Below are 53,575 nucleotides of genomic sequence, written 5' to 3' on the forward strand. Positions count from 1 at the left end.
ATCTCCAAGCGCTTCGACAACGCCGTCGCCGGCGGCAACGGCCTCCTGCTCGGCTGAGCCCGACGCACTGAGGCACCGGAAACGGGGTCCGGCCCACGCGGCCGGGCCCCGTTTCGCATTTCGTGGCGGAAATAGTCGCCCGGGTGGGGGAAATCGCTGCGGCAAATGTCGGGAACTGCTGGTCCATCGGCACTCCGGCGGCGGCTCGCCAACCGGGGAAGCCGCGCCGCACGGCCGGATCCGGCGGCATCCGGGCGGGCACGGCGCTTCCGGCTAATGCGTGCGCCCGATCCGGCGAGACGATTTGTCTCGCTTTCGTGGTTTCGCTGCGAACTGTGCGTAGACGGACCACCTGATTCAGCGAGATTCGCTGGCATTCGGTGGGTTCTTTCCCCCACGGGAAAAAGCGCCTGGACAGCGGCGGATCCGCGCGGCACTCTGGAAGCGCAACCATGTCGGGGGGCAGGGGGAGCACATGGCGTTGCGCATTCATTTCACCGACGACGATTTCGGCCGGACGAGGCGGCGCACCGGCCCCGATCCGCTGTGGGAACTGGTGCTGAGCCTCACGGCTCTGCAGAGCCGCCGTCCGGCGAGCGGGCTGCGGGTCTGGTCCGCGCGTGCCCGCAAGCAACTTCGCAGAGAGAGCCTGCTGCCGCAGCCTCGTCCGGCGGCGGCGCTGGAGATCCGCAACCGGGCGCTGCGGGCGCTGCCGCCCGGCGCACCGGGCATCCGGCACGCGGCAGCGCTGAGACAGCCGGACCGGCGGCGGCAGCTCGGTCCGGTCGCGGGAGACGGTCTCGTGCACGTTCCGAAAACGACGCTGCGCGCGGAGCTTCAGACGTTCTTCGTGCACGGGGTCACGCCCTCGTGGGTCGGGGAGCTGGCCGACGGGGCGCGCGCCCTGCTCGGCTCGGCGCTCGCTTCGTACGGCACGGCTCGGCAGGCGCCGACTTGGCCGTCCGCCAGCGACAAAGCCGCCGCGCCGATCCGCTGGGAGCGCCCGGAGTTGTCCGGCGAACCGCCCGCGGACCGCAGTGTCTACTTCGGAGGGTTGCTCGTGATCCCGGCCTATTTCCGGGTCGTGGAACCGGATTCGGCGACCGGACCAGAGCTGCCGGTGGTCTGGGGCGCGCCCGCGGAACGCGCGATCGCGGCAGGCGACACCGAGCAGGACCCGCTGCCGGATCTGCTCGGCACGACGCGGGCCCGCGCGCTGCACGCCCTGGCTGTCCCGCTGTCCACGGCCGAATTGGCCGGGGAGATCGGCGTGACCCCGGTGGCGGCGGGCAAACACGCGGGTGTCCTGCGCCGCGCGGGATTGGTGGAGAGCCAGCAGGAAGGGAACACGGTGCGGCACGCGGTGACGGCCACCGGACAGGCATTGCTGAGCGCGTCCGGGGGATGATTGTGCGTTCCGGAAGAATCCCACGTACTGACGGAAGACGGCGGCAATAAACGACGCGATCCAGCGCGGGTGCTGCCAGGCGATCCGGAATGGGCGGCAGCTGCTCCGACGCTCTCGGGCAGCCGGTCGCGTCCGGGTTGCCTCCGTGTGGCGTTACCCACGAATGAGTGAAAAGAGCGGGTGAAACCGGGCATCGACCCGGCGTCGTTTGCCCGTCGCGGGCGCCTTTTCCTGCGACTTGGGCACATTTGTCCGCAAACCCTGCCGTGCTCCCGGTTTTCCCGGCATTCTCTAGGCATGGCTTCTGGTGGTTTCCGCGCGTCCGCGGTGCGCGGTCGCGTGTTCCTCCTTCCCGTCCTGGCCGCGGCCGTCGCGGCCTCGGCGGTGGCCGGGCTCTGGCTGGGCCTGTGGATCCACCGGCAGGGCGCCGCGGCGATCGACCGCGCGCCCGGCCGGTCCGTGGTCGCCTCCGTCGCACCCGAGTCCGGCGCGCTGCGCGGCACCGAGGGCGCCGCGATGCCCGACACCCGGCGCGTCACGTGGACCGCCCCGGACGGCGGTACCGAGGAAGCCAACATCCCGCTGCGTTCGGATCCGGCGGCGCGTGGGCTGACCCGCGTTCGCGTGGATGCGCGGGGGCAGTTGCGGTCGTCGTCTCCGGATCAGGTCGACGTCATGTCGGTTTCGGTGATCGCGACGGTTGCGTGGGAGTTGGTCACGGCGATCGCGGGTTTCGCGCTGTTCCGTCGTTTCGTACGCGGGCGCGTCGCCGCCTGACGATGCTCTCCTTGCCAAACAGGCGTCAGCGCCAGTGGCAGCGGTAGAACCAGATGATCGCGAACGGGATCGCCGTCGTGAGGACCGCGCCCACCGCGATCGGCGGGGCGGAGTCCATGCCGAACCCGACCACGAGCGTGACCAGCCCGGTGAGGAACACGCTCAGCACGCCGAGCGCGGCCGCGGCGAAGGTGAGCACCGGCATCGGGCGGAACTTCTCGAACCGGCGGGCAAGGCGCGGGTTTTCCTGGGCGAGGCATCGTTCGATCTCGTCCAGCTGGTGTTGTTCGTGGTCGCGCAGCGCCATCGTCCGCTCCGCCCGTCGACCTGGCCGAAACTTGTCCGCTGATTCTGCCACGAAACGAGCCCGGAATCCGGGGTCGCGTTCAATTCGAAGCCTAGCCCGGGTGAGTCGGCCGACAGCGTGAAAGCCTTTCGGGATACGCGAAGCGGGGGCGGCCCGCCGCGCACGGCGAAGCGGGCCGCCCCGGGGGTCAGTCTCGGCGGCGGCCGCCCACGATGAGCCGGTAGCCGGTCAGGATGACCAGCGCGCCGAGCACCGCGAGACCCCACGTGCGCAGGTCGAAGAACGTCCCGAGCTGGGTGTGGAACAGCGTTTTGCCGATCCAACCGCCCACGAACGCGCCTCCGATCCCGAGCAGGATGGTGATGATGCAGCCGCCCGGGTCCTTGCCCGGCATGAGGGCCTTCGCGATCAACCCGGCGATCAGGCCCAGCACGATCCAGCTGACAACGCCCACGTCGGTCCTCTCCTCGGTACGGCGGCGGCCCGTAGGGCCGCCCCTGGCGGGGACCAGAATGGCATGGTCCGTACGGGTGGCGCGCGCCAGAGTCAGGGCTACTGTGCGTAGCCTCACGGGAGTCAGCGGCGAAGGGCGGTTTCCTCGTCCATGTGCGACAGCTTCGCCGGATTCCGGACCGCGTACAGGCCGGTGATCTTGCCCTCGTCGATGCGCAGCGTGAGCACGGTGTCGACCTCGCCGTCGAGCTTCAGCACCAGCGCCGGGTGCCCGTTGACCTGCATCGGGCGCAGCGGCGCGGGGAGCCGGACGTGCCCGGCGGTCAGCAGCCGCGCGACCTTGTCCGCGCCGACGATCGGCCGCGGCACCGCCTGCTTTACGCCGCCGCCGTCGCCAAGGAACACGACGTCCGGGGCGAGCAGGTCCAGCAGTCCCTGCAGGTCGCCGGTCTCGACGGCCTTCTGGAACGCGTTCAGCGCGCCGCGGGTCTCGGCGGGCGTGACGTCGCCGCGCGGACGGCGGGCGGACACGTGCGATCGCGCCCGGTGCCCGATCTGCCGCACCGCGGCCGGGGTTTTGCCGACCGCTTCGGCGATTTCGTCGTAAGGCACGTCGAAGACCTCGCGCAGCACGAACACCGCGCGCTCGGTCGGCCGCAGCGTTTCGAGCACCAGCAGCATCGCCATCGAGACGTTGTCGGCCAGTTCGACGTCCTCGGCGACATCCGGCGCGGTGAGCAGCGGTTCGGGCAGCCAGGTCCCGATGTAGGACTCCTTGCGCCTGCCCAGGGTGCGCAGCCGGGTCAGCGCCTGGCGGGTGGTGATCCGGACCAGGTAGGCGCGGTGTTCGCGGATCTCGTCGAGGTCGACGCCCGCCCACTTCAGCCAGGTTTCCTGCAGCACGTCCTCGGCGTCGGCGGCCGAGCCGAGCATCTCGTACGCCACGGTGAACAGCAGGTTCCGGTGGGCGAGGAAGGTCTCGGTGGCGAGGTCCGGGCTCGCTTCGCCGGGCGCTGTCATGGATGGCTCCTTCGCGTTCTGGGGACGATCGCCCATAGGACGCCGGCCGCCGGGAGTTTGTGACATCAGGTCCGGCGCGCGGTGACGAGCCACGCCCGTGCGTCGAACCAGACGCCGTCGCGGCCGTGGTGCTCCGTCATTTCGGCGCGCAGCCGGGCAAGCGCTCGGTCTTTCTCGCTGGGGTCGCGGGCCAGCAGGTCGCTCGCTTCACGGAGTTGGAGCACCGCGTCGAGCGCCGAAGCGGGATCGGGGCCGTACCAGACCGGTTCGCGCACGTCGGCCAGTGCGACGTCGGCGAATCCGTTCGCGGTGAGGACACTTCGGACAGTCGCGGGCTCGGCGAGGGAGAAGGCGTCGCCGAGCCCGGTGCCGTCCGGCGGATCGGCCTCGGCGAGCGCGCGGTGGATCGCGGTGACCCATTCCTGGCGGCGCCGCTCCTGCCAGACCAGTTGCACGAGCCGCGCCCCGGGCCGCAGCGCGCGGGCGATGTTGGCGAACGCGGTGGCCGGATCCTCGAAGAACATCGTGCCGAACCGGCTCAGCCCGAGCGAGAACGCGGCCATCTGGAACGGATGGACTTGCGCGTCCGCCTGGGCGAACCGGATGTTGGGCACGTCCGCGGCCGCTCGCTCGGCGCGGGCGAGCATCGGGGCGGACAGGTCGACTCCCAGCGCGCTGCCGCGAATCGCGCGCCGAGCGGCGGCGCGGGTGGTCTGCCCGGAGCCGCAGCCGATGTCGAGGACGTGGTCGTCCGGCTGGACATCGGCTGCCTCGCGGAGGTGCCGGTCGTAGCGGCGCAGTTCCGCGTCGTAGTCGAAGTCCCCCATGAGATGCGAGGGTACTGGGAAGGCCCCGGCGGAGAGGAGTTCGCGACGATGGCGGAGCGGGGACAGGACTGGTTGCGGCGGACGTGGGACGAGGCCGCGCCGCGGTACGACCGGGACATTGCGTGGGTCGAGCGGGCGTTGCTCGCCGACGGCCGCGAGTGGGTGTGCGGGCAGGCCTCGGGGGAGGTGCTGGAGGTCGCCGTCGGGACCGGGCGGAATCTGCCGTTGTACCCGCCGGAGGTGCGGCTGACCGGGATCGACCTCAGCCCGTCGATGCTGGACCTCGCGCGTCGCCGGGCCGCCGAGATCGGCTGCGAGGTGACGCTGACCGAGGCCGACGCGCAGTCCCTTCCGTTCCCGGACGGCTCGTTCGACACGGTCGTCTGCACGCTGGGTCTGTGCGGCGTCCCGGACGAACGCGTCGCGATCGCGGAGATGCACCGGGTGCTGCGGCCGGCCGGGCGGCTTCTGCTGCTGGACCACGTCGGCAGCGACCGGTGGCTCGTTCTTGCCGTGCAGCGGCTGGTGGAGAAGCTGACTGTGCGGCAGCTGGGGGATTACCTGACCCGCCGGCCGCTGCCGTTGCTCGCGGCGGCCGGGTTCGCGGTGGAGCAGGCGGAGCGGAGCAAGGCCGGGATTGTCGAGCGGTTGGTGGCGCGGAAGGCCGCCTAGTCCTGTACGGTCGTATTGTACGTTCGTATAGGAGGGTTCGGATGAACGGCACCTGGGGGCACGTCGTGGTCGGCGTGCTGATGGTGATTGTCGGTGCGGTGCTGTACTTCGCGTTCCACGACGTCGAGACGCCGGTGGTCGGGCTGCGGCAGGTCGGCGTGGTGGTGGGGGTGATCGGGATTCTCGAACTGATCGCCGTCGCGTGGCGGGCTCGCACGGGGGCGTCTCGGCGGTGAAGCGTGCCACCCATGTGCTCGATGCTGTGCTGGAAGTGTTGGCGGAGCAGGGAATCGGCGCGCTGAGCGTCCGGACGGTCGCCGCGGCGGCGGGCGTTTCCCCGGCTCAGGTGCAGTACTACTACCGGACGAAGAACGACCTCGTGCGCGCCGGTTTCGAGTATGCGGGGGAGCAGTTCCTGGCGGAAATCGAAGCGGCGCAACCGGAATCGATCGCCGGTTACGTCGAACTGTGGCTGCCGCTGGACGAAGCGCGCTCCCGGCGGGCCCGGGTGTGGCTCGCGTACGCGGCGGCGGCCGTGGTGGATCCGGTGCTGCGGGAGGAAAACGCGAAGCTCGATCGCGAGCTGCGGCAGTGGTATGTCGACGCCGGGCTGTCCGAGGACGTGGCGGCGCAGGTGTTCGCGATGATCGACGGCGTGACGCTGCAGTGTCTCTCACTGCCGTTGGCGGACCGGCAGGCACTGGTGGACCGGACGGTCGGCGCGTTCCAGGCGGCGCTACCTCGCTGAATGTAACACGTGCTACATTCAGCGCTGTGGCAGACGACAAGTGGCTGGTGCTGGTGGTGCGGGTGCCGTCCGGACCGTCGCGGCATCGGGTCGCCGTGTGGCGTGAGCTGCGGCGGGTCGGCGCGTTGTCGCTCGGGCAGGGCGCCTGGGCAGTGCCGGACGTGCCCGGGTTCGCCGCCGGTGTTGCGCGGGTCGCCGAGCTGGCCGAACGCGGCGACGGCGAGGTGATCACGCTCGACGCCGCCGAACGGGACGGGTCTCGGCTGGTGGAGTTGTTCACCGCCGAGCGGGACGAGGAGTGGACGGAGTTCCTGGCCGACTGCGGAAAGTTCGACGCCGAGATCGACAAGGAAATCCGGATCGGCAAGTTCACGATGGCCGAGCTGGAGGAGGAAGAGCAGAGCCTCGAGCGGTTGCGGCGCTGGCATCGGGATTTGAAGGCGCGGGATGTGTTCGGTGCGCCGTCGGCTGGGGAGGCTGAGCAGCAGTTGAAGCATTGCGCGGAACGGCTTGCCGAGTACACCGAGCGGGTTTTTGAAGCCCTGCACCAGATGTGAGGGCTTCGGGTGAGTGTGAAGGCGGCTGGGGACGGCGTGGTTGTTCGCCGACTGCGCCAGGCGGGTCTTTCCCGTCCCCGCAGCAAGAGGTGAGGGTTTCGCATGAGTTCCGCTGAGCTGCGTCCGCTGTACGCCGCCGGGTTCGTCACCGCGTTCGGGGCGCACAGCATCGCCGCCAGCCTGGGCGCGTACACGCACGGCGATTCCCTCCTGACCTTGGGATTGCTGCTCGCGGTCTACGACGGGGCCGAGGTCGTGCTGAAGCCGGTGTTCGGGTCGCTGGCCGACCGGATCGGGCCGCGGCCGGTGCTGCTCGGCGGGTTGCTGGCGTTCGCGCTCGCGTCTGCGGCTTTTGTCATCGCGGGAAATCCGGCGGCGGTGGGGCTGGCGCGGTTCGGTCAGGGCGCGGCCGCGGCGGCCTTCTCGCCTGCGGCCGGAGCGATGGTCGCGCGGTTGTCGCCGGAGAAACGGCAGGGGCGGGCGTTCGGCGGTTACGGTGCTTGGAAGAGCATCGGTTACACGCTCGGCCCGCTGCTCGGCGGCGTGCTGATCACGCTGGGCGGGTTTTCCTTGCTGTTCGGCGCTCTCGCGGTGCTGGCCTTCGCCGTCGCGGGGTGGGCCGCGCTGGTGGTGCCCGCGCCGGAGCCGTTGCCTCGCCAGCGGCAGACCGTGCTCGACCTTGCCCGTCGGCTCGCCGAGCCTGGGTTCGTGCGGCCGACCGCGGTGCTGGCCGGAACGACCGGGGCGCTCGCGGTGGGCATCGGATTCCTGCCGGTGACCGGGGCGGCGAGCGGTCTCGGCACGGTCGCGACCGGTGCGGTGGTGTCGGTGCTGGCGTTGTGTTCCGCGCTGGTGCAGCCGTGGGCCGGACGGCTCCGGGACGCCGGCCGGATCCCCGACGGTCCGGGGATGGCTGGCGGCTTGCTGCTGACCGCGGCCGGGTTGGCGTTGGGAGCGCTGATCCCGGGCATCGCGGGGGTGCTGGCGGCGGCGGTGGCGATCGGTGTCGGGGTCGGGGTGGCCACGCCGATCGGGTTCGCGCATCTGGCTGGTGCCGCGCCCAAGGAACGGCTCGGGCAGACGATGGGCGCGGCAGAGGTCGGGCGCGAACTGGGCGATGCGGGCGGGCCGTTGCTGGTCGGCGCGATCGCTTCGGCGGCGACGTTGGGGGCGGGGTTCGGCGGGTTGGCAGTGGTGTTGGCGGTGGTCGGACTGGTGGTGGCTGGCTTCCGAAAGCCGTGAGGGGAACCCTCAGGGAATCAGAGTCCCTCAGGGTTCCCCTCACGTACCGCTCAGCTGGTGGCGATGGCTGGGTCGCTGGTCGAGGCTTGGCCAGTCTCCGCGTGGCCAGCGAAACGCCGCACGTACTGCCCGTCGTGGTCCGCCTTGACCGTGATGTCGTACCAGCCGTTGGCGACGCCCCACTTCGGCACCGCTCGTGAAGTGCCCGGGGCGAGCGTGTACTGGTAAGCCTCGGTAGGCGCGTAGGCGTCAATTCCGGTGAAGGTGACCGTCCGGCTGCTCGGGTTCGTGAACGTGACCGTCACGAAGCCAGCATCGTGCCGCGCAGTCACCTCCGGGCCCAGGCCGCCGATCGTTCCGGCCTGTTCGCGGAGCCAGCCGTTCGGGCCGAAAACCGAGTACTGGTACCAATCTCCCGCGCCGCTCGGCAGGTGCCAGCTGTCGCTGACCGACTTGTGGCCCTCCACGGTGTACGGCCACGGTCCGTCGGAACGCATCTTCGACGTCACGTGGAACCCGGCTCCGGCGTCGCCGAAGTTGGTGAAGGTGAAGTACATCCGGCCGTCGCGGGCCTCGGTGTCCGCGGCCAGGTCGTACGGCAGCGCGCGTGCTTTGCGGGTGCCGGGTTCCTGCTTCGGGAGCGAGCCGTTCGAGGGCGGCACCGGGTGATAGGTCGGCGGGGTGCTGTGGTCGGCGGGCGGTTGGTAGTCGCCGGTGCCGGGCAGGGACGGGACGCCGCTGTTGGCTCCGGTGAAGTCGAACGCCGTCGTGAGGTCCCCGCACACGGCACGGCGCCACGGCGAAATGTTCGGGTTGTGCACGCCGAATCGCTTCTCCACGAACTGGATCAGCGAGGTGTGGTCGAAGGTTTGCGAGCAGACCCAGCCGCCGGTGCTCCACGGCGAGACGGCCAGCAGCGGCACGCGCGGGCCGAGTCCGTAAGGCATTCCGGTCAGGTACGACGCGGCCGCGCCGCCTTCGTACCATTCTCCGGCGACGCTCGCCGTCGATTTGCCCCAGTTCGCGTCGCGCGGCGGGTACGGCGGGACGACGTGGTCGAAGAAACCGTCGTTCTCGTCGTAGGTGATCAGCAGGACGGTTTTGCTCCAGACGTCCGGATTGGACGTGAGCGCGTCGAGTACGCCAGAGACGTACCAGGCACCGTAATTGGCGGGCCACGCCGGATGTTCGCAGTACGCTTCCGGGGCCACGATCCAGGAGACCTGGGGCAGCCGGTTCGCTTTGACGTCCGCGGTGAGGTGGTCGAAGAAACCGTCGCCCGCGGCGGCGTGGGTGCCGGTGCGCGCGTTGTCGTAGAGCGGGCTGCCTTGCGTCGATTTCTGGTACTGGGTCAGGTAAAGCAGCGAGTTGTCGCCGTAATTGCCGATATACGCGTCATCGGTCCAGCCCCACTTGTGCTCCTTGTCGAGACCGTTGCCGATGTCCTGGTAGATCTTCCAGGAAACCCCGGCCTTTTCCAGGATTTCCGGGAAACTGGTCCAGCCGTAGCCGGATTCTTCATTGCCCAGCACCGGCCCGTTGCCGGAACCGTCGTTTCCGGTCCAGCCGGTGTACATGTAGTACCGGTTCGGGTCGGTGGAGGACAGCATGGAGCAGTGGTAGCCGTCGCAGATGGTGAACGCGTCGGCGAGCGCGTAGTGGAACGGGATGTCCTTGCGCGTCAGATACGCCATCGTGGTGCGGGTTTTCGCCGGGATCCACTTGTCCCAGCGGCCGGTGCTCCACGCGGTGTGCGTGCCGTTCCAGTCGTGGTTGAGGTCCTCGATGAAGGTGAGGCCGAGATTGTCCTCGGCGGGCCGGAACGGCAGCGTTTCGGCGCCGCTCGCGTCGGCCTGGTTCCACACGGATTTCCCGCTCGGCAGCGAAACCGGGCGCGGGTCGCCGAAGCCGCGGACGCCGTTGAGGGTCCCGAAATAATGGTCGAACGAGCGGTTTTCCTGCATCAGCACGACCACGTGCTCGACGTCCGCGAGCGTGCCGGTGCGCACGGCGGCCGGCACCGAAGCCGCCCGCGCGATGCTCGCGGGCAACGCCGTGCCCGCGGCGGTGGCCGCGGCGAGTTGCATGAATCTGCGACGGCTGACCGATGACATCGGTGTCTCCTCGAAAACTCGGGGACAGTTCGCGGACGCGTTCGGGAATTTCCCACCGGGAAAAGCCGAACGAATCATTGACGGACCACCGCCGCGCTGTCAACCGCTGACCGGGAGGGCGCCCGTTCGTACTGCGTCACAGCCGGTTTGCTACCCGTTTAACCGTCTTGATCACCGGTGCCGTTTCCACGTGGGTGACCGCGGGGAGCGCGGCGACGCTGGTGGTGAGGTAGCGGTACAGCTCGTGCTGGCTCGCGCACACCGCGGTCGCGTACAGGTTGGTCGGGCCGGTGGTCGCGGCGGCGAACGCGACTTCCGGGTGCGCGGCCAGCGCGGCCCCGGCCTCCTCCAGTGCCGACGGGGCGACCGAAAGCCACAGCAGTGTCCGGATTCCCTTGCCGTGCAAACGCCAGTCGAGATCGAGGTCGAAGTACAGCACGTCCCGTTCGCGCAGTTCCGCCATGCGGCGGCGGACGGTCGTGGGGGACCAGCCGGTCTCGGCGGCGAGCTGTTCGAACCCGGCGCGGCCGTCGGCGGCCAGTGCGGCGAGGAGTTCGCGGTCGCCGTCGTCGAGTGTCGCCGGGCCTGGCCGGAGAGGGATCGGCGGCGGGCGCAACCGGGCGACTGTGGCGTCGTCCAGCACGCCGAGCTTGGCGACCAGGCTGTCTGGCCCGCCGTAGAACGCGTGCAGCACCGAATGCGCGGTGACGCCCTCGACCCGTGGGGTGCGGGGAAGTTTGGCCAGCAGCAACGCTTCGCTGTCGGCCTCGTTTTCGATGCGGACGGTGCAGGTGACCTCGGTGCCGCCGGAGCTCAGGCTCACCCATGCGGTGTCCGGCCGCCGCGCGAGCGCCTCGGCGACTGCGCCCGCCGCGGAAGGCGCGCACCGGATACGAAGGAACCATTGCACCGCACCGGAAGCTGTCTCGTTGACGCTGCCGACGACTCGAACCGCTCCCGTCGACCGGAGCCGGGAGTAGCGGCGCGCGACGGTGCGATCCGACACGCCGAGCGCGTCGGCGATCGTGCTGAACGGGGCCCTTGGATCGATCTGCAGGGCATGCACGAGCTGGCGGTCGAGGTCGTCGTAGCCGGAATCCACCGGCTCGAGAGTACATATGTCGGAATCCGCCGCAATCGGGTCGCTTTCTGGCTCGCGGGCCGTCGCCGGGCCGAGAGTCGGTTCCGAACACACCGACCCACGAGGGGAGAGATCATGACTGCCGAGGTGCTCGTCGTCGGAGCCGGTCCGACCGGGATGACGGCGGCGAACGAACTGCGGCTCGCCGGAGTGTCCTGCGTGCTGGTGGACCGGCTGCCGCGGGCGAGCGAACTGTCGAAGGCCGGCGGGCTGCAGACCCGCACCCAGGAGGCGTTCGACCAGCGCGGCCTGCTCGAACCGCTGCTGGCCACCGGCGACTACCCGGTCACCACCGCGCATTTCGCCGGGAATCTGCTGCCGCTGGTCCGGAGACGGCACCGGTTCCCGTGGCGGTCGGTGCCGCAGGTCGTGATCGAGGGGTTCCTGGAGGAACACCTCGCCGCGGAAGGAATCCGCGTCCGCCGGGACCACGAACTGGCCGGGCTGGAGCAGGATGCGGACGGCGTCACTGCGACGTTCGCCGACGGCACCGCGATCCGGTCCCAGTACCTGGTCGCCGCCGACGGCGGGCGCAGCACGGTCCGGAAGCTGCTGGGCGCGGAGTTCTCCGGCCGTCCCGGGACCGAGACCATGGTGGCCGCCGACGTGCGGCTGAGCGCCGAGGTTCCGATGACCACGATCACCCGGGAGGGCTATCGCGCGCAGGTGTTCCCGCTCGGCGTCGACGCCGAAGGCCGCCCGCTGCGCCGTCTGACGTTCGGCGGACCCGGCTGGTCGCGGGAACGGGACATCCCGGTCACCGAGGACGAGATCCGCACCGGGCTGAAGACAGTCTTCGGCAACCGCGTGGAATTGGTCGAACTCCGTTACGCCCGCCGGATCACGAACGCCGCGCTGCAGGCCGCGCAGTATCGGCACGGCCGCGTCTTCCTGGCCGGCGACGCCGCGCACGTGCATCTTCCCTTTGGCGCGCAAGGCATGAACGCCGGAATCCAGGACGCGATGAACCTCGGCTGGAAGCTCGGCGCGGCGGTTCGCGGCACCGCGCCCGAGGGGCTGCTGGACAGCTATCACGCGGAACGGCATCCGGTCGGCGCGGCGGTGCTGCGCAACGTCCAGGCGCAGTCGCTGCTCCTGGACGACGGTCCCGATTCGGCTGCGGTCCGGTCGTTGTTCACGGAGTTGGTGCACTTGCCCGAAGTCCAGTACCTGCTGGACGACATGTTGTCCGGCATGGGTTTCCGCTACGAGATTCCGGGCAGCGAGGAGCATCCGCTGGTCGGGTTGCCCGCGCATGATCTCGGCCCGGAACTGCGGGCTGGACGCGGTGTTCTCGTGGATCCCGAAGGCCAGTTCGGCGATCTCGCGCAGCGGTGGGCGGATCGGGTGAACCGCGTTGACACGGGTGCCGAGGCGAAGCTGGTGCGGCCGGACGGATACGTGGCGTGGGCCGGTGATCCGGACGGGCTAGAACCCGCGCTTCGCCAGTGGTTCGGCGCGCCGTTGAGCTAGCGTGACCGTGGTGCAGACCTGGCTGACCGACACCCGGACCTCGTACGACACCGTCGCCGACAGCTACGCCGACCGATTGCGCGACTCGATCGCCCAAAGCCCGTCGCTGCGGATGACGTTGGGCTTGTTTGCCTCGCAGGTACACGGAAACGGCCCGGTCGCCGACGTCGGCTGCGGCACCGGGCACGTCACCGCGCACCTGAACAGCCTCGGTCTCGACGCGTTCGGCCTGGACCTTTCGCCCGGCATGATCGAGGTGGCCCGGCGGGATCACCCGGGGCTGCGGTTCGCGGTCGGGTCGATGACCGCGCTCCCGCTGCCCGACGTTTCGGCGGCCGGGGTGCTGTCGTGGTGGGCCCTGATCCACGTCCCGGACGAGGAGGTGCCCACTGCGATCGCGGAGTTCTACCGCGTGCTGCGGCCCGGCGCGCCGGTCGCGATCGGCTTCCACGTCGGCGACGTCGCCCGGTTGAAGACGCAGGGTTACGGCGGGCATGCGATGCGGCTGTACGTTCACCGCCGACGGCCCGCGCAGGTGTCGGAGTGGTTGCGGGAGGCCGGATTCACCGTCAACGCGGAATGGGTGGAGGAGCTGGACAGCGAGGTGCCGCAAGCGGTGGTCTACGCTCGCCGTCCAGCCTGAGAGCTCAGCCCAGGTCCAGCTTCGCCAGTCGCGGCAGCACGCCGTCGCGCCAGCCGGGGCCCATCCGCTCGCACGCGTCGGCCTGGCGTTTGTCGTCGAGGTCGAAGCCGGAATGGTTCAGCAGGAGCCGGGTGCCCTGGCCTTCGGCGACGAGCGTCCAGGTGAGGGTCCAGTCGCCGTTGAAGGTGTAGACGAACTTCGACGGCGGCTCGGATTCGATTACCCGGCAAGGGATCGAGCCGAACCCGGGCATCTCCAAATGAAACTCGTGGCCGACGTCCGGGCCGACGTCGCCGGGTGCCCACCACTTCGCGTGCAGTTCGGGGTCGGTGAGCGCGAGCCAGACCTTTTCCGGGGCGGCGGCGATGAACTGATCGACCGAGATGCTGCCGATGCGGGCGTACGTCACGGGGTTTCCTCCTCGTTTTCCAGCAGGTCGGCCATGGTGCGCAAGCGGCTGCGCCAGAACCGCTCGAACGGGTGCAGCCATTCGCCGACCTGCTCCAGCGGGTCGCTTTCCAAGTGGTAAAAACGTTGCCGCCCCACGGCTTCGTCGCGGACCAAGGCGGCGTCCCGCAGCACTTTGAGGTGCTCGGCCACCGCCGGGCGGCTCAGCTCGAACCGCGCCGCGAGGTCGCCCGCGGTGTGCGGGCCGTCCGCCAGGATCTCGAGCAGACGCCGGCGGACGGGGCTGGCGAGAGCGAGGAAGACGTCGTCGGGCATGACGCTACGTTACGTCGGAAGTTTCCGACATGTCAACCAGCGGGACCCTGGGCGGTGATCGGTAACGTCCGTTGACCTGGGGGATATCCACCCAGTATGACGCTTATGTCGAATTCCCGAGTTCGAAGACTGGCGGCCTCCGTTGTCCTCGCCGCGCTGACTGTGACGACTGGGGTCGCCGCTCCGGCGATGGCGACGGCGGCCCCGATTGCCGCTGTGGCGCAGACGCCGGAGGAGCTGCGCACGAACGCGGCCGCTGTCGTCGGGCTCGCGATCACGCCGGAACTGCTGGGACTCAGCGAGCGAGACTTCGTGCACGAGATCTACCTGGCCGCGCAGCGGCAGGGAGACGTTGCTGAGGAAGTTCAGTGGGAGGCGGACTACGCCTACAGCCACGGGACGACGTCGCTGTTCCTCGCCACCCGGATTTATCTGGCACACCAACGGGATCTGGACCGGGAGGCGCTTTACCAGGCCCGGCGCACGGAACGGCAGCCCGCTGCAGCGCTGCTCGGTTTCGAGCTGACTCGGATGCTGCTGAGCCAGGAGGATCCGAATTTCGTTTTCGCGTTGTGGGAGCACGCTCCCCGGGATTCGTTCGTACGGGCGGCCGCGGCGGCCGCCGTCAAGGGAACTCCGGAGGAGAAGAAGGAGTTCATCGTGCACGGCATCTTCGTCGAGCATCAGCGCGACGTGGACGCCGCGAAGGAGGCGGCGGAAAAGGAAGCCGCGGAGAAGAAACTCCGCGACGCCCGGGTAAAGGCGGCCGCCGTCGTGGGCATGGACCCGGGGTTGGCCGCGGGGTGGACGGACGAAGATTTCGTGCGGGACATCTTGTATCGCTTCGCAGTTCCCAATTCCGAGATGTGGATCGCGGCGTACTCCTGCGAGACGCCGGAACAGCGGCGGGCGTTCATCGACACCGGCATCTTCGAGGCCGCGGCGAAGGACAAGCTGAACGACATGAAGGCGCGTGCGGCCGCGGTTGTCGGTGTCGACGCCGGCTACGCCAGGTATCTCGAGGAGGGGCCGCTGGTCCGGGAGATCTGGACTCGCTCGACGCCGGGCAGCCACGTCCAGGCAGCTGCTCGCCGGGCGATGGACAGCCAGTCTCCGGCTGAATGGCGGGCATTCCTGGAGACGGGGATATTCGTGGCTCAGGCCGCGGACAAGTCCTGAATCGGTGCGCCTCGTGAGCGGTGATTCCGGAATCGCCGCTCACGAGGCGCAACCACTCGCCAGCTGCCGCGTCTTGATGGTGTAACGCCAGCTGCCGAAGGGATGTCCTGATCATGCTGCTCCGCCGGTTGGCCGTCCTGGCCCCAGTCGCCGCACTGGCCGCCGTCGCGGTAGCGACCCCGGCGTCGGCCGTGATCGGCGGTTCGGTCAGCGGCTACGGCCCGTGGGCGGTGCGGATGCTCGTCGACGGCAAGCCCGAGTGCACCGCCACCGCGATCAGCCGCGAGTGGATCATCGGTGCCGACCACTGCTTCACCGAGGCGGCCGAACCCATCGCGGACTCCCGGATCGAGTTCCGCGTGGGCAATCTCGACCAGCGGCTCGGCACTGTCGTCCGGCCGGTGCCGGGCGGCCGCAACAATCACACGCTGGCCGACATGATGCTGATCAAGGTCGCCCCGATGACCATCACCCCGGCGAAGCTGCCAAGCGCGGGACCGGTGCGGCCGGGCGAGACTGTTCGTCAGCTCGGCTGGGGCGCGACTTGCACCGGCGACGAGAACAGCTGCCAATCCGACGTGCTCAAGCAGGTGGACGCGAAGGTCATCGACCCCGACGACCAGCGCTGCGAAGGCATGACCATCTCCGGCGGCACCGATTTCTGCGCGCTGACCACGACCGGCGTCACGGCGGGCGGAGACTCCGGCGGACCGGTCATGTCCACCACAGATCGCGACACGATCGTGGGAGTCACCAGCAAATCCGACCGCAGCAGCGTCGCGGCCGACGGGGATGTGTTCGGTCAGCTGGACTGGATCAAGAAGACCATCAAGGGCTGAGAACGGCGCTCCGCAGGGCACGCACGGCTTCGTCGCGTGCGCCGGTGAGGGCGGGGGAGTCCGTGGCGTGCGGGGCGCGAAGCGGGACGTTACGCGGCAGTCGCGCGAAGCGGGCCGACACCGCGTCGAGCACGGCGGGGCCCCACGGTCCGCCCAGGACGATCAGCTCCGGGTCGGCCACGGTGACCAAAGCCAGGAGCACGCCGCAGATCGCCTCGGCGAGGGTGTCGAGGACGTCGTCGGATTTGATCGCGCACAGCAGGGCGTCGACGTCGATTGTGGTCGAATCCGGTTGGCGCACCCCGAGATCCGCGAAGACGTCGATGAAAGCCAGCGCCTGACCGTCCGCGCCGCGGGTGAGGACGTGCGCGATTTCTCCGGCGAAACCGGCGTGTCCCCGGCGCACTTCGCCGTCGGCGACCACCGCGCAGCCGAGTCCTTCGCCGAGGAAGAGGTAGGCGAAATCGTCGGCGGCCTGTTCGGTGCGGGCAGCCCAGTTCACGTCGTTGTCGACCGTGACCGGACCCGCGACGAGCGGCGCGAGGACGTCGGCGGGGGAGAGTTCGCCGAGCAGGAACGGGGAATCGGGCAGGTGAACCAGCTTCCCGGTGGCGCGGTCGACCGGATCGGCGGCGCTGACGACCGCGAGCCGCAGCGGTCCGGCGTCGTCGGCGACCTGTGTCGCGGCCTTGCGCAATGCCTGAGCAACCTTCCGCGGACGCACGGGTCGGCCGAGGTCTTCGACGTGCCGGGCTAGCACCTCGCCGAAAACATCGACGGCTTCGGCGACCGCGCCGTCGTGGGCGATGCTCACGACCAAGGCCGTGCCGAGGTCGTCGGCCAGCGCGTAGTAGGTGCCGACGCGGCCGCGGCCGGTGGTGCGTTCGCCGGTGTCGCGCAGCAGCCCGGCCTCGGCGAGCCGGGCGACGCTGTCGCCGACCGCGGGCTTGGAAATGCCGGTGCGGGCGGCGATTTGCGCGCGCGTGAGCTGCCGCTGCGCGAGGAGCGCCCGCAGCACGTGCTCGTCGGTCAGCGACCGGAGCAGGTCGAGGGAGGGCTTGGCCGGGGTCACCGGCGGGAGTGTAGCCGATTTAGTCAGGAGTGTTGCCTGAATCGGCGCGGGCGCCCTACCGTCGGTTCAGTAAGGAGCCCTTCCTGAATGGAGCGAGCGCTATGCAGCTTCCCCCGTTGCCGCACTGGGAGACGACGCCGGACGACCTTCCGGCCGCGATTCGCGAGATCAAAGCCGCGCTGCGGGCGCGGATCGAGGCGTCCGGGCGCACCGTGGAAGAGGTTTTCGCGGTGATCGAGGCGCGCGTCGCCGCCGCGGTCGGGGAGATCGAGGCGGCGAAAGCGCGCGGCGAGGCGATCTGGCCGGAGCTGGACTACGCCGACATCGAGGCGGGCAAGGTCTCCGAAGAAGATCTCGCCCGGCTGAAGCGGCGCGGCTGCCTGGTCGTGCGCGGTCATTTCCCGCGCGAGCAGGCGCTGGACTGGGACGCGGGGATCGTCGGCTACCTCGAGGGCAACCGGTTCTCCGAGAGCTACCGGGGCCCCGGCGACAACTTCTTCGGCAGCCCCGTCGCCAAGGCGGGGATCTACCCGATCTACTGGTCGCCGACGCAAATGGAGGCGCGGCAAAGCGACCGGACGGCGCGCGTGCAAGCGTTCCTCAACGGGCAGTGGCACTCGGAATCCGACGGCGTCCGGTGGTTCGACCCCGGCCGGGATTCGCTGTACCCGGACCGGATCCGCCGCCGCCCGCCGGGCGCGGATTCCGGCGGTCTCCGTCCCCATCTCGACCCGGGCACGCTGGACCTGTGGATGACCGAGGCCTACCAGCGGGCGTTCCGGCATCTGTTCGACGGCACCGTCGAGTCCTACGACCCGTGGGACGCCGCGCACCGCACGGCCGGACCGCAGTTCGAGGGCTCGACGATGTGCTCGGCGTTCCGCACCTTCCAGGGCTGGACCGCGCTGTCCGACATGGAGCACGACCAGGGTGTCCTGCACGCGGTGCCGATCCCGGAGGCGATGGGCTACCTGATGCTGCGGCCGCTGCTGGCCGACGTGCCCGAGGACGACATGTGCGGCGTCACGGTGAACAAGATGTACGCGGCCAGCGAGCAATGGCATTCCTTGCCGCTGCGGGCTTCCAGCGGAATCCCGGACGTGCGGGCTGGCGATTCCGTGTGGTGGCACTGCGATCTGGTCCACAGCGTCGCGCCGGTGGAGAACCAGCGGGGCTGGGGCAATGTCATGTACATCCCGGCCGCGCCGTGGTGCCCGCGCAACGAGGCGTACGCCGGTTCGGTGCGCGAAGCGTTCGAGTCCGGGTCCAGTCCGTCGGACTTCCCCGCCGAGCATTACGAGCGTTCTTGGCCGGACCGGTTCGCGCCCGGGCAGCTGAACGCGGCTGGGCGGCGCGGGCTCGGGATCGGGTGAAAGTGGTCTAGTCCATTCGGGGCAGCGGGCCGGGCGGGTCCGGTACTGCGAGGTAAAGCTGTTGGTACGCACGGGAACTCCCGCCTGTCGCGGCCGGGCGGTGCGTGCCAGTGTCGGGGACGGCGGTCGCAGCGGCTGCCGGAGCCGAACATCGGAGGCATCATGGACGTTCAGGACAAGCAGGTTCGCGAACTGCCCGAATACACGCCGCCCGCGCTGGCCGAGGTCGGCGAGTTCAGCGACGACACCCTCGGCTTCGGGGGCTACCTGTCGGACACGATGGGCTTCTTCGCCTCCTGAGCCGGGACCGCAGCCGATGAGCAGGCCGGGATTCTTCGTGCTGCCCGATCTTCCCGCCGCCGCGGGGATCCGGCGGCCGTGGGCGGACGCGCAGGTGCACGCCCACGCGTCCGGGCGGCCGTGGCTCGTCGGGCGATGGCGTCGCGCCGAGGTGGCGGTGGGGACGGCCGGGCCGGTGCGGCTGGCGGTGATCGGGCATTCCCCGGTCACCGCCGCCCGGCTCGGCGAGCTCGCGGCCCGGGTGTCGGCGCTGTCGGACGTCGACCGGGTCGCCGCCGTGCTGACCGGGTCGTTCCATCTGGTGGCCACTGTGGACGGTGCGGTGCGGATTCAAGGCACCGCGACCGGATTGCGGCGGGTGTTTCATTGCCGGGTGGACGGAGTTCCGGTCGCTGCCGACCGGGCCGATCTCCTTGAGTCCTCAGTGGACGAGGAGGTGCTTGCCGCACGGGTGGCGTGCGGGCTGCAGCTTCCCCCGCCGTTGAATGAACGGCCGTTGTATACGAAGGTTTCTGCTGTGCCGCCGGGCGACTGTCTTCTGTGGACAGACGGACGAGCGCAGGTGAAGCCGTGGTGGCGTCCGCCAGCCGCTCGCGAGTCGCTGGCCCGCGGTGCCGAAGGGGTACGGACCGCGCTGGCTGAGGCGGTCCACTCAGGACCCGGGTCCGCTGATCTGTCCGGCGGCATGGATTCGACGTCGCTGTGTTTCCTGGCCGCCCGGCAGAACCCGGAGTTGCTGACCTTCCGCTGGGCCGAGGCGGAGGCGGGCAACGACGACGCGGAGTTCGCCGCCCGGTCCATCGCCGCGCTGGACCGGGCGGAGCACGTGATCGTCCCGCAGCACGACCTGCCCGCCGTCTTCGCCGATCCGGATCGCCTGGTCGACGCCGACGAACCGTACGCGTTCACCCGATCCGCGGCCAGGATCCGGTTCAGCGCCGAAGCAGTGGCCGCGCGCGGGTCCGAACTCCACCTCGCCGGGCACGGCGGGGACGAACTGTTCAGTCCGCTGCCCGGGTACCTGCACCAATTGCTGCGCAGTCGGCCAATTACCGCGTTGAGCCACGTCCGAGCGCACGCCGCGCTGCGACGGTGGCCGCTCTTCGGGACGATGGCGGGACTTCTCCGGCCGGGCAACACCGCTGACTGGTGGCGGCAGCAGGCCGAGCACCTCTCGGATCCGGTCAGTTCGGCGCGCCGCCCGGTGCTCGGCTGGGGCGTAGCGCCGCTTCGGGCTCAACCATGGATCACCGGCGACGGCCTGGACCTGGCCCGAAAAGCCCTGCACCGCACCGCGAACGAAGCCCGGCCGCTCGGCCGCGACCCCGGCGAACACCAGGCGATGCTCGTCCTGCGCTCGGCCGCCGCGCAGTACCGCTTGACGGCCGGGCTGTACGCCGAGGCCGGGGTCGAGTTGCGGCTGCCGTTCTTCGACGACCGGGTGGTGGAAGCCGTCCTGCGCGTCCGACGGCACGAGCACGCCGACCCGGGCCGCTACAAACCGCTGCTGGCCGAGGCGATGCGGGGGATCGTGCCGGACGTCGTGCTCGGCCGGGCCACCAAGGGCGAGTTCGGTGCGGACATCCGGGAAGGCCTGCGCCGCAACCAGACTGCGATCCTGCGGCTGTTCGAGGATTCCGCACTCGCCGCGCGCGGGCTGCTCGACCTGGACCGGCTGCGGGCCGCCGTGCTCGCGCCGCAACGGGATTACCGCGTGGTCGCCGCCCTGGAACCGCTCATCGGATGTGAGATGTGGCTTCGCGCCGCCGACCGCCCAGCCCCGAGGAGGCTCGATGCGCTTGCACCCTGACGTCACCACCACCGACACCCCGGACGGCACTGTCCTGCTGCACCTGACGACCGGCCGGTACTGGCAGCTCAACGTCACCGGAAGCACGGTGCTGCAAGGGCTTCTCGACGGCAGCGACCCGGAGGGCATCGCGGCGGAACTGGCCTCTCTGCACGGGGTCGACGAGGCTGTGACGCGGAAGGACGTGACCGCGGTGCTCGATCAGTTGCAGTCCGCCGGTTTGGTGACGGCATGACCGCCCCGGTCGCGCTCGCCACCCGTGTCCGCCTGCCGCTGCATCGCCGCCCGTTGCCGCTGCTCGCCGTCGCACTGGCCCGGCCGCTGGCCCGGCTGCGTCCGGCGAAGCTGCGCCGCGTCCTGGAATTCGCCCGCCGGGGAGCTCGGGCAGCCACCACCGACGAGGCGGCCGCGGCCCGCTCAGACGTCGTCTCGGTGAGCCTTCGCTGTGCTGGGCAAGGCTGTCTCCAACGCTCAATCGCCGCCGCGCTCCTCTGTCGCCTCAGGGGTTCCTGGCCCACGTGGTGCACCGGAGTGCGGACGAGCCCGTTCGCCGCGCACGCGTGGATCGAGGCGGACGGCCGTGCGGTAGGGGAGCCGTATCCGGACGGCCACTACGCGCCGATGCTGTCCGTCCCGCCTGAGGCGAGCGTGATGTCCACAAAGGCCTGAGTCGCCGCGGCGATCGGCCCGGACCGGTAGATCAACCACTGCGGGAGCTTCTCCGGCGGCGCGAACCGGAGCACCTCGGCACCGGCTCGGCGGGCGAGATCCGCCCAGCCGTCCGGCATCAGGCTCGCGCCGATCCCGCGCAGCACCATGGGCAGCACAACGCTCCGGTCGCCCACCTCGGCCGCGATCGACAGGTCCGGCACGCTCGCGGCAAGCCGGTCGAAGAACCCGCGCACCGCGGTAGGCGACGTGGTGACGACGAACCGCATACCGCTGAGCGCGGCCCGTTCGACGACCCCGTCCGAACCGATCTCCGTGCCCGGCGGGGCGACCAGCAGCAGTTCCTCGTCCCGCAGGTGATGCGCCGCCAGACCCGGCCCGACCGGGCGGTCCGCGCTCCCGCACACCCCGGCCTCGCAGCGGCCCTGCACCACCATCGCGACCGCCTCGGCCGCCGACAGCGCCGCCGACGTGCTCACCAGAACGCCCGGATACCGCGTGCGCATCTCGGCGATGATGCTGATCACCGGCTCCAGCGCGGACGACGACGTGGCCGCGACGTCGATCCGCCCGGCCGGTCCGTCGCCCGCCATCCGCGCGGCGGCGCGCAGGGCGTCGAGGTCGCGCAGCACCAGCCGGGCGCGTCCGGCGAGCAGTTCGCCGGCGTTCGACAGCACCGCGTTGCGCCCGACCCGGTGGAACAGCTCGACGCCGAGGTCCTGTTCCAGCTTCGAAATCGCCCGCGACAACGACGGCTGCGCCACCCGCAAAGCCCGCGCCGCGTGCGTGAACCCGCCGTGCTCGGCGATCGCGACGAAGTACTCCAGCTGACGGCGTTCCATAGCGACACGCTATCGGACCGGTGCCTCAGATGTCTTTGACGTACCGCCGGCTCGCGCGCGACGATAAGGCCATGGTCCAGACGCGCCCGACGTTGCAGGGCACCTTCGGCATGGTGTCGTCCACCCACTGGCTCGCCTCGGCGGCCGCGATGGCGGTCCTCGAGGACGGCGGCAACGCCTACGACGCCGCGGTCGCGGGCGCGTTCGTGCTGCACGTCGTCGAGCCGCACCTCAACGGTCCCGGCGGCGAGGTGCCGATGATCCTCGCCCCGGCGGGCGGCGCGCCGAAGGTGCTGTGCGGGCAGGGGCCCGCGCCGGCCGGCGCGACGATCGAGCACTACACCTCGCTCGGCCTGGACCTCGTCCCCGGCACCGGCCCGCTCGCCGCCGCGGTGCCCGGCGCGGTCGAGGCGTGGCTGCTCCTGCTGCACGACCACGGCACGAAGTCGCTGCGCGAGGTCCTCAAGTACGCCATTCGCTACGCGGCGGACGGCCACCCGGCGGTGGAGCGCGTCGGCGCGACGGTGGAGACCGTCCGCGAGCTGTTCGAGAACGAATGGACGACGTCGGCCGAGCTGTACTTGCCCGGCGGGATCGCGCCGAAACCCGGTGGGCTGCTGAAGAATCCCGCGCTCGCCGAGACCTGGCGCCGGCTGATCGCGGAAGCGGAGGCGGCTGGGAGCGATCGGGAAGCGCAGATCGAGGCGGCGCGGAAGGCCTGGCGCGAGGGGTTTGTCGCCGAAGCGCTTGCCGCCTTCGCCGCGAAACCGGCGATGGACTCTTCCGGCGAACGGCACGCGGGCACGCTCACTGCCGACGACATCGCCACGTTCCGGCCCACCTACGAGGATCCGGTCACGCACACGTGGAACGGCTGGACTGTCGCGAAAGTCGGCCTGTGGAGCCAAGGCCCGGCGTTTCTGCAGCAGCTCGCGCTGCTGCCGGACGAGCTGGAGTACGCGACGCCGGAGTACTACCACCGGCTCATCGAGGGCACGAAGCTCGCGATGGCCGACCGTGAAGCCTGGTACGGCGACAGCACTGAAGTGCCCATCGAGGCGCTGCTTTCCCGTGAGTACACCGAGACCCGGCGCAAGCTGATCGGCGACCGGGCGTCGTTCGACCTGCGTCCCGGCAGCCCGCAAGGCCGCGAGCCTCAGTTGAGCCGCCACGCGCGGTACGTCGCGGACGGCGGGGTCACCGCGTCGGCGATCGGGGCGGGGGAGCCGACCGTCGCGAAGGACGGCCTGACCCGGGGCGACACGTGCCACCTGGACGTCGTCGACCGCTGGGGCAACATGATCGCCGCGACGCCGAGCGGCGGCTGGCTGCAGTCCAACCCGGTCGTGCCGGAGCTGGGCTTCCCGCTGGGCACCCGGCTGCAGATGGCGTGGCTCGACCCGGGCCTGCCGAACTCGCTCGCGCCGGGCAAACGGCCGCGCACCACGCTTTCGCCGTCGCTCGCGCTGCGCGACGGCGTGCCGGTGCTGGCGTTCGGCACGCCCGGCGGCGACCAGCAGGACCAGTGGAACTTCCACTTCTTCCTCGGGACGGCGCTGCGCGAGAAGGTCCGCGGCGGGCTCGACCTGCAGGGCGCGATCGACGCGCCGAACTGGCACACCGACAGCTTCCCGAGCTCGTTCTACCCGCGCGGCATGGCGGCCGGGAGCGTGACGGTGGAATCGCGGATCGGTGCGGAGGTCATTGCCGCGCTGGAGAGCCGGGGGCATGACGTGACGGTGGGGGAGCCGTGGTCGGAGGGCCGGTTGTGCGCGGTGGCGAGGGATCCTGAGACCGGGGTGCTTTCGGCGGCGGCGAATTCGCGCGGGGAGCAGGGGTACGCCGCCGGGCGGTAGCCGGGAATGACAAGCGCTGTCGGGAAACGGACAGCGCTTGTCAGTGCTTTCGGCAGATTTACAACGTTGTATCGCGGTGCCACACTGAGGCAGCTCGGTTTCTTCTTTCCCGTGTCCGGCATCTGACCGAAAGAAGCTGTCGATGTCCTCCTCCGAACGTCCCCGCGAAGTCAGCCGCCGCGACGCCCTGCGCTGGGCGGGCACCGGCGCGGCCGCGGCCGCCGCGCTCTGGTGCGCTCCGGAACTGGTCCAGTCCACTGCCTCGGCCGCTCCGGCGGGCACGCTGAACCCGCTGCGCCCGCCCGCGACGCCGCTCATCGTGCGCTCGCCGTACCTGTCGACCTGGCAGGCCGCGGACAACCTGCCCGGCGCCTGGTCGACGTTCTGGACCGGGCACATCACCGCGTTGTGCGGGATCGCCCGGATCGACGGCACGGCGTACGCGTTCGCCGGTGCGCCGCAGCTGCCGTCCGGCCCGAGCCTGACGCCGATGTCGCAGAACTCCTTGCAGGTCACCGCGACCCGCTCGATCTACGAACTCACCGGCGGCGGCGTGACCCTCACCGTCACCTTCTTCTCGCCGGTCGACCCCGGCAACCTCCAGCGGCAGTGCGTGCCGTTCGGCTACGTCACCATCGCCGCCGCGAGCACCGACGGCCGGGCGCACGCCGTCTCGCTGCATTTCGACACGTCGGCCGAGTGGCTGCAATGGGATTCGGCCACGCCGGTCGGCTGGCAGCGGCAGGAATCCGGCGGCGTCACGTCGCTGAACGTCCAGGCCGCCTCGCCGGGCGTGCTCGCCGAGGACGGGCACGACCAGCCGCGCTGGGGTTCGCTCGTGGTCGCGGCGCCTTCGTCCGGCGTGACCTGGCAGATCGGGCAGGACACGGTCGTGCGCGCGACGTCGGCGAACGGGGGAGCGCTGCCCGGGACCAGCGACCCGGACCAGCCGCGGGCGATCAGCGACCGCTGGCCCGTCCTCGCGTTCGCCAAAGACCTGGGCACGGTCCAGCCGGGCGCGGCGGCCGATCCGCTGGTGGTGGCGATCGGGCACGTCCGCACGCCCGCCGTCAGCTACCTCGGCGCGCAGCTGGCGCCGTGGTGGACGCACTACTGGTCGTCGTGGCAGGACATGGTCGCCTGGTTCCACGCTGACTACCCGGCCGCACTCGCCGCCGGAATCGTGCTGGACCAGCGGATCGACAACGAAGCGTCCGCCGCCGGCGGCGAGCACTACTCGGCGATCTGCGCGCTCGCGCTGCGTCAAGCGTTCGGCGGCACCGAGCTGGTCGACCGGAACGGCTCGCCGTGGGCGTTCCTGAAGGAGATCTCATCCAGCGGCAACGTGTCCACAGTGGATGTCATCTATCCGGCGCTGCCCGGCTACCTCCACCTCTCGCCGGACTTCGTGCGCTTGTTACTGGAGCCGGTGCTCGACTACGCCGAACGCGGCGGCTGGCCGATGACCTTCTCGGAACACGACATCGGCGCGTCCTATCCGAACGCGGCCGGGCACAACGACGGCAACGAGGAGAGCATGCCGGTCGAGGAATCGGCCAACATGCTCATCATGTCCGCCGCGGTGGCGCAGCGCCTGGATTCCGCGGCGGCGAAGGCTTTCGGCAACGCCCACTACGGAATCCTGCGGCAATGGGCCGAATACCTGGTGGGCAACACCCTCGACCCGGGCAACCAGAACCAGACCGACGACTTCACCGGCTGGATCGCGCACAGCGCCAACCTCGCGTTGAAGGGGATCATCGGCGTCGGAGCGATGGCCGTTCTCGCCGATGTCGTCGGCAATTCCGCCGATGCTTTGCGCTACCGGTCCATTTCGCGTTCTTACATCAGCCAATGGACGACACTGGCCGACGACGGTTCGCACTTGCGGATGGCTTATGACCAGCCGGGCACGTGGAGCCTCAAGTACAACGGCTTCGCGGACCGGTTGCTGGGCCTCGATCTGGTCCCGCTCGGCACCGCCGCACGAGAAGCTGCTTGGTACCAGTCAAAACGAGGTGCGCACGGCGTCCCGCTGGACCTCCGCCACGACTACACGAAAGCCGACTGGGAACTGTGGACGGCCGCCTGGCTGACCGACCACACCGACATCCGCGCGACGCTCGTCGAAGGCGTCTACAGTTTCGCCAACACCACCGGTTCGCGGGTTCCGTTCTCGGATTGGTACTTCGTCGCCGACGCCCGGCAGTCCGGCTTCCAAGCGCGCCCGGTCGCTGCCGGGTACCTCGCTTTGCTGCCGCGGCCTGCTGCTTCGACGACTTCGTGGCGGCGGATCCAGAACCAGCGGTCCGGGAAGCTCCTTGCGGTGCGGGACATGTCGCTTTCGGACACTGCCGACGTGACGCAATGGCAGGACAACGGCACGGTCGATCACGTGTGGACAGTCGTGGACAGCGGCGACGGGACCGTCCGGATCATGAACCGCAACAGCGGCAAGGTGCTGGCAGTGCACGACCAGAGCCTGGACAACGGCGCCCACGTGCAGCAGTTCCAGGACAACGGAACGCCGGATCACCTGTGGCGCATCGTCGACGCGGGCGGTGGCTGGTGGAAGCTGCGGAATGTCCACAGCGGAAAGGTGATGGCGGTCGATCAGCAGTCCACTGCGGACGGTGCACAGGTGACGCAGTGGGACGACAACGGGACGCCGGACCACTTGTGGCGGTTCATCTGATCCTGGCGACGTGCCGTGAGGGGAACCCTGAGGGAATCAGAGTCCCTCAGGGTTCCCCTCACGGCCCTACCGGGAGACCGATGCGGCGGAGTCGGTGTACCGGGCGCGAAGTTCGCGTTTCAGCAGCTTCCCCGTGGCATTGCGAGGAAGCTCGGCGACCACCTCGACCCGGCGGGGACACTTGAACGCGGCGATCCTTTCCCGGCAATAAGCGATCACCGCGTCCCCGTCGAGCGAGTCGTCGGCCGGAACGACCACCGCGATCACGGTTTCTCCCCACTGCGGATCCGGCGCGCCGATCACCGCGACGTCGGCGATGCCCGGATGCCGGTGCAGCACCTGCTCGACCTCGATCGGATAGACATTCTCGCCGCCGGAAATGATCATGTCCTTCTTGCGGTCGACCAAAGTCACGAAGCCGTCCGCGTCGCAGCGGGCGAGGTCGCCGGAATGGAACCAGCCGCCGCGCATGGTTTCGGCGCTCGCTTCGGGCAGGCCCCAATAGCCGGCGAAGACGTTCGGGCCGCGCAGTACCAGTTCGCCGACCGTTCCGGTCGGGACGTCGTCGTCGCGTTCGTCCACGATCCGCGCCTCGACGTGCAGGAAAGGCCGTCCGACGGACCCGGCGTGCGAGCGCACGAACGCCGATTCCAGCACCAGCGCGGCGGGGGAGAGTTCGGTCATCCCGAAACCCTCCACAAAGGTCAGTCCCTTGCCCTCGTAGAACTCGATCACCGGAAGCGGGCACGGCGCCCCGCCGCACAGCAGGTAGCGCAGGCGCGACAGGTCGTAGGAATCGAAGTCCGGGACTTGCGTCATCGCAGCCCACATCGCGGGCACCATGAAATGGACGGTGACCTGCTCCCGCTGGATCAGCGCGAGTGTCTGTTGTGGATCGAACTTGCCCGCGACCACCACGGTGCCGCCCGCGTACAGCAAAGGCAGGGTGAACAGCGCGAGCCCGCCGATGTGGAAGAGCGGGGCGACCGTCAGCGTGATGTCGGACGGGAGCAAGCCTTCTCCCGAGGTGAGCACGTTGATCGCGTTCGCCTCCAGGTTGCCGTGGGTGAGCATGGCGCCCTTGGGCCGCCCGGTGGTGCCGGACGTGTACATCAGCACCGCGACGTCGTCCGCCCCGGTCGGTTCGGGTTCGACTCGGTCCTCGGTCGTGCCGAGCTCGCTGTTGTTGACCAGCGCCCGGCCACCGGAGGCTTCCTGCGCGAGCGCGGCGAAGGTGTCGTCGTGCACCACGACCACCGGCCGGGCGTCCTCGAGGAGGTACTCGACTTCAGCCGCCGCGAGCCGGAAATTGATCGGCAGCGTGATCGCGCCGAGCCAGGCGACCGCGAAGAGCGTTTCGAGGTAGCCAGTGGAATTCAGGCCCAGCAAAGCGACCCGGTCGCCCTTGCGCACGCCCAGCTCGCGCAGCGCCGCCGCCCGCCGCGCGACCCGCTGTTCGAGCTCGGCGTACGTGATCCGCTCGCCGGTCTCCGCGGCCACGAGCGCGACCGCCTCCGGGGTGACGGTGCCGCGCCGGGCAATCCACTGCGCCAAGCTCGATGCCATGCCGAGACTCATTCGTCGCCGGGGACCAGGACGAAGGTAACCGTACGGACGGTCAGTGGTCAAACCTTCGGCTACAGTGGGCCGATGCCACCCAAAGGCCGCGCCGGGGACATCCTGGCGACGTTCACCCGCTACGTCGCCGAACGCGGATACGACGCCGCGAACTTCTCCGACATCGCCGGCGAGCTGGGGCTGTCGAAGGGCACCATCGTGCACCACTTCGGCACGAAGGACCGGTTGCTCGCCGCGCTGCACGAGTCGTACATGCGCCGCAGGCTCGCCGAGGCCGCGCTGATCCGCGAACGCCTCGCGACGCCGACCCAGCAGCTGGCCGGGCTGCTGTACGCGTTCGTGCTGTACCAGGTGGTGGACCGGGAGGCGACTGTCGCGTTCCAGCGCGAGGTCGTCCGGCTCGCCGACCACGAGGCGATGGCGCAGGGCCGCCGGATGCGCGCGGAATACCTCGACCTGGTGCGAGCGGTGCTGTCCGACGGGGTCGCGTCGGGGGAGTTCCGCTCGTGCGACGTCGAGGTGCGGAGCCTGCTGATCTTCGGCTCGGCGCAATGGGCGTGGACGTGGTTCGACCCGGACGGCCCGGTGTCGGCCGAGGAGGTGGGCGCGCAGCTGGTCGATTTGGTCCTGGGCGGACTGGTGACGCGGCGGACCCGGCTCAGCGGACTGGCCGAAGCGGACGGAAAGGTGGTCCGGGCAGTGCGTCAGTCCATTGCGGACATCACCGGATCCTGAGCCGCCGCATCATCTTCAGTCCGGAGAGCATTCCTTCCACGTACTTCTCGTACTTCTGTCCCGGCCGCGGGCTCATCACCGGCTTCTTCAGCACTGCCAGGTTCTGCACATCGGTGTACTTCAGCAGCCCCTGGTCCCCGTGCCGGGCGCCGACTCCGGACGTCTTCACCCCGCCGGAAGGCGTCCCCTTGGCGGCGTACGCCGTCGCCAGGCTGTCGTTCACGTTGACATTGCCCGTCTCCAGCCGGGCGGCCACCGCGGAAGCCGCGCGAATGTCCTTGCCCCACACCGAAGCGTTCAGCCCGTAGTCGGTGTCATTCGCCAGTTCGACGGCCTCGTCCACCGTCCGGTACCGATGCAGCGCCACGACCGGGCCGAACGTTTCGGTGACCCCGCACAGCATGTCCTTCGTGACGCCTTCCAGAACGGTCGGCTCGAAGAACGCCGGGCCGAGGTCCGGCCGGGGACGCCCGCCGCACAACACGGTGGCTCCCTTGGCGACCGCATCGTCCACATGGGACTTGACCCGGTTCATGTGGTCCACCGAAACCAGCGAACCCATTTCCGGGCCGAAGTCGTAAGCCGCCCGCACATCGAGTGAAGCAGCCTTGGCGGCAAAGGCTTCCTTGAATTCCTCGTAGCGCGACTCCGGCAGGTAGATCCGCTCGATGTGCATGCAGATCTGCCCGGTGTTGCCGAACGCGCCGAACACCGCGCCCGGCACCGCGTCGGCGAAATCGGCGTCCGGCAGCACGATCATCGGGTTCTTGCCGCCGAGTTCGAGGCAGCAGCCGATCAGGTTCCGGCCCGCCTGTTCGCCGATCACCTTGCCGGTGGCGGTGGAGCCGGTGAACATCACGTAGTTGGCCTGGTCGATGAGCGTCGGGCCGACGTCCGGACCCTCGCCGCACACGACCTGGAACAGGCCCTTCGGCAAACCCGCTTCTTCCAGCAACTGCACGCCGTACAGCGGCGAAAGCGCGGTCTTGTTGTCCGGCTTCAACACGACCGCGTTGCCCGCCATCAGTGCCGGAATGGCGTCGGAAATACCGGTGGCGAACGGGAAATTCCACGGCGCGATGATCCCGACCACGCCCTTGGGCACCCGGATCTCGGTCGACGACGACACCAGCGGCACCGGTCCGCCGCGCCGTGTCGGAGCGAGCAATTTGGGCGCCCGGCGGAGGTAATGGCTCATGATCATCGGCGGATCGCACGTTTCCTCGATCGCCATCCGCCGGTTCTTGCCGCTTTCGACCTGGATGAGGTCGGCGATCGTCCGCGCGCGGTCGATGAAGAGCGAGTGCGCCCGCTGGAACACCGCGAGCCGCTGCTTGAGCGGCGTCGCGGCCCATTTCGCCTGCGCCGTTCGCGCGGTGGCGAACGCCTGCTCGATGTCGGCGGGCGTCGACTGCGGCAGCTCCACCAGGATGTCGCCGGTGTAGACCTCGGTGAGCGGCCACACCGCGCCGCCCGTACCCGGCACGCGCGCGACGAGCCGCCGGAGGAACTCGTCGGTCGCCGAGGCCGGACGAGTGGGCCGGACCGGGGTGACGGTCATGGTCTTCCGCTCCTTCTCAGTTGCCGGAAAGAACCAGCTGCGCGCCCATTTCGCCGATCATGATGCAGGGCGCGTTGGTGTTGCCGCCGGTGATCGACGGCATGATCGAGGCGTCGCAGACCCGGAGCCCGTCCACGCCGCGCACCTTGAGGTCCGGCCCGACGACGGCGAGGTCGTCCACGCCCATCCGGCAGGTGCCGACGCCGTGGTACACCGACGTCGCGCGGTTGAGGATCGCGTCGCGCAGTTCCTGGCCGCGCACCTGCTTGCCCGGGTGGATCTCCTCGTTGATCGAGCCCTTGAACGCCTTCGACGCGAAGATCTCGCGCACCATCTCGGACCCCTCGCCGAGGACTTCGAGGTCAGCCGGGTCGGAGAGGTACTGCGGGTCGATGAGCGGCGTCGCGGCCGGGTCCGCCGAAGCGAGCCGGATCGTGCCGCGGCTCTTCGGGTAGATCAGCGTGGTGAGGACGGTCAGCGCCGGCCGCTTGTCGACCGGATGCCGGATCGGCGCGTCCTGGTTCGGCGACACGTACGCCCACGGCAGCAGGTGCAGCTGCAGGTCCGGCACCGTGGTGGCCTGCGACGTCTTGAGGAACGCGAGCGCCTCGAACACCGAGTTCGCCAGGAACGTCGAACCCGGCTTGAGCAGCTCGCGGGCCATCCCGCGGGCGAAATACGGCGCGGTGCCCTTGTTCTTGCACGACGACACCTGGAACGTCAGCGCGTGGAACATGTGGTCGTGCAGGTTGTCGCCGACCGGCAGATCCGCGAGCACGTCGATGCCGTGCTCCTTGAGGTGCTCGGCGTGCCCGATCCCGGACAGCATCAGCAGCTGCGGCGACCCGACGAACCCGGCGGCGAGGATGACCTCCTTGCCCGCGCGGATCGTGCGACGCTTGCCGCCCGCGTCGGTCACCTCGACGCCGGTCGCGCGGCCATTCTCGATCACCACTTTCCGCACGAACACGCGGGACTGGATCTCGAGCGTCCGGGGCGCGAGGTGGTGCAGGTAGCCGCGCGAGGCGCTGTAGCGCAGGCCGTCGGCAGCGTTCTGCTGCATCCGGCTGACGCCCTCCTGCGATTCGCCGTTGTAGTCGTCGATGATGTCGCAGCCGATCGCGTCGGCCGTCGCGTCGAGGAACTGCAGCGTGCCTTCCTGCGGGATCTTGTTGCGGGTGATCTTGATCGGCCCGCCCGCGCCGCGGAAGGCGTTCTCGCCGTCCTCGAAGTCCTCCATGCGCTTGTACGCGGCGTTGACGCCGTCGGCGTCCCAGCCGGTGTTGCCCTCCGCCGCCCAGGAGTCGAAATTCGCCCGGTTGCCGCGGACGTAGACCATCCCGTTGACCGAACTGGAGCCGCCGAGCACCTTCCCGCGCGGCACCGGCATGCGCCGATCGAGAACATGTTTCTGTGGGACCGAGTAGAACCCCCAGTCGCTCGTCTTCTTCAACTGGGGCACCGCGTGCAGCGGGGCGACCAGCCCCGGCTTGCGCAACAGCAGCTGCTCGTCGCTCTTGCCCGCCTCAAGCACGATCACGCTGGCCCCGGACTCCGCGAGCCGTCCCGCGACGGCAGCTCCCGAGCTGCCCGACCCGACGACCACGTAGTCGGCTTCGTTGCTCCGGGCCACCCTGGCTGCCATGTCCGCTCCTCGTCCCGCGCACCGCCGAAACTATAACCTGTTCTAGTTCAGGCACGGTATAGCTTTCCCGCTCGGCGCGCAACGCTTCACGCGCCGACGGGGAGACGACGCTCGATCTGCGGGGGCTGCATCTGACGGGGGTCGGCGGTCTCGAGAAGCTGGTGCTCGACGAGAACTTCCCGCGAGCGCTGCCGGAGCGGACCCGGGCGATGACCGGCCTCCGGATTCTCGAGGCGGACGGGAACCGGCTCGCCGTAGGAGATCCGTCGCTGCTGCGAGAAGCCCGGCGCGACTGCCGAATGACCCGCACCGCAAGCGCGTTCTGCCCGGAGCACCTGGCCTTCTACCGCAACCCCGCGTGAGCGGCCCTGCTCCGTTCGGTGCGACCCCGCGCACACCGGCTGGGCGAACCAGGCGATAAGCGACACGTCGGACCCCCGGGCGATTGACGACCGGCCGGACACCGCCGTAGCGTGCTGCTCGCGCGACGGCTTCCCGAAGCCGGTGAGATTCCGGCACGGTCGCGCCACTGTGTGCCCATCCCGGGCGAGTCAGGTCGAGGAGCCGTCGTCAGGTCCACCCGCAAGGGACGCGTCATCCCGAAGGAGAGCCATGGCCACCATTCCGGCCGACCGGTCCACCCCGGTCGTCTTGCCCGTGTCGAAAGCCGCTTTGCTGCTCGGCGCGACCGTCGTCGGCGCGCTGCTGCTGTACTACTTCATCGGCGTCGACCAAGGCGCGGTCTCGATCTTCGGCAGCGACACGCACGTGCACGAGTTCGTCCACGACGCGCGGCACTTCCTCGGCTTCCCCTGCCACTGACGCGCCCGGAACGGACAACCGAACAATGCAGAACAAGCTTATTCTGCGCGGCCTCCTCGCCGGAGCGCTGGGCGGATTGCTGGCGTTCGTCTTCGCGCGGATCTTCGCCGAACCGCTGACCCAAGCGGCCATCGACTACGAATCCGGCCGCGACGAGGCGCAGATGGCGCTCGACAAGGCCGCCGGGATGGCGAGCGAACACGAGGGCCACGAGATTTTCAGCCGGGCCGTCCAGGGCAACCTCGGCATCGGGCTCGGCATGGTGCTCTTCGGAGTGGCGATGGGCCTGCTGTTCGCGGTGACCTACACCGTGCTGCTGGGCCGCGTCGGCCGGATCCGCGCGCGGGTGCTGGCGGTGCTCGTGGCCGGGGCGGGGTTCCTGTCGCTGTACCTCGTGCCGTTCCTGAAATACCCGGCCAACCCGCCGGCGGTCGGTCACGAGGCCACCATCGGCGCGCGCACCGGGCTGTACCTGACCATGGTCGTCGCGTCGGTGGTCTTCCTGGTCGCGGCCGTCGTCGTGGGCAAACGGCTCGCGCCGCGGCTGGGCAACTGGAACGCGACGCTCGTCGCGGGCGCCGGGTTCGTCGTGCTGTCCGCGCTCCTGATGGCGCTGCTGCCGTCGCTCGGGTCGCTGGCCAGCAATGTCGCCGAGTACGGGCCGCAGACCAGCGAAACCCCACTGCCGCTCAAAGGCCCCGACGGCCAGATCGTGTACCCCGGATTCCCCGCCGACACGCTCGTCGGATTCCGGCTCTACTCGGTGCTGGCGCAGGTCGTCCTGTGGGCGACCATCGCGCTCGTGTTCGGCCCGCTCGCCGAACGCGTGCTGGACCGCGGGCGCGCGGTTACCGTCGAGGCGTGAACCCGCTGACCGGACTGGGCCCGTTCTTCGCCGTCGACACGCATTCGGCCGAGGAACCCGCCGAGCCGTGGCGTCCGCTGTCCGAAGTCCTCGATGACGGCCCGGTGCTGCGGAGGCGAATCGCGCAGAACCGGGCCGTGCTCGGTGGCGATTTCGTGGAATTGCGGGTCGCGGCGTCGATCGCGCATCTCGGGCTGGCCGCGCGGCTCCTTTCGCCCGCGTTGGGTCTTGCCGTCGGCGCGGGAGCGGTTCCGGACTACTCGAAGGCTTGGTGGCAGCCGAAGCTCGGCGGTGCTTTTCCGTTGTCCTTGAAGGAGAATCCGCCGGTTGAGTCCGATGTGGTCAGTGCCTTCGCGGAACGGGTGCTGCGCGGTCCGTTGGCACGGTTGGACAAGGCGATGGCGCAGTTCTCGCTGGCGGAGAACGTCCGGCGGGGGAATGTCGCGTCGGCGCTGAACGGGGCGGTGACGGTCTTGCGGTCCGAGCGTCCAGAGTGGACTGGCCGGGTCGTCGAAATCGTTGCCGCGCTAGAGGAGCTGCCGGAGCTGGCTGGTACCGCGACTCGGGAGAACGGTCGGTTTCGGCGTCGCAGCTGCTGTCTGTTTTATCGGGCGACGCCGGATCGTGACGGTCCGAAGTGCGGGGACTGCGTGCTGGTTTGACCGGTCAGGGTGCGCGGTTGGCTTGGTAGGCGACCATGATTCCGGCGAATCGGTCGGCTTCGTAGCAAGGGTCCCCGTACGCCTCCAGCTTGGGATCGGTGGCCGTGACGGTGACGTTGAGCAGGGTGTCGTCGGCGACGCCGGTTTCGACGGTGCAGTGGCCGTCGTGGTCGTCTCGGTGGACGCCGGGGTAGCTGTGGACGAAGACCGGGGTGAAGTTCGCCACCGCGGCTCGGCGGTGGTATAGCGCTTCAATCCCGCCTGAGGTGGTGTCGACAGAAGCGACGTACGTCAGGGCCTTCGTGTCGTGGGGGATCCAGGTGCAGGTGGTTTTCCCGGCGGCGGGGGAGGCGGTTCCCTGGTTGCTGACAAAGAACATGGTCAGCTGGTGAGAGGTCATCAGGTCGCAGGGCTTGGTGGTGAACTGCGTGAGATCCAGCGGGGCGTCGGGCAGCGGCGGCGACAGGCGCGGCGGTGGCGGCGCGGACGAGCAGCCTGCGACGCCGAGGAGGAGCGCGAGCAGCAAGCCCGTACGGCGACTGCCGCCGGGAGGCACGATTTTGTTCGGCGCCACGGAATTGAGCATAGCCGCATTTCGGTGCCCTCGGTTTCCGGTCTAAAGGCAGTGAAAGACCGTTTTGTGCGGCCGAATACCGAAATCTTCCCGGGTGGTTTCCCGGCGCGGCGATCGGCCGGGAGGACCGTCCCGCACGCCGAGGGCGGCCGGTTTTGTCGGTGCCCGGACCTAGGATGCGGAGCATGAAACGGTATGTCGACGAGGACCTGCACGGTGCGGAGTTCCGCGAGTGCGATCTGACGGGGGCGCGCCTGATCGGTGTCGTCATGCAGGACGCCGTGATCGACGGGCTCGTCTCCCACCTCGTGGTGAACGGGGTCGAGGTCGGCGAGTACGTCGAGGCGGAGCTGGACCGGCGGCATCCGGTGCGGGTGCTGATCCGCTCCGAGGACCCCGCCGATCTGCGCGAGGCGGCGCGTCAGCTCCGCGAAGGCTGGGCCGCCACGGTCGAGCGGATCCGCCGTACGCCCGGCGTCGAGGGCCGCAGCGTGAACGACGAGTGGTCGGCGGCGCAGACGATGCGCCATCTGGTCTTCGTCCACGATTCGTGGTTCCGCCGCTGCTGCCTGGGCTCGACGGAGCTGTTCACGCCGATGGGCATCGGGCCGGATGCCGAGCCCTACCGCGAAGCGCACGGCCTGGACCGCTCGCTCGACCCGTCGCTCGACGAGATCGTGCGCGTGCGCGACGCACAAGCCGCCGAGCTTGAGGCCTGGCTTGACGAGGTCACCGCGGCACAGCTCGCGGCGCCGGCGCCGGTGCCCGAAGACGATGTCTGGCCGCCGTACGCGCGGGGCCGTTCGGTGCGGCAGTGCCTCCGCACGGTGCTCAACGAGACCTTCGAGCACCACGGCTTCTGCGTCCGCGACCTCGACCTGATCGAGGCATAGGGCCTGATCTCAGGCTCGCCGAGACGGCCAGTGGACCTGCGATCGAGATCTGCGCGGGGAACACTGGCGAAGGAGAGCGTCGGGAGGTTGCCATGCGGAGGAACTATTGGACCTACAGCGCCGGGCTGCTCGTCGCGTGGGCGCTGGTCTTCCTGCTCACCGGCCTGCTTCGCGGCGGACACGAGGTGCAGGTCGTGCTGCCGGTGTTCGGCGGGTTCTGCATCGGCTGGGTGAGCACCACCATCGCGCGGTATGTGTACCCGCCGCCGAAGCAGTGGCTGAGCTGAACCCGTCCCGGTCGCCGAGACGATCGCCGCCACCGCCGCGCCGTTGTTCGTAGGCTCGGCCCGGTGTTGTCCGAACGAGCGTTCTTCTCCTTCGTCGCATTGGCCGACCCTTCGCGGAAACGCGAGTACAACGAGTGGCACCAGCTGGACCACCTGCCGGAGAACCTGCGCCTCCCCGGCGTCGCGCACGGCGACCGCTGGGCCTGGACCGGCGACGGCACGGCGAGCCCGGAGCTGGCTGGCGTCGACTACGTCGCGATGTACTGGTTCCGCCCGCCGTACGAGCAAAGCGTGGCCGAATGGCGCAAACTCGGCGAAGACTCGTTCCAATGGGGCCGCGGACCGCTGATTCCGGGCGTGCGGCGGCCGTTGCTGGGGTTCTTCACGCCGGTGCTCGGCTACGTCGCGCCGCGCGTCCGGCTGTCCGCGGACGCGCTGCCGTTCCGGCCGAACCGCGGACTGCACGTCACGGTCACCGAACTGGCCGAACCGCACAGCGGCGAGGCGCACGCGCAGTTCGCGTGGCAGGACCGGACGCGCATTCCCGACCTGCTGACCTGTCCGGGCGTCGCCGGAGCCTGGACGTTCTCCTTCCTTGGCAGGCAGCAGCATTCGACGCTGAACATCGGTTCCGCGGAGGAGCGCAGGCCGGGCTCGCTGCGAGTCCGGCTGCTGTACCTGGACGAGGACCCGGCCGAGGTGAGCCGCGAAATCGCCGCGCGGGAACGCCACTGGGAGCCCGCGCCGCATGCCGAGGCCGAGCGGGTGCTGCTGTCCGGACCGGTCCGGACGATCGTGCCTTGGCAGGACTGGTGATCCCCGTCGAGGAGTGGGCCGCGCTGCACGATCTCGTGCACCGTTACGCCGCCCGCGTCGACGAGCGCGATTTCGCCGGGGTCGCCCAGCTGTTCGGCGACGACGGGGTGCTCGTGCTGCCGGATCCGCCTCGCGAGTTCGGCCCGGTCCACGAGCATCGTGGTCCGGAAGCCGTCGCAGCGGCCTTGTCTGTGCTGGACGACGTGCCGCTGACCGCGCACGGCATCACCGGGACAGTCTTCGATCCCGAGGACGATACGGCGACCGCACGCGGACGGATCACTTGCGTTGCCCACCACGTGACCCCGCGCGACGGACGCTTCGCCGACGCCGTGTGGCATCTGCACTACCTCGACCGCTACACCAAGACCGGTGGCGGATGGCGGTTCGCGCGCCGTGAGGTGCACCTCGATCTGATCGGAACGAGGGAGGTCCGCGCGTCCCGTCTCGGGCGGTGACCTGCGCCGAGTCACCCGAACGGGCGGACCCGCCGGGGCGGCGACGTGACGGGTTTGCCCGGAAACTGCGTAAGGTCGAACCCATGCCAGGGGACGACGGCCTGCTCACGCAGGACAGCACGCGCGGGCTCACCGCGGCCGAGGTGGCCGAGCGGGTCGCCGCGGGACGGACCAACGACGTGCCCTCGCGCACGAGCCGCAGCGCGTGGGAGATCGTCCGGTCGAATGTCTTCACCCGGATCAACGCGATCTTCGCGGTGCTCGCGGTCATCATCTTCTCCACCGGCTACCTGCTGGACGGGCTGTTCGCCGGGGTCATCGTGGCGAACAGCGTCGTCGGCATCGTGCAGGAGCTGCGCGCCAAGCGGACGCTGGACCGGCTCGCGATCGTCGGCCAGGTGCGCCCGCGCGTGCGCCGCGACGGGACGAGCGGCGAGCTGGCCCCGGAAGAGGTCGTCGCCGACGACGTGATCGAGATCGGCGCGGGCGACCAGGTCGTGGTCGACGGCGAGGTGCTGTCCGCCGATGCGCTGGAGGTCGACGAATCGCTGCTCACCGGCGAATCGGACCCGGTGGTGAAGCGCGCGGGCGACCCGATCATGTCCGGCAGTTTCGTGGTGGCCGGGAACGGCGCGTACCGGGCGACGAAGGTCGGCTCGGAGGCGTACGCGGCGAAGCTGGCCGAGGAGGCGGGCCGGTTCACGCTGGTCGATTCGGAGCTGCGGAACGGGATCAACAAGATCCTGAAGGTCATCACGTACCTGCTGGTCCCGGCCGGCGCGCTGTCGATCTACAACCAGCTTTCCGGTTCGCAGAAGCTGCCCGACGCGCTGCGCGGGATGGTCGCGGCGCTCGTCCCGATGGTCCCCGAAGGCCTGATCCTGCTGACGTCGGTCGCGTTCGCGGTCGGCGTGATCCGGCTGGGCCGCAGGCAATGCCTGGTCAACGAGCTGCCCGCGATCGAGGGCTTGGCCCGCGTGGATGTCGTGTGCGCGGACAAGACCGGCACGCTCACCGAGAACACCATGCGGCTGGCCGAACTGCGGCGGCTGCACGAGGCGGGCGAGGCGCCGGAGACGGTGCTGGCCGCGCTCGCCGCGGCCGATCCGCGCCCGAACGCCAGCCTGGTCGCGATCGCGGAGGGCTGCCCGGCCGCGCCGGACTGGACGCCGACCGCCGTGGTGCCGTTCTCGTCGGCGCGGAAGTGGAGCGGCGCGGCCTTCGGCGAGCACGGCGACTGGGTGCTCGGCGCGCCGGACGTGCTGCTGCCCGCCGAATCGGAGGAGCGCGCGGAAGCCGAACGGATCGGCGCGCAGGGACTGCGGGTGCTGCTGCTCGGCCGCGCGGCGAACGCCGTGGACGCGCCGGACGGGCCGGGCGAGGTCACGCCGGTGGCGCTGGCCGTGCTGGAGCAGAAAATCCGCGGCGACGCCCGCGAGACGCTCGACTATTTCGCCGCCCAAGGCGTTGCGGTGAAACTGATTTCAGGCGACAACGCGGTGTCGGTCGGCGGTGTGGCCCGTGCGCTGGCGCTGCCCGGCGGCGAGGCCCCGGTCGATGCGCGAACGCTGTCCGAAGACCCCGGCAAGCTGGCTGAGGAGCTGGAAGGCACCGCCGTGTTCGGCCGCGCGACGCCCGCGCAGAAACGGGCGATGGTCGCGGCTCTGCAGGCTCGCGGACACACCGTCGCGATGACCGGCGACGGCGTCAACGACGTCCTCGCCTTGAAGGATTCCGACGTCGGCGTCGCGATGGGCGCGGGCAGCCCGGCGACCCGGTCGGTCGCGCAGATCGTGTTGCTGGACAACGCTTTCGCGACCCTGCCGTACGTCGTGGGCGAAGGCCGCCGGGTGATCGGCAACATCGAACGCGTCGCGAACCTGTTCCTCACCAAGACCGTGTACTCGGTGCTGCTGGCGCTGATCGTCGGCGTGCCCGGCCTGATCGGCCAGGACGCGATGCCGTACCCGTTCCTGCCCCGGCACGTCACGATCGTCGGCTGGTTCACCATCGGCCTGCCCGCCTTCGTGCTGTCGCTCGCCCCCAACAACGACCGCGCGCGCAGCGGCTTCGTCGGCCGCGTGCTGCGGATGGCGATCCCGGCCGGGGTGGTGATCGGGGCCGCGTCGTTCGTCGCGTACATCCTGGTCCATCCCGGCAACGCGACCACCCATGCCGAGCAGGTCCAGGCGAGCACCACGGCGCTGATGACGTTGATGGCACTGGCATTGTGGGTGCTGGCGGTCGTCGCGCGGCCCTACACCTGGTGGAAGGCCGCGCTGGTGGCGACGATGGCGGTGGTTTCGGCGCTGATGTTCCTGCTGCCGTGGACGCGCGAGACTTTCGAGCTCGACCCGAGCAACACCGGCTACACGCTGACGGCAGTGTGTTGTGCCGCGGCGGGAGTGGTGCTGATCGAGATCGGGCGCTGGATCGGGAACCGGATCGGGAAATAGCCTCACCGCGGAACGGGAGGTTCGCGGCGGTTTGCCACCCGAGGGCTGTGAGGGGAACCCTGAGGGACTCTGATTCCCTCAGGGTTCCCCTCACGGACGGTCCGGGCGGGCAGCTCGGCGTCGGTCAGCACGATCGCGTCCGGCCCCGGGAAGACCGTCGACTCGTGGTCCGCGCCGAGCCAGCGGACGGTGAACGGCGGGTCCCCGTCCGGCGACCCCACGGCCACGATGCGGCCCCGGTGCTCCGGCACGTCCACGTGGATTCCTTTCACGACCAGCCAATCTCCGCGCTGTGCGTGCATGGTTCCTCCTCTGGCGGATGACGACGCCCGGAGCGACACCTCGCCGCGCCGGGCGCGAAACCTCGAAGTAGTCCGATCGGGGGTAAGCAAGTGACTTTTCGTGTTCCGCGCGGCGGCATCGGGCGGAAGGACGCCGCGAACTGGCCTCGCTTGTCGACGGCCTGGCAGGCCTGTCGTACGGCGGGGAAGTTGTTGACCAGCGGACGCACGCCCCGCACACGGGCTGCCTCCGCTGGTGCCGACGACGAACTGCTGCGGGCTACCCGACATCAGCCGCGCGGAGCCGATGCGGGCGCAGTATCCGAAGTTGCCGCACGGGTTGGCAGGAGCGGAGTCGCCCGCGAGCATCTGAGCGAACGCACGACCCAAGACGCTCAGGCCCGCCGCTGAACGTCCTGAGTCTGCATCAGCTTCGTCAGCAACCCCACCAGTTGCCCCCGCTCCTCAGCCGTCAGCGTCGCCGCCCAATGCTGTTCCCCCGCGTTGTACGCGGCGAAGCAACGCGCGAACGTCTCCTGCCCCTCGGGCGTCAAATGCAGCAGCACCGTCCGCCGGTCCTCTTGCGACGGTTCCTTCCCGACCAACCCGTTCGCGGCCAGGTTCTCCACCGCGGCCGACACCGCCGCCCGGCTCATCCCCGACAGCGCTGCCACTCTGCGCAACTCCAGCGGGCCGGAAGCCGACAGCACCAGCAGCAGCCGCAAACCGGTGCTGCTCAGCTGAGCCGATTCGTTCAGTCTGATCTCGCCGAGGCGGGCGTGCAGGTCGTAGGACAGCAGGTCGGTGGCCCGGTGCAGGGTCATCACCAGCCGCATCGCGTCCGGGTCGACCTCGGGCAGGGTTTCGCTCACCGAGCGGACCGCGTGGTCGACAAAGGTCCAGTAATCCGGTTCGGCGGCTTCGGGCTCCCTCACGCCTCTCGATCATGCCAGGTTCCGCGAGATTGTCAAAGGTTGAACGTCAAAGCCTTGACAATGTTCGGGACCGGCTTCTAGCGTTCCCGGCGTCCGAGAGAGCAATGGAGGTCTCGATGCGACACCGAACCCGAGGGCGCGTTGCCGCCGCCGCGTGTGCGGCGCTCGTGGCGTTGAGCGGTTGCGCCGCTCCGCAGGAGCCCGCGCCGGAAGGCGTGCCGAAGAAAGGGGCCGGGGCGGAGGCGGCGGTCCAGGCCGACGCCGGGCTCAGTGCGCTCGTGCCGCAGCGGTACCGGGACAAGAAAACGATCACCGTCGCTACCAGTGCGAGTGTCCCGCCGCTCGCGTTTGTCAACAGCGGCAACAACAACGAGATCACCGGCGTGGTCGTCGACCTGACGAAGGCGTGGACCGCGCTGCTCGGCCTGGACGTGCAGGTGGTGCGCACCGAGGGCGGCAACGTCATGCCGGGTGTCCTTTCCGGACGGTTCGACGCCGTGATGTCGGTGGGGGACTTCAAATCCCGGCAACCCACGATGGACTTCGTCGACTTCCTGCGCGGCGGCACCGCGCTGATGGTCCGTTCCGGGAACCCGCACGGCGTCAAGGGAATCGACGATCTGTGCGGCCGTTCGCTGGCCATCGGGCGCGGGTCGATCGAGGAGACCGACGCGCAGCGGGTCAGCAAGGAATGCGTCGGCAGCGGCAAGCCCGCGGTGAACATCAACGCGTTCGCCGACGGGCAGGCGATGGTGCTGGCCCTGCAGAGCGACCGCGTCGAGACCGCGTGGAACGACATCGCGCCGGCGAACTACCTGATCAAGCAGAACCCCGGCCAGTTCGAGCTGACCGGCGACGGCGTGCACTGGCTCGCGCCGTACGCGGCCGGGTTCCGCAAGGACGACACGCAGTTGCGCGACGCCGCGCAGCGTGCGCTGCAGAAGCTCGTCGAGGACGGCACCTACCGCAAGATCCTCGACGAATGGGGACAGGGCTCGATCGCCGTCGACCGGGTCGCGGTCAACGGTTCCCAGTTCTGAGCCGCCCGGTCCAACGAAGAAGGAGAAACACATGGACTACCGTCGCATCGGCCGCGAGGGGCCCACGGTTTCCGCGCTGTCGCTCGGGTCGTGGAACACCTACAGCCGGATGACGTTCGAAGCGGGCGTCGCGCTCGTCCGGCGCGCGTTCGACCTCGGCATCGATTTCCTCGACGTCGCTTACTACCGCGACAAACCCCATACCGAGGTGCTGCTCGGCCGGATCCTCGACGTCGTCGGGAAACCTCGCGAGGAATACGCGATCGCCGAAAAGGTCTGGTATTTCGACTATCCGCGGCAGCCGCTCGCCGAACAGCTCGACGAATCGCTCGTCCGGCTCGGCACCGATTACGTCGACGTCATCATCACCGAGCACCCGCGGCCCGGGATGGACGTCGCCGCGATCACCGAGGAACTCGCCGGACTCGTCACCAGCGGCCGTGCCCGCAGCTGGGGCGCGCTGAACTGGTCGGCCGCCGACCTCCGCACCGCTTACGACCACGCCGCGGCGCAGGGAATTCCGACCCCGCAGCTCGTCCAGCTCAAGTACAGTGTCGCGCGCAGGTCCGTTGTGGACAGTGCGGAGTACCAGAAGCTGTTCGCCGAAACGGGAATCTCGCTGCACGCCTCCGACACCATGGAGGGCGGAATCCTCGCCGGAAAGCTCGACCCCGAACGCAAGATCGGCATCGACACCGGCGGCATCCGCGAGCGCATCAAGGAACTCGTGCCTCGTTTGAAGGAGATCGCGGCCTCGTTCGACGCGAGCCCGTCGCAGCTCGCGCTCGCGTTCTGCCTGGCGCAGCCGGCGACGGCGTCGGTGCTGTTCGGTTCCACCCGGATCGCGCAGATCGAGGACAACGTCCGCGCGGTCGAGCTGGCCAGTACCCGCGGCGCGGGGATCGTGGCCGCGCTGGCCGGTCTCGGCGTGGCGGGCCACGAGAACGACGCGCCCTATCCGCACACCGAACGGACGCTCGGCGAGTTCGTCACCGTCTGACCCGCTCGGCGGCCGTCCCCGCGACGGCCGCCGTCCGGGCCGCTCTGAAGGAGCCCTGATGTCGACCCCCACCTCCACCCGCGCGCCCGTCGAGGCTCCGGCGAGCGTCCGGTTCGCCCGGCGACGGCAGCCGGCGCGCTGGCTCACCGCGGGCGTCGCGCTCGTGCTGGCCGCGATGTTCGCGCACTTCCTGATCACCAACCCGCGCTGGGACTGGCGTCTCGTCGGCGGGTACCTGTTCTCGGCCGACATCCTGCGCGGCCTGCTGAACACGGTGCTGCTGACCCTGCTCAGCAGCGCGGCCGGGCTCGTGGTGGGCGTGGTCGTCGCGCTGATGCGGCTGTCCGACGACCCGGTCCTGCGCTGGGTCGCGACCGCCTACATCTGGTTCATCCGCGCCATCCCGGCGCTGGTGCTGCTCCTGCTGATCTTCTTTCTCGGCGCGCTGCTGCCGAAGCTGTCGCTCGGCATCCCGTTCGGCCCGGAGTTCCTCAGCGTGCCGACGAACCGGCTGATCTCGCAGTTCTCCGCCGCGGTCGTCGGGCTCGCGCTGGTGCTCGGCGCGTACAGCGCGGAGATCTTCCGCGCCGGGATCCTGTCGGTGCCCGCCGGGCAGCTGGAAGCCGCGACCGCGCTCGCGATGACGCGGCGGCAACGATTGCGCAGAGTCGTTCTGCCGCAGGCGATCCGCGTGATCATCCCGCCGCTGAGCAACGAGCTCGTGACCATGTTCAAGAACACCTCGCTGGTGTCGGTGGTCGGCTACACCGAGTTGCTCACCACCGTGCAGCTCATCTACGGCCGCACCTACCAGACCATTCCGCTGCTGCTGGTCGCCTGCCTGTGGTACCTCGTGCTGACCAGCCTCGCGATGATCGGCCAGCGCTACCTCGAACGCCGTTTCGGCCGCGGGTTCACCGCGGGCCGCCCGGGCAAGGAGTACTCGCGATGACGTTCCTGCGGCTGTCCGGCGTGCGCAAGAGCTTCGGCCCGCTCGAAGTGCTGCGCGGCGTGGACCTCGACGTCGGCCAGGGCGAGGTGGTGTGCCTGATCGGGCCGTCCGGTTCGGGCAAAAGCACACTGCTGCGCTGTGTCAACCATCTGGAAACGCTGGACGGCGGCGAGATCCGGCTCGAAGACGAACTGATCGGCTACACGCGCAAAGGCGACACGTACTACCCGCTCAGCGACCGTGCGGCGGCCCGGCAGCGGCGTCGGTTCGGGATGGTGTTTCAGGGCTTCCATTTGTTCCCGCACCTCACTGTGCTGGAAAACGTCGTCGAAGCGCCCACGCGGGTCCTGCGCCGGTCTCGTGGCGAGTGCGCTGAGCAGGCGCACGAGTTGCTCGCGTCGGTCGGGTTGGCCGAGAAGCACGCGGCGTATCCGCGCGAGTTGTCCGGCGGACAGCAGCAGCGGGTCGCGATCGCGCGGGCGCTGGCGATGGAGCCGGACGTGATGCTGTTCGACGAGCCGACGTCGGCGCTCGACCCGGAACTGGTCGGCGAAGTCCTCGGCGTGATGCGGCGGCTCGCGCAGCGGACGATGACGATGATCGTGGTGACGCACGAGATCGGCTTCGCGCGGCAAGTGTCGGACCGCGTGGCGGTGATGGACGGCGGGACGATCGTGGAGCTGGGCACGCCGGCGGAGGTGCTGGGCGCGCCGAAACACCGGACGACACAAGCGTTTGTGCGGTCGCTGGGGGAGCGGGGCTGAGGGAGGGCCGGGCAGGCCCTCCCTCGCGCTAGCCGCTCAGGCTGGCCACGAACTCGTCGTTGAACCGCTGCCCGATCCGCTGCACCGCGTGCGGACTGCCCGGGAACAGCACCCGCCTGGCGGACAACCCCTCCGCCAGCGCATCAGCGACATCCTCGAACCCCGGGGTGCCGCCGCCGGTCACGACCAGCTTCTGGAAGGACGTGCGGGCCAGCGCTTCCACCGGCACACCTGTCTCCCACGGCCGTTCCGTCATCAGGTTGCGGGCAGCCTCCAGCAACGGCGGCGGAAGCGGCGACGGCAACGGCAGATCGACGTTCAGCACCCGAAGAAACCCAGCCACGAACGTCGCCGGGTCGCTGTCCGCGGTGTCGGCCCAGTAGTCGCGGAGGGCAACCGCGAGCCGGTCAGCAGCAGGACGGCCGGAGCCGTTCGGCAGGGCGGGCGGCTCGACCACGGTGAGCGACCAGACCTGGTCCGGCGCGAGAGCGGCGGCGCGCATGGCGACCACGCCGCCCATTGAGGTGCCGAGCAGGTGTGCGCCGTCGCCGAGGAGTTCGGCTACGTCAGCGGCGTCCCGGTCGGGATCGATGCGGTTGGTCGGCGGGCTGGGCCGGTATCCCCTGCGGTACGGGGCGATGATCCGGAACCGGTCGGCGAGCGCCTGCTGCTCGCCGAACGCGGTGGCGGCCGAGCTCAGGCTGCCGTGCACCATGACGATCGGCGGGCCGGATTCTCCCCACCGTTCGACGGCCAGGTCCGTCATCGCGCGGCCGCCTCGGCGCGGGCGAAGACACCGCGGTCAATGTCCAGGCGGCGGGATTCGAAGCGCCAGCCGTCGGCGGTGCGGACCGCGACGTCCTGGTAGACGCCGGTGGCGATGATGAACGGCGGCGCTTCTACCTGCAGTTTGGTGACCAGGCAGGTCACTGTCGCGCGGTCGCTGTCGCCGGTGACGACGTAGTTCGTCAGGAGGTGGCGGGCACCGTCTTCTTTGCCGGCGGCGATGTGGCCTTGGATGAACTCGGTCCGTTCGGCGCGGCCGGTGAAGGTGCCATAGGTGGAAATGAACTGTCCGTCCGGGACCCAGGCATCGACCCAACCGTCGACGTCGTGGTTGTCGAGGGCGCGCATTTGGTTATTCGAGAGCTCGACGATCGCGAGTTTGTCCTCATTGGATAGTGGCATGACGGCGGGTCTCCTCAGGCGGTGCGGAGTTGCGATGCGCAGAAGTCTGCGCAGCCCGCCGCGTCGGGACTATCGCCTGAGCGAAACGCCGTCGTCGGTTTCGCGCAGCACCGCGGACGGCGATTCGCCGAACCGGCGCTTGAACTGGGCGGCGAAATCGCCGAGATGCACGAAGCCGCAAGCGGTCGCGGTCGCGGTGACCGTGGTGCTGGCCGGATCTGCCGCGGCCAGCAGTGCGCGAGCTCGGTCCAGCCGTTGTTCGCGGAGCCATTCGCTGAGGGTCCGGCCGGTTTCGCGGCGGAAGCCGAGTTGCAGGCTGCGCAGCGACACCCCGCAATGCCGGGCCACCGCCGCCATCGAAAACGACTCCGGCAGGTGCGCCAGCAGGTAGTCCATCGCCCGGCGGACCCGGGCTGACGACGGCGGTTTCGCTTCGGCGGCAAGCGTTTCGCTGAGGGTGTTCGGGTGGCCGAGCAGCAACGTCTCGGCCAGCAGCGCTTCGAGGTGCCCGGGCCGCGCGCCGCCGCCGGACAGGTGGATCGCGGCTTCGGCCAGCGCCAGCACGCCGGGGGAGACGGCGTTCGCCCGAAGCTCGAACTGCACCGCGATCGTGCCGGGCACCCCGGCGAGCAGCGCGGCGGTCCGCTCGACCAGCGGCCGGTCGAGGCGCAGCACGACCTGGTCGAACTCGCCGTCGAGGTCGAGCCGGAACGCGCGGTACGGGCTCACGACCGATGCCGTGCCCGGCCGCAGCACCGCGCTCGTCGCGCCGTAGGCGAACCGCGCCCGGCCGCCGACCGGCAGCGACAGCAGGAACTCGTCCTGTTCGGGAGCCAGTTCCGAAATGCTCACGGCCGCGCCGTACCGCAGCCGGTTGAGCGAGACCGAACCGGCGGCGAGGTGGTCGAGCCGCGCGGAAAGCCGGCGCTCGCGGACCCGCAACGTGTGCGGGCGCAGGGCGGAACTGCACGCGCCGACGACCTCGTCCACGTCGTCGGCCGCGCGCACCATCCGTTCCCCGCGCTCCCGCACGAGTTCGGCGATCCCGGCCAAGCGGCTCATCTGCGGGATCGTACGTCGGCTGCGGCTGTGGTCAAGAGCGCCGGTACCACCCGATGGCGCACCCGCACCCGCGTCCGGCTTGTTCGATCGCGTTCTGGTCGAGACCTTGCCCGTCCGCAGTCGCTTCCGGTAGCCAGGCCGCGCAGTACTCATGCCCGTACCGCTCCAGAAACCCGACCACCTCCCGTGTAGCCACCGCCGGAAACCCGAGCCGAGGACGGAGTTTCGCGAGCCGCCGAGCCGGACGCAGCCCGTGCGCGGACAGCACCTGCGCGGCTGCTTCCGCGACGGCGATGTCGCATTCGGACAACACGAGCAAACCCAGCCGGACTCCGGCGGGACGGAACCGTTCGGCGAAGAAACAGGACGCGGGATCGTCTGCCATGCCCGGTACCGTACGCGGTTAATAGACGTCGCAGTAGGCTGTCCTGTAGATTACCGCGCTACCCGGGCAGCGCGGCCTCGGCCGCCGCCCACCACACCACGTCAGCGAAGACGACCGGGCGCACAGGAGGTGCGGGGTGGCGGACAACTCTCGCGAAATCACCATCGACCCACGGAAAAGTCCGGCGACCGAACGCGCGAGGGGGAACTCCGCGTTCCTCGTGGCGGCGGGCGCGACGGCCCTCGAGTACTACGATTTCATGCTGTTCGGCATCGCCGCGTCGATCATGTTCGGCCCGGTGTTCTTCCCGGTGGCCAACCCGCTGACCGCCACCCTGCTCGCGCTCGCGAGTTTCGGCGTCGGCTTCGTGGCGCGCCCGCTCGGCGGGATCCTGTCCGGGCATTTCGGCGACCGCTACGGCCGCCGTCCCGTGCTGCTCGCTTCGCTGGTCGCGATGGGCACGGCGACGACGCTCGTCGGCTTGCTGCCCGGGTACCGCCAGATCGGCTGGTGGGCTCCGGTTCTCCTGGTGGTGCTGCGGCTGGTGCAGGGACTGGCGACCGGAGGCGAGAGCGGCGGCGCGATCGTCTACGGCGTCGAGAACGCGCCGGCGGGCAAACGCGGCGTGTTCGGCAGTTACTCCGGCATGGGCCAGAGTTTCGGCGCGCTGCTCGCGATCGGCGCGTTCACGGCCGTTTCGGCGGCGATGCCGGAAAGCGCGCTGCTCAGCTGGGGCTGGCGCGTCCCGTTCCTGGCGGGCGGGATCGTGACGCTGATCGGCATCCTGGCGTTGGCGCGCACCCGCGACACCAAGGACTTCGTCGCCGAGGTCGGCGCCGGGAAGGCCGGCCGGACGCCGTTGCGGGTGCTGTTCCGTGAACATCCGCGTGCGCTCCTGCTGGCGACCGGCCTGAGCGTCGGCACGAACGGCCTCATCTACATCCTGCTCACCTTCGCGATCACCTACAGCAAAGACAACGGCTGGTCCGGTTCGCACGCGCTGGCCGGGCAGGTCGTGCTCGTCGCGGCGGTCGCCGCCGCGGTGATCTTCGCCGGTGCGCTCGCCGACCGGATCGGCGCGCACAAAGCGGTGGTGCTCGGCGCGGTGCTGACCGCGGTGTTCAACTTCGTCCTCTTCGGCGTGATCGCGGGACACAGCCAGGTCGCGTTCTTCGCGGCGTTCGCCGTCGCCGGGGTGATCAACGCGCTGATCACGGGGCCGACGCCGGTCTACTTCGCGAGCCTCTTCCCGACCAAGGTCCGCTACAGCGGCGTTTCGCTCGCATACCAGACCGGTGCGGCCATCAGCGGATTCGCGCCCGCGGCGGCGGTGTTCTTGTTCGACGTCTCCGGACAGGCGGTGTGGTCGGTGCCGTTGTTCGGCGTGCTGCTGGCGGGGATCCTCGCGGTCTGCACGCTGCTGCTGCGAAGCAGCGCGCGGGAATTCGAGACGGAAGGGGAGCGGTGATGACGGCGAACCGGCTGGGTTCCAGTGTCGTGGCGCACGAGACCGATCCGGTGGACCCGGGCAGCCTGCGCGCGGTGATGCGAGGGTTCGCGACCGGAGTGACCGTCGTGGCCACCGCCGACGAGGACCGGATGTTCGCCGCAGTGGTCAACTCGTTCACTTCGGTTTCCCTTGCCCCGCCGCTGATCCTGGTGTGCTTGAAGACCGGTTCGCGGACCTGCGCCGCGATCGAGCGGCGAGGGTTCTTCAGCGTCTGCGTGCTGGCCGACGACCATCAGCGGCATTCCGAGCGGCTGGCCCGTTCTCAGCCCGCTGTGGACGATGAAGCCTTCGAGTTCGCGCACGGGCTTCCGGTAATCCGGGACGCCCCGGCCGGCCTGCTGTGCCGAGTGGACTCGACGCTGGTGAAGGGCGACCACGTGATCGTGATCGGCTGCGTCGTGGCGACCAAGCTGGCCGAGCGGGACCCGTTGCTGTTCTACAACGGACAGTACCGGGTGCTGCCCGGTCAGGGAGTCGCGGACGCGGGGTCGACGGCCTCGGCGAAGTAGGCGCCCGCGCGCGGCCGGAGCGCGTCGAGGGCCTCGTGGTACACCGCGAGCGCCTTCGCCCGCGCTCCGGCGTGCGGTGTCCACAGTGGAGGAAGCTCCGGGTCGAGGTTCGCGAAGGACCGGAACGTGTGCAGCATCGTGGTGCACGCGAGGAACGCGTCTTCCGGCGCCGATTCCGGTTCGGCCGCGAGCGCGGCGTAGCGCCGGGCGAACCGTTCGTACTGCCCGGCGAGGTCGTCGAGCCGCCACAGATGGCTCAGCAGCGCGGCGGGCACGGTCTCCTCGTCCAGCTGGCATTGGAAAATCGCGACCTCGTCGGAGATGCCGAGCAGTTTCGCGTAGTCCTTCACCTCGCGCAGGTAGTCCTTCGGCGAGGCCCACACGGCTTCCTGCAGCTGCCCGAACCCGTGGAACCGCAACTGCTTGACGAAATTCGACCGGTCGGCCTTGCGGCTGTCGCCGAGGTTGTGCCACACGACGGTCCAGGTTTTGGGCGTGTCGTCGGCCGCCGCGAGCGTGGCGAGCCGGTTGTCGCCGTCCTCGAGCAGATGCAGCGCGCGCGGGCTGAGCGTGTAGGAGATCGCGCGGCCGCGGCGGTGCCGTTCGGCGAGCCCGCGGTGCACCATCCGGTTGAGCGTGATCCGGCCGGTCGCGGTGGTGACGCCGAACTTTTCGAGCAGCACGACGAGCCCGCCGGACCACATGGGCGCCGTCCTCGGGTGCAGGTACGCGCCGAACATGCTGAAGAGCAGGCCCTGCGGTTTCGGGTCGAACAGCGGATCGTCGGTCGAGGTGCGCAAGCCGCCAGCATAGCCCAGCCGTCGTGGCGCCTGACTGGTCCCAAATAGTTGACAGTGCGCTCCGGTGCGATGAAGAATACCGGCTATGACGTCGACCTACGCAAAGCCCGGCGAGGTCCGGGGGAACGAATGGCAGGCCCCGTTGTCGAGCGCGGCGGTGCGGGCCAACGCCGTCGCGCTGGGCCCGCTGGTCCGCGCCGAAGCTGACCGATGCGAGTCCGAAGCCCGGCTTTCCGGCACTCTGATGCGCGCGTTCCGCGACGCGGGCCTGTTCCAGATGGGGTTCCCGGCGAGCCGTGGCGGCCTCGAAATGCCGCTCGCGGACCAGCTCGCGGTCGTCGCGGAGATCGCGCGCCACGACGCGGGCGCCGGCTGGAATGTCGCGGTGCTCAACGCGTCGGGCTACTACGCCGGACGGCTGGGGCAGGCCGCATACGACGAGCTGTACCCGACGCGAGACCTGCCGACCGGCGGCTCGTTCCACCCGCCCGGCCGCGCGGAGATCGTTGACGGCGGCTATCTGGTGAGCGGCCGCTGGGACTGGGGGAGCGGCACCCCGACGGCCGAGCGCATCGTCGGCGGCTGTCTCGTCTACCGCGAAGGCGAACCGGTGCGGCGCGCCGACGAACGTCAGATCCTGCTGGGCGTCTGGCTTCCGCGCGCCGCGGTCCGGCACGCCGGGAACTGGCAGGCGCTGGGAATCCGGGGATCCGGCAGCGGATCGTACGAGATCGCCGAGCCGGTTTTCGTTCCGGAGACGCATGTTTTCGACCGGGAGGCTCCGCCGGACCCGGACGCGGATCCGCTCAACAAGCACGTCGGCCTGTTGTTCTTCCCGCTGACCGGGGTGTGCCTCGGGCTGGCTCGGCACGTGGTCGAACTGACGCTGGACGCCGTCCGCACGCGCTGCCGCGGCAAGGTGTCCACACTGGACACCGCGACGAAGCAGCAGTTCGGGCAGGCGGCCGCCGAGACGGACCTGGTGTACCGCGGCATCGAGGAAGTCGCCAGCCGCGCCGACGAGGCGATCTTCACGCCGGGGCGCGTGCTGGATCCGGTCGAGGAGGCGCGGCTGCGGGTCGCCAACAGCCAAGCGGGCGAGACCCTGCGGCGAGTCCTCGACCTGTGCGTCGATCTCTACGGTTCGCGCTACATCTACCAGTCCGATCCGCTGGAACGGGTCATCCGTGACGCGTGGGGCGCGCTCGCGCACTTCGGCGCGAAGAAGTTCCACTGGGCTGGGTACGCCGAAGAACTGCTGGGAGCCGCTTCGTGACGACCGTGCGCGTGGTGGTCGAAGAGGGTGCTTCGCCGCGCTGCGGTCTCGCGACGGACGACGCGTTCGAGGTGACCGGCCCGGTGTTGCGGATTCCGTCCGGCAAGCCGTTCTGTCTTCAGGCGATGCTGGCCGCGGTCCCGCTCGTGATGTCCAAAATGGATCCTCGGCCGCCGGGGGATTGGCTGGAGCGCAAGCCGTTCGTGTGCTGCCCCGACCCGGACGACGACGTCCTGCTCCGGCTCGAACGGGTCGGGCCGTGACCGCGCGCCTGCGGTGCACGGTCGAATCGATGAACTACTCGGCCTGCGAACTGGCCGTCGGGGACAGCTTCGACCTCGGCGACCGCGGCGTCGAACTGCCGGAGGGGCGCGGGTTCTGCATGTTCGCGATCTCCGCCGTCGCGTCCGCGCTCGCCGGACGGGCCGGGCCGGAACCCCTGTCGGCGTGGCTGGCCCGCGAACCGCTCGTCGCCTGCCCCGATCCGCCGGAGAACTTGGTCATGCGGGTGCGCGCACTGCCGGAGAAAGGACCGTGAACATGGAACGCGACCTCGTAGTGAGCGTGCGGGTCGGCGCGGCGGGCCACGGGACGCGCGGCCTGACCGCGGCGGCGGTCAACGCCGAGGAGGCCGGATTCGACCAGGTCTGGGCGGGCAACGACATCTTCGGGCCGCCGGGCATCGCCGGGCTCGCTTCGATGCTGCTGGGGACCAGCCGGATCTCGGTGGGCGCCGGCGTGCTCGACCCGGTGTCGATCCACCCCGTGCAGATCGCGCAGCTGGCGAGCGGTTTCCAGGAAATGTCCGGCGACCGGTTCCTGCTCGGTCTCGGCGCGGGTTCGGACCTGTTCCTGGGCTGGGCCGGGCTGAAACCAGCGAAACCGGTGGTGCGCACGCGGGAAGCGATCGTCGCGATCCGCGAGCTGACCTGCGGCCGCAGTCCCGCGGGCGTGCCCGGGGCAGGGGACTTCTGGTCCGGGCAAGCACGGATCCAGCAGCCGCGCCCAGTGCCGATCTACGTCGGTGCGATGGGACCCAGGATGCTGGAAATGACCGGCCGGCACGCCGACGGCGCGCTGCCGCTCTGCCTGCCGCCGCGCCAGGTTTACCGCGCGATGGAGCAGATCGGCGCCGGTGCCGCGAAGGCGGGACGCGCGATGGCCGATCTCGATGTCGCCGCGTGCCTGTGGTGCTCGATCGACACCGACGCGGCCGCGGCGCGACGATTGCTCGCCCGGCACATCGCGCACTACAGCGGCTCGCTGAGCACCGACGCGCTGGTCGCGAACGGCCTCGATCCAGAGGAATTCGCGCGGACCCAGCAGTTGGTGCTCGACGGTGACGAGGACGCCGCGATCGACACGGTGCTCACGTCCTCGACGATGCTCGGCCTGGGGATCGCGGGCGGGGCGGCCGAGGTGATCGAGCAGTGCGGGACGTTGATCGAGGCGGGAGCGCGGCATTTGTCGTTCGGCCCGCCGATGGGCCCGGACGCGCTGGCCGCGGTGGCATTGCTGGGCAAAGAGGTTTTGCCGGTGCTGCGCTCTGAGTTCGGCTCGTGAACGGCAGGATCGCCGGGCAGGCAAGCGCGTTCGGAGCTCGCGCCGTGCTCGGCGTCATCGTGATCGGCGGCCGCCGTGCGAGGATCCGCGGCGACGTCGGCTGTCTGGAGACCTACTCGGAACCCGTCGTCTTCGAGACGGCGGCGGACACCTCGATGCAGCAGGTCTTCGACGGCCGCGAGCGCGAAATGCTGCCGTCCCTCGCCGAGGCCGGGCAG

60 protein-coding genes (1 of these 60 cut by a window edge) are annotated in these 53,575 nt (G+C 69.9%); 39 read left to right on the top strand and 21 right to left on the bottom strand.

Features of this window, described 5'->3' with window-relative positions:
- The first annotated feature begins 475 nt into the window (after positions 1–475).
- Both ACFORO_RS36265 and ACFORO_RS36270 read left to right on the top strand, forming a co-directional pair.
- Positions 476–1,408, top strand: coding sequence for a winged helix-turn-helix domain-containing protein (locus ACFORO_RS36265; RefSeq protein WP_377876409.1), 933 nt, complete (start codon positions 476–478; stop codon positions 1,406–1,408).
- A gap of 297 nt (positions 1,409–1,705) precedes the next feature.
- A complete protein-coding gene (locus ACFORO_RS36270; protein WP_377876407.1) occupies positions 1,706–2,185 on the top strand; it encodes a hypothetical protein in 480 nt (159 codons plus the stop codon).
- A gap of 25 nt (positions 2,186–2,210) precedes the next feature.
- Here ACFORO_RS36270 and ACFORO_RS36275 read toward each other — a convergent pair whose 3' ends face one another.
- The 4 genes from ACFORO_RS36275 to ACFORO_RS36290 form a co-directional block, all read right to left on the bottom strand.
- The gene (locus ACFORO_RS36275; protein WP_354750483.1) at positions 2,211–2,492 is read right to left on the bottom strand and encodes a DUF3040 domain-containing protein; all 282 of its coding nucleotides are present in this window, start codon (positions 2,490–2,492) and stop codon (positions 2,211–2,213) included.
- A gap of 187 nt (positions 2,493–2,679) precedes the next feature.
- The gene (locus ACFORO_RS36280; protein ID WP_009077073.1) at positions 2,680–2,946 is read right to left on the bottom strand and encodes a GlsB/YeaQ/YmgE family stress response membrane protein; all 267 of its coding nucleotides are present in this window, start codon (positions 2,944–2,946) and stop codon (positions 2,680–2,682) included.
- Between the two features lie 122 nt (positions 2,947–3,068).
- Entirely contained in the window at positions 3,069–3,965 is an 897-nt protein-coding gene (locus ACFORO_RS36285) for an RNA polymerase sigma-70 factor (protein ID WP_377876404.1), read from the bottom strand.
- Positions 3,966–4,030: 65 nt separating this feature from the next.
- A complete protein-coding gene (locus ACFORO_RS36290; RefSeq protein ID WP_377876402.1) occupies positions 4,031–4,792 on the bottom strand; it encodes a class I SAM-dependent methyltransferase in 762 nt (253 codons plus the stop codon).
- Positions 4,793–4,840: 48 nt separating this feature from the next.
- Between ACFORO_RS36290 and ACFORO_RS36295 the strand changes: the two genes are divergently transcribed.
- The 5 genes from ACFORO_RS36295 to ACFORO_RS36315 all read left to right on the top strand — a co-directional run bounded on the left by ACFORO_RS36295 (position 4,841) and on the right by ACFORO_RS36315 (position 8,011).
- Positions 4,841–5,464, top strand: a complete 624-nt coding sequence (locus tag ACFORO_RS36295) for a class I SAM-dependent methyltransferase (RefSeq protein ID WP_377876400.1) — start codon at positions 4,841–4,843, stop codon at positions 5,462–5,464.
- A gap of 41 nt (positions 5,465–5,505) precedes the next feature.
- On the top strand, positions 5,506–5,700 hold the full coding sequence (locus ACFORO_RS36300; protein WP_377876398.1) for a hypothetical protein: 195 nt from the start codon (positions 5,506–5,508) through the stop codon (positions 5,698–5,700).
- A 26-nt stretch (positions 5,701–5,726) separates the two neighbouring features.
- Positions 5,727–6,212 (top strand): TetR/AcrR family transcriptional regulator, encoded by a 486-nt coding sequence (locus ACFORO_RS36305; RefSeq protein ID WP_377876396.1) that lies wholly within the window; start codon positions 5,727–5,729, stop codon positions 6,210–6,212.
- Positions 6,213–6,238: 26 nt separating this feature from the next.
- The gene (locus ACFORO_RS36310; protein WP_377876394.1) at positions 6,239–6,769 is read left to right on the top strand and encodes a Chromate resistance protein ChrB; all 531 of its coding nucleotides are present in this window, start codon (positions 6,239–6,241) and stop codon (positions 6,767–6,769) included.
- 102 nt (positions 6,770–6,871) lie between these two features.
- On the top strand, positions 6,872–8,011 hold the full coding sequence (locus tag ACFORO_RS36315) for an MFS transporter (protein ID WP_377876392.1): 1,140 nt from the start codon (positions 6,872–6,874) through the stop codon (positions 8,009–8,011).
- Between the two features lie 50 nt (positions 8,012–8,061).
- Here the strand turns inward: ACFORO_RS36315 and ACFORO_RS36320 are convergent, their stop codons facing one another.
- Positions 8,062–10,125: a phosphocholine-specific phospholipase C gene (locus tag ACFORO_RS36320; protein ID WP_377876390.1), complete on the bottom strand. Its 2,064-nt coding sequence runs from the start codon at positions 10,123–10,125 to the stop codon at positions 8,062–8,064.
- 136 nt (positions 10,126–10,261) lie between these two features.
- The gene (locus ACFORO_RS36325) at positions 10,262–11,227 is read right to left on the bottom strand and encodes an Lrp/AsnC family transcriptional regulator (protein ID WP_377876388.1); all 966 of its coding nucleotides are present in this window, start codon (positions 11,225–11,227) and stop codon (positions 10,262–10,264) included.
- Between the two features lie 114 nt (positions 11,228–11,341).
- On the opposite strand from ACFORO_RS36325, the gene ACFORO_RS36330 reads away from it, so the two are divergent.
- Complete coding sequence (locus ACFORO_RS36330; protein WP_377876386.1) at positions 11,342–12,739, top strand: FAD-dependent monooxygenase; 1,398 nt, start codon at positions 11,342–11,344, stop codon at positions 12,737–12,739.
- Between the two features lies 1 nt (position 12,740).
- Complete coding sequence (locus ACFORO_RS36335; protein WP_377876384.1) at positions 12,741–13,382, top strand: class I SAM-dependent methyltransferase; 642 nt, start codon at positions 12,741–12,743, stop codon at positions 13,380–13,382.
- Between the two features lie 4 nt (positions 13,383–13,386).
- Here the strand turns inward: ACFORO_RS36335 and ACFORO_RS36340 are convergent, their stop codons facing one another.
- Together ACFORO_RS36340 and ACFORO_RS36345 are read right to left on the bottom strand one after the other, a co-directional pair.
- Positions 13,387–13,791: an SRPBCC family protein gene (locus ACFORO_RS36340; RefSeq protein ID WP_377876382.1), complete on the bottom strand. Its 405-nt coding sequence runs from the start codon at positions 13,789–13,791 to the stop codon at positions 13,387–13,389.
- Positions 13,788–14,105, bottom strand: coding sequence for an ArsR/SmtB family transcription factor (locus ACFORO_RS36345; protein WP_354750470.1), 318 nt, complete (start codon positions 14,103–14,105; stop codon positions 13,788–13,790). Before ACFORO_RS36345 ends, ACFORO_RS36340 begins: the two co-directional genes overlap by 4 nt.
- A gap of 105 nt (positions 14,106–14,210) precedes the next feature.
- Here ACFORO_RS36345 and ACFORO_RS36350 point away from each other — a divergent pair, with 105 nt between their 5' ends.
- Positions 14,211–15,284 (top strand): hypothetical protein, encoded by a 1,074-nt coding sequence (locus tag ACFORO_RS36350; RefSeq protein ID WP_377876379.1) that lies wholly within the window; start codon positions 14,211–14,213, stop codon positions 15,282–15,284.
- A 113-nt stretch (positions 15,285–15,397) separates the two neighbouring features.
- Positions 15,398–16,123 carry a S1 family peptidase gene (locus ACFORO_RS36355; protein WP_377876377.1) on the top strand — a complete coding sequence of 242 codons (726 nt, stop codon included), beginning with the start codon at positions 15,398–15,400 and terminating at the stop codon, positions 16,121–16,123.
- On the opposite strand, the gene ACFORO_RS36360 is transcribed toward ACFORO_RS36355, so the two are convergent.
- On the bottom strand, positions 16,113–17,195 hold the full coding sequence (locus ACFORO_RS36360; RefSeq protein WP_377876375.1) for an ROK family transcriptional regulator: 1,083 nt from the start codon (positions 17,193–17,195) through the stop codon (positions 16,113–16,115). The genes ACFORO_RS36355 and ACFORO_RS36360 overlap by 11 nt on opposite strands.
- A gap of 101 nt (positions 17,196–17,296) precedes the next feature.
- Here ACFORO_RS36360 and ACFORO_RS36365 point away from each other — a divergent pair, with 101 nt between their 5' ends.
- From ACFORO_RS36365 to ACFORO_RS36385, 5 genes are all read left to right on the top strand, one after another.
- On the top strand, positions 17,297–18,568 hold the full coding sequence (locus tag ACFORO_RS36365; RefSeq protein ID WP_377876373.1) for a YbiU family protein: 1,272 nt from the start codon (positions 17,297–17,299) through the stop codon (positions 18,566–18,568).
- A 162-nt stretch (positions 18,569–18,730) separates the two neighbouring features.
- A complete protein-coding gene (locus ACFORO_RS36370) occupies positions 18,731–18,868 on the top strand; it encodes a lasso RiPP family leader peptide-containing protein (protein WP_354750465.1) in 138 nt (45 codons plus the stop codon).
- A gap of 16 nt (positions 18,869–18,884) precedes the next feature.
- Positions 18,885–20,678: an asparagine synthase-related protein gene (locus tag ACFORO_RS36375; RefSeq protein WP_377876369.1), complete on the top strand. Its 1,794-nt coding sequence runs from the start codon at positions 18,885–18,887 to the stop codon at positions 20,676–20,678.
- Positions 20,662–20,913 (top strand): lasso peptide biosynthesis PqqD family chaperone, encoded by a 252-nt coding sequence (locus ACFORO_RS36380; RefSeq protein WP_377876367.1) that lies wholly within the window; start codon positions 20,662–20,664, stop codon positions 20,911–20,913. The genes ACFORO_RS36375 and ACFORO_RS36380 overlap by 17 nt, the downstream gene beginning before the upstream one ends.
- Positions 20,910–21,347 (top strand): lasso peptide biosynthesis B2 protein, encoded by a 438-nt coding sequence (locus ACFORO_RS36385; RefSeq protein ID WP_354750462.1) that lies wholly within the window; start codon positions 20,910–20,912, stop codon positions 21,345–21,347. The genes ACFORO_RS36380 and ACFORO_RS36385 overlap by 4 nt, the downstream gene beginning before the upstream one ends.
- On the opposite strand, the gene ACFORO_RS36390 is transcribed toward ACFORO_RS36385, so the two are convergent.
- Positions 21,290–22,189, bottom strand: a complete 900-nt coding sequence (locus tag ACFORO_RS36390; RefSeq protein WP_377876365.1) for a LysR family transcriptional regulator — start codon at positions 22,187–22,189, stop codon at positions 21,290–21,292. The two genes, ACFORO_RS36385 and ACFORO_RS36390, sit on opposite strands and share 58 nt — an antisense overlap.
- A gap of 71 nt (positions 22,190–22,260) precedes the next feature.
- Here ACFORO_RS36390 and ACFORO_RS36395 point away from each other — a divergent pair, with 71 nt between their 5' ends.
- Positions 22,261–24,045, top strand: a complete 1,785-nt coding sequence (locus ACFORO_RS36395; protein ID WP_377876363.1) for a gamma-glutamyltransferase family protein — start codon at positions 22,261–22,263, stop codon at positions 24,043–24,045.
- 142 nt (positions 24,046–24,187) lie between these two features.
- The gene (locus ACFORO_RS36400) at positions 24,188–26,740 is read left to right on the top strand and encodes a glutaminase domain-containing protein (RefSeq protein ID WP_377876361.1); all 2,553 of its coding nucleotides are present in this window, start codon (positions 24,188–24,190) and stop codon (positions 26,738–26,740) included.
- Between the two features lie 66 nt (positions 26,741–26,806).
- On the opposite strand, the gene ACFORO_RS36405 is transcribed toward ACFORO_RS36400, so the two are convergent.
- Entirely contained in the window at positions 26,807–28,306 is a 1,500-nt protein-coding gene (locus ACFORO_RS36405; RefSeq protein WP_377876359.1) for an acyl-CoA synthetase, read from the bottom strand.
- An 84-nt stretch (positions 28,307–28,390) separates the two neighbouring features.
- Here ACFORO_RS36405 and ACFORO_RS36410 point away from each other — a divergent pair, with 84 nt between their 5' ends.
- Complete coding sequence (locus tag ACFORO_RS36410) at positions 28,391–29,053, top strand: TetR/AcrR family transcriptional regulator (RefSeq protein WP_377876357.1); 663 nt, start codon at positions 28,391–28,393, stop codon at positions 29,051–29,053.
- Here ACFORO_RS36410 and ACFORO_RS36415 read toward each other — a convergent pair.
- Together ACFORO_RS36415 and ACFORO_RS36420 are read right to left on the bottom strand one after the other, a co-directional pair.
- Positions 29,040–30,614 (bottom strand): succinic semialdehyde dehydrogenase, encoded by a 1,575-nt coding sequence (locus ACFORO_RS36415; protein ID WP_377876355.1) that lies wholly within the window; start codon positions 30,612–30,614, stop codon positions 29,040–29,042. The two genes, ACFORO_RS36410 and ACFORO_RS36415, sit on opposite strands and share 14 nt — an antisense overlap.
- Before the next feature lie 16 nt (positions 30,615–30,630).
- On the bottom strand, positions 30,631–32,259 hold the full coding sequence (locus ACFORO_RS36420; RefSeq protein ID WP_377876353.1) for a GMC family oxidoreductase: 1,629 nt from the start codon (positions 32,257–32,259) through the stop codon (positions 30,631–30,633).
- A 161-nt stretch (positions 32,260–32,420) separates the two neighbouring features.
- Here ACFORO_RS36420 and ACFORO_RS36425 point away from each other — a divergent pair, with 161 nt between their 5' ends.
- The 4 genes from ACFORO_RS36425 (at position 32,421) to ACFORO_RS36440 (ending at position 34,608) form a co-directional block, all read left to right on the top strand.
- A complete protein-coding gene (locus ACFORO_RS36425) occupies positions 32,421–32,621 on the top strand; it encodes a hypothetical protein (RefSeq protein WP_377876351.1) in 201 nt (66 codons plus the stop codon).
- A gap of 250 nt (positions 32,622–32,871) precedes the next feature.
- The gene (locus tag ACFORO_RS36430; RefSeq protein WP_043827060.1) at positions 32,872–33,081 is read left to right on the top strand and encodes a CbtB domain-containing protein; all 210 of its coding nucleotides are present in this window, start codon (positions 32,872–32,874) and stop codon (positions 33,079–33,081) included.
- 25 nt (positions 33,082–33,106) lie between these two features.
- Positions 33,107–33,946 carry a CbtA family protein gene (locus tag ACFORO_RS36435; RefSeq protein WP_377876348.1) on the top strand — a complete coding sequence of 280 codons (840 nt, stop codon included), beginning with the start codon at positions 33,107–33,109 and terminating at the stop codon, positions 33,944–33,946.
- The gene (locus ACFORO_RS36440) at positions 33,943–34,608 is read left to right on the top strand and encodes a (2Fe-2S)-binding protein (RefSeq protein ID WP_377876346.1); all 666 of its coding nucleotides are present in this window, start codon (positions 33,943–33,945) and stop codon (positions 34,606–34,608) included. Before ACFORO_RS36435 ends, ACFORO_RS36440 begins: the two co-directional genes overlap by 4 nt.
- A 4-nt stretch (positions 34,609–34,612) precedes the next feature.
- On the opposite strand, the gene ACFORO_RS36445 is transcribed toward ACFORO_RS36440, so the two are convergent.
- Positions 34,613–35,182 carry a DUF3558 family protein gene (locus ACFORO_RS36445; protein ID WP_377876344.1) on the bottom strand — a complete coding sequence of 190 codons (570 nt, stop codon included), beginning with the start codon at positions 35,180–35,182 and terminating at the stop codon, positions 34,613–34,615.
- A gap of 185 nt (positions 35,183–35,367) precedes the next feature.
- Here ACFORO_RS36445 and ACFORO_RS36450 point away from each other — a divergent pair, with 185 nt between their 5' ends.
- The 5 genes from ACFORO_RS36450 to ACFORO_RS36470 all read left to right on the top strand — a co-directional run bounded on the left by ACFORO_RS36450 (position 35,368) and on the right by ACFORO_RS36470 (position 40,092).
- A complete protein-coding gene (locus tag ACFORO_RS36450) occupies positions 35,368–36,075 on the top strand; it encodes a DinB family protein (RefSeq protein WP_377876342.1) in 708 nt (235 codons plus the stop codon).
- A gap of 92 nt (positions 36,076–36,167) precedes the next feature.
- Positions 36,168–36,362: a hypothetical protein gene (locus tag ACFORO_RS36455; protein ID WP_354745758.1), complete on the top strand. Its 195-nt coding sequence runs from the start codon at positions 36,168–36,170 to the stop codon at positions 36,360–36,362.
- A gap of 63 nt (positions 36,363–36,425) precedes the next feature.
- Positions 36,426–37,178 (top strand): hypothetical protein, encoded by a 753-nt coding sequence (locus tag ACFORO_RS36460; RefSeq protein WP_377876340.1) that lies wholly within the window; start codon positions 36,426–36,428, stop codon positions 37,176–37,178.
- Entirely contained in the window at positions 37,163–37,636 is a 474-nt protein-coding gene (locus ACFORO_RS36465; protein WP_377876338.1) for a nuclear transport factor 2 family protein, read from the top strand. Before ACFORO_RS36460 ends, ACFORO_RS36465 begins: the two co-directional genes overlap by 16 nt.
- Before the next feature lie 83 nt (positions 37,637–37,719).
- The gene (locus tag ACFORO_RS36470; protein ID WP_377876336.1) at positions 37,720–40,092 is read left to right on the top strand and encodes an HAD-IC family P-type ATPase; all 2,373 of its coding nucleotides are present in this window, start codon (positions 37,720–37,722) and stop codon (positions 40,090–40,092) included.
- Positions 40,093–40,094: 2 nt separating this feature from the next.
- On the opposite strand, the gene ACFORO_RS36475 is transcribed toward ACFORO_RS36470, so the two are convergent.
- Together ACFORO_RS36475 and ACFORO_RS36480 are read right to left on the bottom strand one after the other, a co-directional pair.
- Positions 40,095–40,394 (bottom strand): DUF1918 domain-containing protein, encoded by a 300-nt coding sequence (locus ACFORO_RS36475; protein WP_377876334.1) that lies wholly within the window; start codon positions 40,392–40,394, stop codon positions 40,095–40,097.
- Positions 40,395–40,768: 374 nt separating this feature from the next.
- Entirely contained in the window at positions 40,769–41,308 is a 540-nt protein-coding gene (locus ACFORO_RS36480; RefSeq protein ID WP_354745748.1) for a MarR family winged helix-turn-helix transcriptional regulator, read from the bottom strand.
- A gap of 116 nt (positions 41,309–41,424) precedes the next feature.
- On the opposite strand from ACFORO_RS36480, the gene ACFORO_RS36485 reads away from it, so the two are divergent.
- Genes ACFORO_RS36485 through ACFORO_RS36500 form a run of 4 tightly spaced genes read left to right on the top strand, consistent with a single transcriptional unit; the run spans position 41,425 to position 45,064 of the window.
- Entirely contained in the window at positions 41,425–42,348 is a 924-nt protein-coding gene (locus ACFORO_RS36485) for an ABC transporter substrate-binding protein (protein WP_377876331.1), read from the top strand.
- A 31-nt stretch (positions 42,349–42,379) separates the two neighbouring features.
- The gene (locus ACFORO_RS36490) at positions 42,380–43,348 is read left to right on the top strand and encodes an aldo/keto reductase (protein WP_377876329.1); all 969 of its coding nucleotides are present in this window, start codon (positions 42,380–42,382) and stop codon (positions 43,346–43,348) included.
- 58 nt (positions 43,349–43,406) lie between these two features.
- Entirely contained in the window at positions 43,407–44,300 is an 894-nt protein-coding gene (locus ACFORO_RS36495; protein WP_377876327.1) for an amino acid ABC transporter permease, read from the top strand.
- Positions 44,297–45,064: an amino acid ABC transporter ATP-binding protein gene (locus tag ACFORO_RS36500; RefSeq protein WP_377876325.1), complete on the top strand. Its 768-nt coding sequence runs from the start codon at positions 44,297–44,299 to the stop codon at positions 45,062–45,064. Before ACFORO_RS36495 ends, ACFORO_RS36500 begins: the two co-directional genes overlap by 4 nt.
- Before the next feature lie 28 nt (positions 45,065–45,092).
- Here ACFORO_RS36500 and ACFORO_RS36505 read toward each other — a convergent pair whose 3' ends face one another.
- From ACFORO_RS36505 to ACFORO_RS36520, 4 genes are all read right to left on the bottom strand, one after another.
- Positions 45,093–45,830 carry an alpha/beta fold hydrolase gene (locus tag ACFORO_RS36505; protein ID WP_377876323.1) on the bottom strand — a complete coding sequence of 246 codons (738 nt, stop codon included), beginning with the start codon at positions 45,828–45,830 and terminating at the stop codon, positions 45,093–45,095.
- Positions 45,827–46,252 (bottom strand): nuclear transport factor 2 family protein, encoded by a 426-nt coding sequence (locus tag ACFORO_RS36510; RefSeq protein WP_377876321.1) that lies wholly within the window; start codon positions 46,250–46,252, stop codon positions 45,827–45,829. Before ACFORO_RS36510 ends, ACFORO_RS36505 begins: the two co-directional genes overlap by 4 nt.
- Before the next feature lie 69 nt (positions 46,253–46,321).
- On the bottom strand, positions 46,322–47,314 hold the full coding sequence (locus ACFORO_RS36515; RefSeq protein WP_377876319.1) for an AraC family transcriptional regulator: 993 nt from the start codon (positions 47,312–47,314) through the stop codon (positions 46,322–46,324).
- 31 nt (positions 47,315–47,345) lie between these two features.
- Complete coding sequence (locus ACFORO_RS36520) at positions 47,346–47,699, bottom strand: hypothetical protein (protein ID WP_377876317.1); 354 nt, start codon at positions 47,697–47,699, stop codon at positions 47,346–47,348.
- A gap of 136 nt (positions 47,700–47,835) precedes the next feature.
- Here ACFORO_RS36520 and ACFORO_RS36525 point away from each other — a divergent pair, with 136 nt between their 5' ends.
- Both ACFORO_RS36525 and ACFORO_RS36530 read left to right on the top strand, forming a co-directional pair.
- Complete coding sequence (locus ACFORO_RS36525) at positions 47,836–49,167, top strand: MFS transporter (protein ID WP_377876316.1); 1,332 nt, start codon at positions 47,836–47,838, stop codon at positions 49,165–49,167.
- Entirely contained in the window at positions 49,167–49,718 is a 552-nt protein-coding gene (locus ACFORO_RS36530; RefSeq protein WP_377876314.1) for a flavin reductase family protein, read from the top strand. The genes ACFORO_RS36525 and ACFORO_RS36530 overlap by 1 nt, the downstream gene beginning before the upstream one ends.
- On the opposite strand, the gene ACFORO_RS36535 is transcribed toward ACFORO_RS36530, so the two are convergent.
- Positions 49,676–50,518 (bottom strand): PaaX family transcriptional regulator, encoded by an 843-nt coding sequence (locus ACFORO_RS36535; protein ID WP_377876312.1) that lies wholly within the window; start codon positions 50,516–50,518, stop codon positions 49,676–49,678. The genes ACFORO_RS36530 and ACFORO_RS36535 overlap by 43 nt on opposite strands.
- Positions 50,519–50,603: 85 nt before the next feature.
- Here ACFORO_RS36535 and ACFORO_RS36540 point away from each other — a divergent pair, with 85 nt between their 5' ends.
- The 5 genes in view from ACFORO_RS36540 to ACFORO_RS36560 are tightly spaced (at most 2 nt apart) and all read left to right on the top strand, a layout consistent with a single transcriptional unit that may run on beyond the window.
- Entirely contained in the window at positions 50,604–51,794 is a 1,191-nt protein-coding gene (locus ACFORO_RS36540) for an acyl-CoA dehydrogenase family protein (protein WP_377876310.1), read from the top strand.
- Positions 51,791–52,057 carry a TIGR04076 family protein gene (locus tag ACFORO_RS36545; RefSeq protein WP_377876308.1) on the top strand — a complete coding sequence of 89 codons (267 nt, stop codon included), beginning with the start codon at positions 51,791–51,793 and terminating at the stop codon, positions 52,055–52,057. Before ACFORO_RS36540 ends, ACFORO_RS36545 begins: the two co-directional genes overlap by 4 nt.
- Positions 52,054–52,332 carry a TIGR04076 family protein gene (locus ACFORO_RS36550; RefSeq protein WP_377896721.1) on the top strand — a complete coding sequence of 93 codons (279 nt, stop codon included), beginning with the start codon at positions 52,054–52,056 and terminating at the stop codon, positions 52,330–52,332. The genes ACFORO_RS36545 and ACFORO_RS36550 overlap by 4 nt, the downstream gene beginning before the upstream one ends.
- A 2-nt stretch (positions 52,333–52,334) precedes the next feature.
- The gene (locus tag ACFORO_RS36555) at positions 52,335–53,357 is read left to right on the top strand and encodes an LLM class flavin-dependent oxidoreductase (protein WP_377876304.1); all 1,023 of its coding nucleotides are present in this window, start codon (positions 52,335–52,337) and stop codon (positions 53,355–53,357) included.
- A protein-coding gene (locus ACFORO_RS36560; RefSeq protein WP_377876302.1) for a hypothetical protein crosses the window boundary here: on the top strand, positions 53,354–53,575 show its start. Its footprint extends 477 nt past the window's final position; 222 of the gene's 699 nt are visible here — the first part of the coding sequence; the start codon lies at positions 53,354–53,356; its stop codon lies off the right edge, out of view. The genes ACFORO_RS36555 and ACFORO_RS36560 overlap by 4 nt, the downstream gene beginning before the upstream one ends.

It is taken from the genome of Amycolatopsis halotolerans (assembly GCF_042647905.1).
Lineage (GTDB): Bacteria > Actinomycetota > Actinomycetes > Mycobacteriales > Pseudonocardiaceae > Amycolatopsis > Amycolatopsis halotolerans.

Excerpts from the sequence above, each read along its gene's own strand:
- ACFORO_RS36530 (WP_377876314.1), top strand. The coding sequence starts at position 49,167 with ATGACGGCGAACCGGCTGGGTTCCAGTGTCGTGGCGCACGAGACCGAT.
- ACFORO_RS36265 (WP_377876409.1), top strand. The coding sequence starts at position 476 with ATGGCGTTGCGCATTCATTTCACCGACGACGATTTCGGCCGGACGAGG.
- ACFORO_RS36285 (WP_377876404.1), bottom strand. The coding sequence starts at position 3,965 with ATGACAGCGCCCGGCGAAGCGAGCCCGGACCTCGCCACCGAGACCTTC.
- ACFORO_RS36420 (WP_377876353.1), bottom strand. The coding sequence starts at position 32,259 with ATGGCAGCCAGGGTGGCCCGGAGCAACGAAGCCGACTACGTGGTCGTC.
- ACFORO_RS36385 (WP_354750462.1), top strand. The coding sequence starts at position 20,910 with ATGACCGCCCCGGTCGCGCTCGCCACCCGTGTCCGCCTGCCGCTGCAT.
- ACFORO_RS36330 (WP_377876386.1), top strand. The coding sequence starts at position 11,342 with ATGACTGCCGAGGTGCTCGTCGTCGGAGCCGGTCCGACCGGGATGACG.
- ACFORO_RS36365 (WP_377876373.1), top strand. The coding sequence starts at position 17,297 with ATGCAGCTTCCCCCGTTGCCGCACTGGGAGACGACGCCGGACGACCTT.
- ACFORO_RS36515 (WP_377876319.1), bottom strand. The coding sequence starts at position 47,314 with ATGAGCCGCTTGGCCGGGATCGCCGAACTCGTGCGGGAGCGCGGGGAA.
- ACFORO_RS36490 (WP_377876329.1), top strand. The coding sequence starts at position 42,380 with ATGGACTACCGTCGCATCGGCCGCGAGGGGCCCACGGTTTCCGCGCTG.
- ACFORO_RS36410 (WP_377876357.1), top strand. The coding sequence starts at position 28,391 with ATGCCACCCAAAGGCCGCGCCGGGGACATCCTGGCGACGTTCACCCGC.
- ACFORO_RS36500 (WP_377876325.1), top strand. The coding sequence starts at position 44,297 with ATGACGTTCCTGCGGCTGTCCGGCGTGCGCAAGAGCTTCGGCCCGCTC.
- ACFORO_RS36315 (WP_377876392.1), top strand. The coding sequence starts at position 6,872 with ATGAGTTCCGCTGAGCTGCGTCCGCTGTACGCCGCCGGGTTCGTCACC.
- ACFORO_RS36510 (WP_377876321.1), bottom strand. The coding sequence starts at position 46,252 with ATGCCACTATCCAATGAGGACAAACTCGCGATCGTCGAGCTCTCGAAT.
- ACFORO_RS36275 (WP_354750483.1), bottom strand. The coding sequence starts at position 2,492 with ATGGCGCTGCGCGACCACGAACAACACCAGCTGGACGAGATCGAACGA.
- ACFORO_RS36405 (WP_377876359.1), bottom strand. The coding sequence starts at position 28,306 with ATGGCATCGAGCTTGGCGCAGTGGATTGCCCGGCGCGGCACCGTCACC.
- ACFORO_RS36375 (WP_377876369.1), top strand. The coding sequence starts at position 18,885 with ATGAGCAGGCCGGGATTCTTCGTGCTGCCCGATCTTCCCGCCGCCGCG.
- ACFORO_RS36485 (WP_377876331.1), top strand. The coding sequence starts at position 41,425 with ATGCGACACCGAACCCGAGGGCGCGTTGCCGCCGCCGCGTGTGCGGCG.
- ACFORO_RS36350 (WP_377876379.1), top strand. The coding sequence starts at position 14,211 with ATGTCGAATTCCCGAGTTCGAAGACTGGCGGCCTCCGTTGTCCTCGCC.
- ACFORO_RS36345 (WP_354750470.1), bottom strand. The coding sequence starts at position 14,105 with ATGCCCGACGACGTCTTCCTCGCTCTCGCCAGCCCCGTCCGCCGGCGT.
- ACFORO_RS36475 (WP_377876334.1), bottom strand. The coding sequence starts at position 40,394 with ATGCACGCACAGCGCGGAGATTGGCTGGTCGTGAAAGGAATCCACGTG.
- ACFORO_RS36450 (WP_377876342.1), top strand. The coding sequence starts at position 35,368 with ATGAAACGGTATGTCGACGAGGACCTGCACGGTGCGGAGTTCCGCGAG.
- ACFORO_RS36555 (WP_377876304.1), top strand. The coding sequence starts at position 52,335 with ATGGAACGCGACCTCGTAGTGAGCGTGCGGGTCGGCGCGGCGGGCCAC.
- ACFORO_RS36395 (WP_377876363.1), top strand. The coding sequence starts at position 22,261 with ATGGTCCAGACGCGCCCGACGTTGCAGGGCACCTTCGGCATGGTGTCG.
- ACFORO_RS36320 (WP_377876390.1), bottom strand. The coding sequence starts at position 10,125 with ATGTCATCGGTCAGCCGTCGCAGATTCATGCAACTCGCCGCGGCCACC.
- ACFORO_RS36300 (WP_377876398.1), top strand. The coding sequence starts at position 5,506 with ATGAACGGCACCTGGGGGCACGTCGTGGTCGGCGTGCTGATGGTGATT.
- ACFORO_RS36470 (WP_377876336.1), top strand. The coding sequence starts at position 37,720 with ATGCCAGGGGACGACGGCCTGCTCACGCAGGACAGCACGCGCGGGCTC.
- ACFORO_RS36495 (WP_377876327.1), top strand. The coding sequence starts at position 43,407 with ATGTCGACCCCCACCTCCACCCGCGCGCCCGTCGAGGCTCCGGCGAGC.
- ACFORO_RS36430 (WP_043827060.1), top strand. The coding sequence starts at position 32,872 with ATGGCCACCATTCCGGCCGACCGGTCCACCCCGGTCGTCTTGCCCGTG.
- ACFORO_RS36370 (WP_354750465.1), top strand. The coding sequence starts at position 18,731 with ATGGACGTTCAGGACAAGCAGGTTCGCGAACTGCCCGAATACACGCCG.
- ACFORO_RS36455 (WP_354745758.1), top strand. The coding sequence starts at position 36,168 with ATGCGGAGGAACTATTGGACCTACAGCGCCGGGCTGCTCGTCGCGTGG.
- ACFORO_RS36415 (WP_377876355.1), bottom strand. The coding sequence starts at position 30,614 with ATGACCGTCACCCCGGTCCGGCCCACTCGTCCGGCCTCGGCGACCGAC.
- ACFORO_RS36400 (WP_377876361.1), top strand. The coding sequence starts at position 24,188 with ATGTCCTCCTCCGAACGTCCCCGCGAAGTCAGCCGCCGCGACGCCCTG.
- ACFORO_RS36520 (WP_377876317.1), bottom strand. The coding sequence starts at position 47,699 with ATGGCAGACGATCCCGCGTCCTGTTTCTTCGCCGAACGGTTCCGTCCC.
- ACFORO_RS36355 (WP_377876377.1), top strand. The coding sequence starts at position 15,398 with ATGCTGCTCCGCCGGTTGGCCGTCCTGGCCCCAGTCGCCGCACTGGCC.
- ACFORO_RS36270 (WP_377876407.1), top strand. The coding sequence starts at position 1,706 with ATGGCTTCTGGTGGTTTCCGCGCGTCCGCGGTGCGCGGTCGCGTGTTC.
- ACFORO_RS36380 (WP_377876367.1), top strand. The coding sequence starts at position 20,662 with ATGCGCTTGCACCCTGACGTCACCACCACCGACACCCCGGACGGCACT.
- ACFORO_RS36390 (WP_377876365.1), bottom strand. The coding sequence starts at position 22,189 with ATGGAACGCCGTCAGCTGGAGTACTTCGTCGCGATCGCCGAGCACGGC.
- ACFORO_RS36435 (WP_377876348.1), top strand. The coding sequence starts at position 33,107 with ATGCAGAACAAGCTTATTCTGCGCGGCCTCCTCGCCGGAGCGCTGGGC.
- ACFORO_RS36295 (WP_377876400.1), top strand. The coding sequence starts at position 4,841 with ATGGCGGAGCGGGGACAGGACTGGTTGCGGCGGACGTGGGACGAGGCC.
- ACFORO_RS36505 (WP_377876323.1), bottom strand. The coding sequence starts at position 45,830 with ATGACGGACCTGGCCGTCGAACGGTGGGGAGAATCCGGCCCGCCGATC.
- ACFORO_RS36290 (WP_377876402.1), bottom strand. The coding sequence starts at position 4,792 with ATGGGGGACTTCGACTACGACGCGGAACTGCGCCGCTACGACCGGCAC.
- ACFORO_RS36540 (WP_377876310.1), top strand. The coding sequence starts at position 50,604 with ATGACGTCGACCTACGCAAAGCCCGGCGAGGTCCGGGGGAACGAATGG.